This is a genomic window from Ectothiorhodospira mobilis (assembly GCF_900114895.1).
GTDB classification, from domain to species: domain Bacteria; phylum Pseudomonadota; class Gammaproteobacteria; order Ectothiorhodospirales; family Ectothiorhodospiraceae; genus Ectothiorhodospira; species Ectothiorhodospira mobilis_A.
Window position 1 is genome coordinate 1 of record NZ_FOUO01000016.1, and the last position, 53,378, is coordinate 53,378.

General features: G+C 69.2%; 52 protein-coding genes, 1 tRNA gene and 1 pseudogene. 32 read left to right on the forward strand and 22 right to left on the reverse strand.

Annotated features, from left to right (window positions below; genetic code table 11):
• The first annotated feature begins 158 nt into the window (after positions 1 to 158).
• The 4 genes from ribF (at position 159) to ispH (ending at position 5,482) form a co-directional block, all read left to right on the forward strand.
• Complete coding sequence (ribF, locus tag BM214_RS10420) at positions 159 to 1,133, forward strand: bifunctional riboflavin kinase/FAD synthetase (protein ID WP_090486730.1); 975 nt, start codon at positions 159 to 161, stop codon at positions 1,131 to 1,133.
• A 67-nt stretch (positions 1,134 to 1,200) separates the two neighbouring features.
• Positions 1,201 to 3,969 (forward strand): isoleucine--tRNA ligase, encoded by a 2,769-nt coding sequence (ileS, locus tag BM214_RS10425; RefSeq protein WP_218149059.1) that lies wholly within the window; start codon positions 1,201 to 1,203, stop codon positions 3,967 to 3,969.
• A 15-nt stretch (positions 3,970 to 3,984) separates the two neighbouring features.
• Positions 3,985 to 4,491, forward strand: coding sequence for a signal peptidase II (gene lspA, locus BM214_RS10430; RefSeq protein ID WP_090486869.1), 507 nt, complete (start codon positions 3,985 to 3,987; stop codon positions 4,489 to 4,491).
• Positions 4,492 to 4,528: 37 nt separating this feature from the next.
• Entirely contained in the window at positions 4,529 to 5,482 is a 954-nt protein-coding gene (gene ispH / locus BM214_RS10435; protein WP_090486737.1) for a 4-hydroxy-3-methylbut-2-enyl diphosphate reductase, read from the forward strand.
• A 73-nt stretch (positions 5,483 to 5,555) separates the two neighbouring features.
• Here ispH and BM214_RS10440 read toward each other — a convergent pair whose 3' ends face one another.
• The 3 genes from BM214_RS10440 to BM214_RS10450 all read right to left on the reverse strand — a co-directional run bounded on the left by BM214_RS10440 (position 5,556) and on the right by BM214_RS10450 (position 7,945).
• The gene (locus BM214_RS10440) at positions 5,556 to 6,809 is read right to left on the reverse strand and encodes an ammonium transporter (RefSeq protein WP_090486740.1); all 1,254 of its coding nucleotides are present in this window, start codon (positions 6,807 to 6,809) and stop codon (positions 5,556 to 5,558) included.
• A gap of 39 nt (positions 6,810 to 6,848) precedes the next feature.
• Entirely contained in the window at positions 6,849 to 7,187 is a 339-nt protein-coding gene (gene glnK, locus BM214_RS10445; protein ID WP_090486744.1) for a P-II family nitrogen regulator, read from the reverse strand.
• Between the two features lie 71 nt (positions 7,188 to 7,258).
• Complete coding sequence (locus tag BM214_RS10450) at positions 7,259 to 7,945, reverse strand: TorF family putative porin (RefSeq protein ID WP_090486747.1); 687 nt, start codon at positions 7,943 to 7,945, stop codon at positions 7,259 to 7,261.
• A 377-nt stretch (positions 7,946 to 8,322) separates the two neighbouring features.
• Here BM214_RS10450 and BM214_RS10455 point away from each other — a divergent pair, with 377 nt between their 5' ends.
• Positions 8,323 to 8,628: an accessory factor UbiK family protein gene (locus BM214_RS10455; protein ID WP_090486749.1), complete on the forward strand. Its 306-nt coding sequence runs from the start codon at positions 8,323 to 8,325 to the stop codon at positions 8,626 to 8,628.
• Positions 8,629 to 8,653: 25 nt separating this feature from the next.
• Here the strand turns inward: BM214_RS10455 and BM214_RS10460 are convergent, their stop codons facing one another.
• Together BM214_RS10460 and BM214_RS10465 are read right to left on the reverse strand one after the other, a co-directional pair.
• Positions 8,654 to 9,253, reverse strand: coding sequence for a cytochrome b/b6 domain-containing protein (locus tag BM214_RS10460; RefSeq protein WP_090486752.1), 600 nt, complete (start codon positions 9,251 to 9,253; stop codon positions 8,654 to 8,656).
• 78 nt (positions 9,254 to 9,331) lie between these two features.
• Positions 9,332 to 10,987 carry a tetrathionate reductase family octaheme c-type cytochrome gene (locus BM214_RS10465; protein ID WP_244887960.1) on the reverse strand — a complete coding sequence of 552 codons (1,656 nt, stop codon included), beginning with the start codon at positions 10,985 to 10,987 and terminating at the stop codon, positions 9,332 to 9,334.
• 197 nt (positions 10,988 to 11,184) lie between these two features.
• Between BM214_RS10465 and BM214_RS10470 the strand changes: the two genes are divergently transcribed.
• Both BM214_RS10470 and BM214_RS10475 read left to right on the forward strand, forming a co-directional pair.
• A complete protein-coding gene (locus BM214_RS10470) occupies positions 11,185 to 12,708 on the forward strand; it encodes a YifB family Mg chelatase-like AAA ATPase (RefSeq protein ID WP_090486758.1) in 1,524 nt (507 codons plus the stop codon).
• 73 nt (positions 12,709 to 12,781) lie between these two features.
• Positions 12,782 to 13,528: a 16S rRNA (uracil(1498)-N(3))-methyltransferase gene (locus BM214_RS10475; protein WP_090486761.1), complete on the forward strand. Its 747-nt coding sequence runs from the start codon at positions 12,782 to 12,784 to the stop codon at positions 13,526 to 13,528.
• On the opposite strand, the gene BM214_RS10480 is transcribed toward BM214_RS10475, so the two are convergent.
• The 7 genes from BM214_RS10480 to BM214_RS10510 all read right to left on the reverse strand — a co-directional run bounded on the left by BM214_RS10480 (position 13,525) and on the right by BM214_RS10510 (position 23,958).
• The gene (locus BM214_RS10480) at positions 13,525 to 14,280 is read right to left on the reverse strand and encodes an NYN domain-containing protein (protein ID WP_238618698.1); all 756 of its coding nucleotides are present in this window, start codon (positions 14,278 to 14,280) and stop codon (positions 13,525 to 13,527) included. The two genes, BM214_RS10475 and BM214_RS10480, sit on opposite strands and share 4 nt — an antisense overlap.
• 168 nt (positions 14,281 to 14,448) lie before the next feature.
• Complete coding sequence (locus BM214_RS10485) at positions 14,449 to 14,916, reverse strand: chemotaxis protein CheW (RefSeq protein ID WP_090486764.1); 468 nt, start codon at positions 14,914 to 14,916, stop codon at positions 14,449 to 14,451.
• The gene (locus BM214_RS13040) at positions 14,909 to 20,359 is read right to left on the reverse strand and encodes a FimL-related protein (protein ID WP_090486767.1); all 5,451 of its coding nucleotides are present in this window, start codon (positions 20,357 to 20,359) and stop codon (positions 14,909 to 14,911) included. Before BM214_RS13040 ends, BM214_RS10485 begins: the two co-directional genes overlap by 8 nt.
• A 108-nt stretch (positions 20,360 to 20,467) precedes the next feature.
• The gene (locus BM214_RS10495; RefSeq protein WP_090486771.1) at positions 20,468 to 22,543 is read right to left on the reverse strand and encodes a methyl-accepting chemotaxis protein; all 2,076 of its coding nucleotides are present in this window, start codon (positions 22,541 to 22,543) and stop codon (positions 20,468 to 20,470) included.
• Positions 22,544 to 22,614: 71 nt separating this feature from the next.
• Complete coding sequence (locus BM214_RS10500; protein WP_090486775.1) at positions 22,615 to 23,178, reverse strand: chemotaxis protein CheW; 564 nt, start codon at positions 23,176 to 23,178, stop codon at positions 22,615 to 22,617.
• Positions 23,179 to 23,544, reverse strand: a complete 366-nt coding sequence (locus BM214_RS10505) for a response regulator (RefSeq protein WP_090486778.1) — start codon at positions 23,542 to 23,544, stop codon at positions 23,179 to 23,181.
• A gap of 57 nt (positions 23,545 to 23,601) precedes the next feature.
• Positions 23,602 to 23,958 (reverse strand): response regulator, encoded by a 357-nt coding sequence (locus BM214_RS10510; RefSeq protein ID WP_177217653.1) that lies wholly within the window; start codon positions 23,956 to 23,958, stop codon positions 23,602 to 23,604.
• Positions 23,959 to 24,218: 260 nt separating this feature from the next.
• Between BM214_RS10510 and gshB the strand changes: the two genes are divergently transcribed.
• From gshB to BM214_RS10565, 11 genes are all read left to right on the forward strand, one after another.
• The gene (gene gshB / locus BM214_RS10515; RefSeq protein WP_090486781.1) at positions 24,219 to 25,184 is read left to right on the forward strand and encodes a glutathione synthase; all 966 of its coding nucleotides are present in this window, start codon (positions 24,219 to 24,221) and stop codon (positions 25,182 to 25,184) included.
• Between the two features lie 5 nt (positions 25,185 to 25,189).
• Positions 25,190 to 26,263, forward strand: coding sequence for an FAD:protein FMN transferase (locus tag BM214_RS10520; protein WP_177217654.1), 1,074 nt, complete (start codon positions 25,190 to 25,192; stop codon positions 26,261 to 26,263).
• Positions 26,260 to 26,619 carry a NusG domain II-containing protein gene (locus BM214_RS10525; protein ID WP_090486784.1) on the forward strand — a complete coding sequence of 120 codons (360 nt, stop codon included), beginning with the start codon at positions 26,260 to 26,262 and terminating at the stop codon, positions 26,617 to 26,619. The genes BM214_RS10520 and BM214_RS10525 overlap by 4 nt, the downstream gene beginning before the upstream one ends.
• Positions 26,620 to 26,634: 15 nt before the next feature.
• Entirely contained in the window at positions 26,635 to 27,165 is a 531-nt protein-coding gene (locus BM214_RS10530; RefSeq protein WP_244887965.1) for a Gx transporter family protein, read from the forward strand.
• A gap of 35 nt (positions 27,166 to 27,200) precedes the next feature.
• On the forward strand, positions 27,201 to 28,028 hold the full coding sequence (locus BM214_RS10535; RefSeq protein ID WP_244887967.1) for an energy transducer TonB: 828 nt from the start codon (positions 27,201 to 27,203) through the stop codon (positions 28,026 to 28,028).
• Positions 28,029 to 28,101: 73 nt separating this feature from the next.
• Positions 28,102 to 28,659, forward strand: a complete 558-nt coding sequence (locus tag BM214_RS10540) for a YqgE/AlgH family protein (protein WP_090486787.1) — start codon at positions 28,102 to 28,104, stop codon at positions 28,657 to 28,659.
• Between the two features lie 10 nt (positions 28,660 to 28,669).
• Positions 28,670 to 29,116, forward strand: coding sequence for a Holliday junction resolvase RuvX (gene ruvX / locus BM214_RS10545; RefSeq protein ID WP_218149058.1), 447 nt, complete (start codon positions 28,670 to 28,672; stop codon positions 29,114 to 29,116).
• Positions 29,113 to 29,619 (forward strand): bifunctional pyr operon transcriptional regulator/uracil phosphoribosyltransferase PyrR, encoded by a 507-nt coding sequence (gene pyrR / locus BM214_RS10550; RefSeq protein WP_090486793.1) that lies wholly within the window; start codon positions 29,113 to 29,115, stop codon positions 29,617 to 29,619. The genes ruvX and pyrR overlap by 4 nt, the downstream gene beginning before the upstream one ends.
• Complete coding sequence (locus BM214_RS10555; RefSeq protein WP_090486796.1) at positions 29,616 to 30,641, forward strand: aspartate carbamoyltransferase catalytic subunit; 1,026 nt, start codon at positions 29,616 to 29,618, stop codon at positions 30,639 to 30,641. Before pyrR ends, BM214_RS10555 begins: the two co-directional genes overlap by 4 nt.
• Positions 30,638 to 31,924: a dihydroorotase gene (locus tag BM214_RS10560; protein ID WP_090486798.1), complete on the forward strand. Its 1,287-nt coding sequence runs from the start codon at positions 30,638 to 30,640 to the stop codon at positions 31,922 to 31,924. Before BM214_RS10555 ends, BM214_RS10560 begins: the two co-directional genes overlap by 4 nt.
• 62 nt (positions 31,925 to 31,986) lie before the next feature.
• The gene (locus BM214_RS10565; RefSeq protein ID WP_090486800.1) at positions 31,987 to 32,871 is read left to right on the forward strand and encodes a dihydroorotate dehydrogenase electron transfer subunit; all 885 of its coding nucleotides are present in this window, start codon (positions 31,987 to 31,989) and stop codon (positions 32,869 to 32,871) included.
• Between the two features lie 31 nt (positions 32,872 to 32,902).
• Here BM214_RS10565 and BM214_RS10570 read toward each other — a convergent pair whose 3' ends face one another.
• The 4 genes from BM214_RS10570 to BM214_RS10585 form a co-directional block, all read right to left on the reverse strand.
• Positions 32,903 to 34,300 carry a DegQ family serine endoprotease gene (locus tag BM214_RS10570; protein ID WP_090486803.1) on the reverse strand — a complete coding sequence of 466 codons (1,398 nt, stop codon included), beginning with the start codon at positions 34,298 to 34,300 and terminating at the stop codon, positions 32,903 to 32,905.
• Positions 34,301 to 34,450: 150 nt separating this feature from the next.
• Positions 34,451 to 35,659: a PilT/PilU family type 4a pilus ATPase gene (locus tag BM214_RS10575; protein WP_090486806.1), complete on the reverse strand. Its 1,209-nt coding sequence runs from the start codon at positions 35,657 to 35,659 to the stop codon at positions 34,451 to 34,453.
• Positions 35,660 to 35,665: 6 nt separating this feature from the next.
• Complete coding sequence (locus BM214_RS10580; RefSeq protein ID WP_090486809.1) at positions 35,666 to 36,832, reverse strand: PilT/PilU family type 4a pilus ATPase; 1,167 nt, start codon at positions 36,830 to 36,832, stop codon at positions 35,666 to 35,668.
• A gap of 51 nt (positions 36,833 to 36,883) precedes the next feature.
• Positions 36,884 to 37,918: a type IV pilus twitching motility protein PilT gene (locus BM214_RS10585; RefSeq protein ID WP_090486813.1), complete on the reverse strand. Its 1,035-nt coding sequence runs from the start codon at positions 37,916 to 37,918 to the stop codon at positions 36,884 to 36,886.
• Between the two features lie 87 nt (positions 37,919 to 38,005).
• Between BM214_RS10585 and BM214_RS10590 the strand changes: the two genes are divergently transcribed.
• From BM214_RS10590 to cysQ, 6 genes are all read left to right on the forward strand, one after another.
• Positions 38,006 to 38,698, forward strand: a complete 693-nt coding sequence (locus tag BM214_RS10590; RefSeq protein ID WP_090486815.1) for a YggS family pyridoxal phosphate-dependent enzyme — start codon at positions 38,006 to 38,008, stop codon at positions 38,696 to 38,698.
• A 90-nt stretch (positions 38,699 to 38,788) separates the two neighbouring features.
• The gene (gene proC / locus BM214_RS10595) at positions 38,789 to 39,616 is read left to right on the forward strand and encodes a pyrroline-5-carboxylate reductase (RefSeq protein ID WP_090486818.1); all 828 of its coding nucleotides are present in this window, start codon (positions 38,789 to 38,791) and stop codon (positions 39,614 to 39,616) included.
• Positions 39,617 to 39,625: 9 nt separating this feature from the next.
• Positions 39,626 to 40,180, forward strand: coding sequence for a YggT family protein (locus BM214_RS10600; RefSeq protein WP_090486820.1), 555 nt, complete (start codon positions 39,626 to 39,628; stop codon positions 40,178 to 40,180).
• A 10-nt stretch (positions 40,181 to 40,190) separates the two neighbouring features.
• Positions 40,191 to 40,490: a DUF167 domain-containing protein gene (locus BM214_RS10605; RefSeq protein ID WP_090486823.1), complete on the forward strand. Its 300-nt coding sequence runs from the start codon at positions 40,191 to 40,193 to the stop codon at positions 40,488 to 40,490.
• Between the two features lie 160 nt (positions 40,491 to 40,650).
• Entirely contained in the window at positions 40,651 to 41,199 is a 549-nt protein-coding gene (gene nudE / locus BM214_RS10610) for an ADP compounds hydrolase NudE (protein WP_090486826.1), read from the forward strand.
• Positions 41,196 to 42,011 carry a 3'(2'),5'-bisphosphate nucleotidase CysQ gene (gene cysQ, locus BM214_RS10615; protein ID WP_090486830.1) on the forward strand — a complete coding sequence of 272 codons (816 nt, stop codon included), beginning with the start codon at positions 41,196 to 41,198 and terminating at the stop codon, positions 42,009 to 42,011. Before nudE ends, cysQ begins: the two co-directional genes overlap by 4 nt.
• 41 nt (positions 42,012 to 42,052) lie before the next feature.
• Here cysQ and ppsR read toward each other — a convergent pair whose 3' ends face one another.
• Positions 42,053 to 42,868 carry a posphoenolpyruvate synthetase regulatory kinase/phosphorylase PpsR gene (gene ppsR, locus BM214_RS10620; protein ID WP_090486833.1) on the reverse strand — a complete coding sequence of 272 codons (816 nt, stop codon included), beginning with the start codon at positions 42,866 to 42,868 and terminating at the stop codon, positions 42,053 to 42,055.
• A 101-nt stretch (positions 42,869 to 42,969) separates the two neighbouring features.
• Entirely contained in the window at positions 42,970 to 45,354 is a 2,385-nt protein-coding gene (ppsA, locus tag BM214_RS10625) for a phosphoenolpyruvate synthase (protein ID WP_090486836.1), read from the reverse strand.
• Positions 45,355 to 45,488: 134 nt separating this feature from the next.
• Between ppsA and BM214_RS10630 the strand changes: the two genes are divergently transcribed.
• The 7 genes from BM214_RS10630 to fnr all read left to right on the forward strand — a co-directional run bounded on the left by BM214_RS10630 (position 45,489) and on the right by fnr (position 51,298).
• Positions 45,489 to 46,517, forward strand: a complete 1,029-nt coding sequence (locus BM214_RS10630; protein ID WP_090486839.1) for a LysR family transcriptional regulator — start codon at positions 45,489 to 45,491, stop codon at positions 46,515 to 46,517.
• 40 nt (positions 46,518 to 46,557) lie between these two features.
• Positions 46,558 to 47,067 carry an ATP-dependent zinc protease family protein gene (locus BM214_RS10635; RefSeq protein ID WP_244887969.1) on the forward strand — a complete coding sequence of 170 codons (510 nt, stop codon included), beginning with the start codon at positions 46,558 to 46,560 and terminating at the stop codon, positions 47,065 to 47,067.
• 41 nt (positions 47,068 to 47,108) lie between these two features.
• Positions 47,109 to 48,635, forward strand: a complete 1,527-nt coding sequence (locus tag BM214_RS10640) for an inactive transglutaminase family protein (RefSeq protein WP_090486842.1) — start codon at positions 47,109 to 47,111, stop codon at positions 48,633 to 48,635.
• Positions 48,632 to 49,600, forward strand: a complete 969-nt coding sequence (locus BM214_RS10645) for an alpha-L-glutamate ligase-like protein (RefSeq protein ID WP_090486845.1) — start codon at positions 48,632 to 48,634, stop codon at positions 49,598 to 49,600. Before BM214_RS10640 ends, BM214_RS10645 begins: the two co-directional genes overlap by 4 nt.
• Positions 49,597 to 49,986 carry a fluoride efflux transporter FluC gene (locus tag BM214_RS10650; protein ID WP_090486848.1) on the forward strand — a complete coding sequence of 130 codons (390 nt, stop codon included), beginning with the start codon at positions 49,597 to 49,599 and terminating at the stop codon, positions 49,984 to 49,986. Before BM214_RS10645 ends, BM214_RS10650 begins: the two co-directional genes overlap by 4 nt.
• Positions 49,983 to 50,399, forward strand: coding sequence for a CrcB family protein (locus BM214_RS10655; RefSeq protein ID WP_090486851.1), 417 nt, complete (start codon positions 49,983 to 49,985; stop codon positions 50,397 to 50,399). Before BM214_RS10650 ends, BM214_RS10655 begins: the two co-directional genes overlap by 4 nt.
• 122 nt (positions 50,400 to 50,521) lie before the next feature.
• Positions 50,522 to 51,298, forward strand: coding sequence for a fumarate/nitrate reduction transcriptional regulator Fnr (gene fnr / locus BM214_RS10660; protein WP_090486853.1), 777 nt, complete (start codon positions 50,522 to 50,524; stop codon positions 51,296 to 51,298).
• Between the two features lie 22 nt (positions 51,299 to 51,320).
• On the opposite strand, the gene BM214_RS12525 is transcribed toward fnr, so the two are convergent.
• The 4 genes from BM214_RS12525 to BM214_RS10680 all read right to left on the reverse strand — a co-directional run bounded on the left by BM214_RS12525 (position 51,321) and on the right by BM214_RS10680 (position 52,855).
• Positions 51,321 to 51,785 (reverse strand): hypothetical protein, encoded by a 465-nt coding sequence (locus BM214_RS12525; RefSeq protein WP_177217652.1) that lies wholly within the window; start codon positions 51,783 to 51,785, stop codon positions 51,321 to 51,323.
• 193 nt (positions 51,786 to 51,978) lie between these two features.
• Positions 51,979 to 52,054, reverse strand: a tRNA-Thr gene (locus BM214_RS10670).
• A 224-nt stretch (positions 52,055 to 52,278) separates the two neighbouring features.
• Positions 52,279 to 52,566, reverse strand: a complete 288-nt coding sequence (locus BM214_RS10675) for a HigA family addiction module antitoxin (protein ID WP_090486860.1) — start codon at positions 52,564 to 52,566, stop codon at positions 52,279 to 52,281.
• 10 nt (positions 52,567 to 52,576) lie between these two features.
• Positions 52,577 to 52,855 carry a type II toxin-antitoxin system RelE/ParE family toxin gene (locus BM214_RS10680; RefSeq protein ID WP_090486863.1) on the reverse strand — a complete coding sequence of 93 codons (279 nt, stop codon included), beginning with the start codon at positions 52,853 to 52,855 and terminating at the stop codon, positions 52,577 to 52,579.
• A gap of 359 nt (positions 52,856 to 53,214) precedes the next feature.
• Between BM214_RS10680 and BM214_RS12855 the strand changes: the two are divergent.
• A pseudogene (locus tag BM214_RS12855) lies at positions 53,215 to 53,378 on the forward strand (IS5/IS1182 family transposase); the annotation flags it as partial.

The following is a 53,378-nucleotide window of genomic DNA, read 5'->3' on the forward strand; positions in this document are numbered from 1 at the left end:
AGCTGGGACATTAGGGCTAACCTCAAATGCTCCAGCTATAGCGCTTCAGGCTAAATTAATCAAATGCGACTCATTTCGTGTCTACAATTGCCCTGATCCGCCTCCTTGCCCCGCGCCCGGCCCCACCGCGTATAATCAATGCTTTTGCGAATGTCTCCATGGAACTGATACGCGGGGCCCACAACCTCCGGCCCCGGCACCGGGGGTCGGTGGCCACCATCGGCAACTTCGATGGCGTCCACCTGGGGCACCAGGCGGTGCTGGGGCAACTGGCCGAGAAGGGGGCCGAGCTGGGGCTGCCCACGGTGGTGATCACCTTCGAACCCCTGCCCCGGGAGCATTTCCTGGGGGATGCCGCCCCGCCGCGCCTGCAACGCTTCCGGGACAAGGTCCTGGCCCTGCGGCGCTTCTCCGTGGACCGGCTGCTGTGCCTGCGCTTCGACGCCCACCTGGCGGCGATGCCGGCGCAGACCTTCATCGACCGGCTGCTGGTGGAACGCCTGGGGGTGCGCTATCTGGTGGTGGGGGACGACTTTCGCTTCGGCCACGACCGCAGCGGCCACTTCCAGACCCTGCAGGAAGCGGGACGCGCCCAGGGCTTCGAGGTGGCCCACATGCACACCTTCCACATCGACGGCGGCCGGGTGAGCAGCACCCGTATCCGCCGGGCCCTGGAGACGGGAGACATGGACACGGCGGAGAAGCTGCTGGGGCGCCCCTACCGCATCAACGGCCGCGTCCTCCACGGCGACAAACAAGGCCAGCGCCTGGGCTTCCCCACCGCCAATCTGCGCCTGGGCCACAATCCCATGGCGGTACGTGGGGTCTTCGCCGTGGAGGTCTTCGGGGTGCCGGGCGAGCCGCTGCGGGGCGTGGCCAACGCCGGCCGCCGCCCCACCCTGAACGGCCTGGACCACCGCCTGGAGGTGCACCTGCTGGACTTCCACGGGGACCTGTACGGTCGCCATCTGCACGTGGACCTGCTGCACCGCCTGCGGGACGAGACCCGCTTCGACACCCTGGAGGCCCTGCAGGCCCAGATCGCCCGGGATGTCCGGAACGCCCGGGCCTTCTTCCGGGCCCACGACGCCCCCGCCGGGGCGGACACCCCCCGGGACGGCACGCCGGACTGATTCGAGGTAACCCAGCTTGAAGCCCGACTACAAAGACACCCTGAACCTCCCCAAGACCGACTTCCCCATGCGCGGCAACCTGGCGCGGCGGGAACCGGAGATGCTCGCCGCCTGGGAGCGGGACGGTCTGTACGAACAGATCCGCGCGGCCTGCACAGGCCGGCCCCGGTTCATCCTGGCCGACGGCCCGCCCTACGCCAACGGCGACATCCACATCGGCCACGCGGTGAACAAGATCCTCAAGGACATCATCGTCAAGAGCCGCACTCTGGCGGGTTACGACGCCCCCTACATCCCCGGCTGGGACTGCCACGGTCTGCCCATCGAGCTGCAGGTGGAACGCGCCCGGGGCAAACAGGCCAAGGCGGAGGATCCCCGGGCCTTCCGCGAGGCCTGCCGCGCCTACGCCCTGGAGCAGGTGGAACGCCAGCGCCGTGACTTCAAGCGCCTGGGGGTGCTGGGGGAATGGGACCGCCCCTACCTGACCATGGACTACACCAACGAAGCGGACATCATGCGCGCCCTGGGGCGCATCATCGAGCGCAGCCACGTGGTCCAGGGGTACAAGCCCGTGCACTGGTGCGTGGACTGCGGTTCGGCCCTGGCCGAGGCGGAGGTGGAATACGAGGACAAGACCTCCGTGGCGGTGGACGTGCGCTTCCATGCCCTGGAGGAGGAAGACCTGCTGCGGCGCATGCAGCTGGCGCCGGACACCGGCGACGGCCCGGTGAGCGTGGTCATCTGGACCACCACCCCCTGGACCCTGCCGGCGAACCAGGCCGTAGCCCTGAATGCGGAACTGGACTACGCCCTGGTGGCGGTGCCCGGCGAACGCCTGCTGGTGGCCGCCGATCTGGTGGAGGGCCTCATGGCCCGCTACGGCCTGGAGGAGTACCGCATCGTGGCCCGGGCCCGGGGCGCCGCCCTGGAAGGGCTGCTGCTGCAGCATCCCTTCTATGACCGCCAGGTGCCGGTGATCCTGGGGGATCACGTCAACCTGGAGGCAGGCACCGGCGCCGTGCACACCGCACCGGGCCACGGCCAGGAGGACTACATCGTGGGCCTGCGCTACGGCCTGCCGGTGGACCACCCGGTGGGCGGGGATGGCCGCTTCCTGCCGGACACCCCCCTGTTTGCCGGCGAGACGGTGGACGAGGCCAACGGCCACGTGGTGGAGGTGCTGCGGGAACGGGGCCAGCTGGTGCACGCACAGAAGTTCCGCCACAGCTATCCCCATTGCTGGCGCCACAAGACCCCCATCATCTTCCGGGCCACCTCCCAGTGGTTCATCAGCATGGACAAGGCGGAACTGCGGGAGAAGGCCCTGGAGGCCATCGGCCGGGTACGCTGGGTGCCCGACTGGGGCCGCGCCCGCATCGAGGGCATGGTGTCCCACCGCCCCGACTGGTGCATCTCCCGCCAGCGCAGCTGGGGCGTGCCCATGCCCCTGTTCGTGAACCGGGAGACCGGCGCCCTGCACCCGGACACCCAAAAGCTCATCGAGCAGGTGGCCCAGCGGGTGGAGCGGGAAGGCATCGAGGCCTGGTTCGCCCTGGACCCCAAGGAACTGCTGGGGGAGGACGCCGAACGCTTCGAGAAGGTCACCGACACCCTGGATGTCTGGTTCGACTCCGGCGTCACCCATGCCACCGTCACCGAACGCCGCCTGGGGCTGCCGGCGGACCTCTACCTGGAGGGCTCGGACCAGCACCGGGGCTGGTTCCAGTCCTCCCTGCTCACCGCCGTGGCCATGCGCGACGAGGCCCCCTACCGCGCCGTGCTCACCCATGGCTTCACCGTGGACGCCCAGGGCCAGAAGATGTCCAAGTCCCGGGGCAACGTGGTGGCGCCGCAGAAGGTGATGGACACCCTCGGGGCCGACATCCTGCGCCTGTGGGTGGCGGCCACCGACTTCAGCGGCGAGATGGCCGTCTCCGACGAGATCCTCAAGCGCACCGCCGATGCCTATCGGCGCATGCGCAACACCGCCCGCTTCCTGCTGGCCAACCTCAACGGCTTCGACCCGGCCCGCGACCGCCTGCAGGCAGCCCATCTGCTGCCCCTGGACCGCTGGGCGGTGGACCAGGCCCTGCGGGTGCAGCAGCAGGTGATCCGCGCCTACGACCAGTACCAGTTCCACCAGATCTACCAGCGGGTGCACAACTTCTGCTCCGTGGAGATGGGCAGCTTCTACCTGGACGTGATCAAGGACCGCCAGTACACCACCCAGGCCAACAGCCGCGCCCGGCGCTCGGCACAGACGGCCATGTACCACATCGTCGAGGCCATGACCCGCTGGCTCGCCCCCATCCTCAGCTTCACCGCCGAGGAGATCTGGCAACACATCCCCGGGGAGCGCAACGCCTCGGTGCTGCTCAACACCTGGTACGAGGACCTCTCTCCCCTGGGGTCGGATGCCCCCCTGGGGGTGGAGGACTGGCGGCGGGTGCTGGAGGTACGCCAGTGCGTCAGCCGCGAACTGGAGCGCCTGCGCAACGCCGGGGACATCGGTGCCGCCCTGGACGCGGAGGTGGATCTGTACTGCGACGCCGGTCTCGAGGAGGTCCTGGGGCGTCTGGAAGATGAGCTGCACTTCGTGCTCCTCACCTCCCATGCCCGCGTCCACGCCCGCGCCGAGGCCCCGGCGGATGCCGTGGAGACCCCGCTGCCCGACGGCACCCCCCTGGCGGTGCGCGTGTCCCGCTGCGCGCACCCCAAGTGCGTGCGCTGCTGGCACCGCCGCGAGGACGTGGACGCGGACCCCGACCACCCGGGTCTTTGCGGCCGCTGTGTGAGCAACGTGGCGGGCCCCGGCGAGCGCCGGCGTTTCGCCTGAACCGGGGGGATGCCCATGCTCCGATGGCTCTGGCTCGCCGTCACCGTCCTTGGCCTGGACCAGCTCACCAAGTCCATCGCCGAGCACCAGCTGGTGCAGTTCGCCCCCGTGGAGGTGCTGCCCTTTTTCAACCTCTCCCTGGTGTACAACACCGGTGCGGCCTTCAGCCTCCTGGGGGAGGCCGGCGGCTGGCAGCGCTGGCTGTTCATCGCCCTGGCCCTGGGGGTGAGCGTGATCCTTGTGGTCTGGATGCGCCGCCTGTCCCCCGGGGAAGGGCTCACCGCCGCCGCCCTGGCCCTGGTGCTGGGGGGGGCCCTGGGCAACGTCATCGACCGGGTCTGGCACGGCCATGTCATCGACTTCATCGACCTGCACTACGCCGGCTATCACTGGCCCGCCTTCAACCTGGCCGACAGCGCCATCACCGTGGGCGCGGTGCTGCTCATCGCCGGCAGCCTCCTGCCCGAACCCCCGTCCCGTCGCCGGCGCGAAGCGGACCCCCCGGACGACCCGGCCCCCTGAACACGATCTCCACACCCAACGATACGGACCCCCAGCCATGCAGATCCTCCTCGCCAACCCCCGCGGCTTCTGCGCCGGCGTCGACCGGGCCATCGAGATCGTCGAACGGGCCCTGGAACGCTTCGGCCACCCCATCTACGTGCGCCACGAGGTGGTGCACAACCGCTACGTGGTGAACGAACTGCGGCAGAAGGGGGCCATCTTCGTGGAGGAACTGGACCAGGTCCCGGACGGGGCCACCGTCATCTTCAGCGCCCACGGCGTACCCCGCAGCGTGCAACAGGAGGCCGAACGCCGGGGCCTGCAGGTGTTCGACGCCACCTGCCCCCTGGTCACCAAGGTGCACATGGAGGTGGCCCGGCACGCCGCCAAGGGCGAAGAGGTGGTACTCATCGGTCATGCCGGACACCCGGAGGTGGACGGCACCCTGGGGCAGTACGACCGCAGCCGCGGAGGGGACATCCATCTGGTGGAGAACGAGGCCCAGGCGCGCAGCCTGCAGGTGAAGGATCCGGAGCATCTGGCCTACGTCACCCAGACCACCCTCTCCATGGACGACACCCGCGGCATCGTCGAGGCCCTGCGGGAGCGCTTCCCGAAGATCCAGGGGCCGCGCCGGGACGACATCTGCTACGCCACCCAGAACCGTCAGGACGCCATCAAGGCCCTGGCCGGGGAATGCGATCTCATCCTGGTGGTGGGCTCCCCCAACAGCTCCAACTCCAACCGCCTGCGGGAGATCGCCGAGAAGATGGGGGTCACGGCCCATCTCATCGACACCGCCGCGGACATCCGCCCCGAGTGGCTGCAGGGCTGCCGGCGCATCGGGCTCACCGCCGGGGCCTCCGCCCCGGAGCTGCTGGTGCAGCAGGTGGTGGACCATCTCCGCCCCCTGGGCGCCGAGGCCCTGGTGGAACACCAGGGCCGGGCCGAGCAGGTCACCTTCTCCCTCCCCCGGGCCCTGCGCACCGACGAGGACGGCGCACCCTGACGGAAGCCCCCCACAGAAAAGCGGGCGCCCGAGGGCGCCCGCAAGGGACATGCATCTGCAGGGATCAAGGGGCTCACTTGCGCGTGGCGGTGAACTCCGGATAGGCCTCCAGGCCGCACTCGGCGATGTCCACACCGCTCATCTCATCCTCCTCGCTCACCCGGATGCCCATGGTCACCTTGAGCAGCAGCCAGAAGAGCAGGCTGAGGACGAAGACGAAGGTGAAGATGGAGACCACCCCCGCCAGCTGGGCCAGGAAGGTGGCGTCCGGGTTGGACAGCAGCACCGCGAACACCCCCCAGATCCCCACCGTACCGTGGGCGGAGATGGCCCCGGCCGGGTCGTCGATGCGCATCTTGTCCAGCAGGACGATGGAGAACACCACCAGCACGCCGCCGATGAAGCCGATGAGGGTGGCCAGCAGCGGATGCGGCATGAGCGGTTCCGCGGTGATGGCCACCAGCCCCGCCAGGGCACCGTTGAGGCCCATGGTGAGATCGGTCTTGCCAAAGAGCAGGCGGGAGGTGATCAGCGAGGCCACCACGCCGCCGGCCGCCGCCAGGTTGGTGTTGGTGAACACCCGGGCCACGTTGTTGGCGGATTCCACATCGGACACCTTCAGTTCCGAGCCACCGTTGAAGCCGAACCAGCCCAGCCAGAGGATGAAGATCCCCAGGGTGGCCAGGGGCAGGTTGGCCCCGGGCAGGGCGTTGATCTGACCCTTGGGCCCGTACTTGCCCTTGCGCGCCCCCAGCAGCAGGACCCCCGCCAGGGCGGCTACGGCACCGGTCAGGTGCACGATGCCGGAACCGGCGTAGTCGGAATAGCCCAGGTTGCTGAGAAAGCCCCCGCCCCAGCTCCAGAATCCCTGGAAGGGATAGATGAAGCCGGTGAGCACGACACAGAAGATCAGGAAGGCCCAGAGCTTCATGCGTTCGGCCACGGCGCCGGAGACGATGGACATGGCGGTGGCGACGAAGACCACCTGGAAGAAGAAGTCCGAAAGGCTGGAGTAGTAGACCTCCCCGCCGCTGGCGACCACCTCCTCCACGCTATGGTCCACGCTGCTGAGCACCGGCCAGAAGCTGGGGATGAGGCTGTTGATGCCGCCGCCGTACATGATGTTGTAGCCGATGATCATGTACATGATGCAGGCGATGGAATAGAGGGCGATGTTCTTGGTGAGGATCTCCACCGTGCTCTTGGAGCGGACCAGGCCCGCCTCCAGCATGGTGAAGCCGGCGGCCATCCACATGACCAGGGCCCCGGACACCAGGAAATAGAAGGTGTCCAGTGCGTATGCGATCTCGATGACTTGATTTTCCACGTTGCGTCCTCCGCCAGATAGTAAAGCCTTGGATGGGGGTCAGAGTGCGTCGGAGCCGGTCTCGCCGGTACGGATGCGGATGGCCTGCTCCAGCGGGAAGACGAAGATCTTGCCGTCCCCGATCTTGCCGGTGTTGGCGGACTGGCTCACGGCCTCGATGACCTGATCCACCAGACCATCGTCCACGGCCACCTCCAGCTTCACCTTGGGCAGGAAGTCCACCACGTATTCCGCGCCCCGGTAGAGTTCGGTGTGCCCCTTCTGCCGCCCGAAGCCCTTGACCTCGGTGACGGTGATCCCCTGCACCCCGATCTCGGACAGGGCCTCACGCACGTCGTCCAGCTTGAACGGCTTGATGATTGCGGTTACCAGCTTCATGTTCGCTGCTCCTTGAAGGGGGGCGGCCCGCACGGCCGCCCCGGGTGTGCATGGATCGATGCGGCCCCGGCTCAGAAGGACATGCCAAAGGCCACGGAGACCCGGGGATCATCGGCGTTGCCATCGTCGATGTCGTTCTGGGTGTAGGCCAGGGTGAAGTCCCCAAGCTCCGTGGCCCGGGTCAGGCCGACGGACCACCAGGTGTAATCCCCATCCCCCTCGTCGGGGTCCACGTAGCCCACCGTGCCGTCCAGGCTCATGTCCCCGGTGAGGCCCAGGCCGTAGCCCAGTTCATAGCTCAGGGAATCCTCCGCGCTGTTGTCATCGGCATTGGTGACCAGGTTCACCATGGCATGGGCCCCCATGAAGTCCAGCCCGCCGTAGACTTCGCCCACATCCGAGTCATCCAGGCTGGGATAGGCATAGTAGATGTACCCCACGTCGAAGCCGACACCGGAGTCCCCGATGCCTCCGGCCAGGCCGAAGTAGCCATCCACCTCATAGCCGCGGCTGTCCGCACCATAGTCCACGTTGGAGGCCCAGGTACCCGCGTAGAAGCCCCCCTCATGGGCATAGTCCACCCCGCCCTGCACCGCGGCCTGGTCATCGGTCTGGGTGACGCCACGGAACAGATAGTTGCTGGTGAAACCGATGTTGGCGCTCACCTCGGCGGCGGCGGAGGAAGAGACGAACGTACCGGTCACCAGGGCCGTGGTGACGGCGGTGGCCAGCAGGGGACGATTGAAAACCTTGTGCATGATGCGATCTCCTCGAAGCAGTGCGTTGTCATAGGATCTGCCACAGGAACAAATGCATAAGCCGTGCCAATTTTATATTAATTTACAAAACAAAAACTTAAGACATCCCAAAGGACAAGACCGCAGCGCAGCGCAACTTTTTGGGGAATGGGACAGGAAACTGCACCGCGGTGGTGCAGGCAATACCGGCGGATCATGGCCCGGCGGGGCGGGAGACCGCTAGAATGAAGGTCCGTGGAGAATCGGTGGCCGTCGGTCCGCAGGGGGTGTGCGCCGCAGGGAAGCGGTGCGCAAGCCTCCAGGGAGGGATCCACGGCGGCCGCCTGCGGACCGACGGCCACCGATGCCCTCAACAGAACTCAAGAGGAGACATGGCGATGATCGACAACAAGACCCTGGACGACATGGTGAAGCGGCTCACCGAGATGATGCCGGAATCGGTGCAGCACCTGCACGCGGACATCGAAAAGAACCTGAAGGCGGGACTTTCCGGGACCTTCCAGCGCATGGATCTGGTGACCCGGGAGGAATTCGAGGTGCAGACGGCCTTGCTGGAGCGCACCCGGGAACGCCTGGCGGCCATGGAATCCCGGGTGCAGGCCCTGGAAAAGCACTTCCTGGAACCGCAGGCGCAGGCGGGACACACGGATCGCCCGGCCCCCCAGGAGGGCGGGCCGGCCTGACCCCCAGCACCCGCCGGGGCGCCGCTTAGTCCATCTCCTTATAGCCCGTGATCATGGACTTGAGATAGGCGTACCAGGGATGGCCGGTGGTGGCGGCCAGGTACACATGGGCGATGATGAAGACCATCATGGCGAAGGTGGCGGCCACGTGCACGTAGGCCACGGCGGCGAAGGAGATCACCTGATCCACCACCGTACCCCGCCACCAGGCGTCGAACAGCAGGATCAGACCCGAGAGCCACAGGGCCGGGGCGATGGCCGCCTTGAACCCGAAGTAGGCCAGGCGCTGCAGGGGGTTGTGCTTGGCGGCGGGGGTGGTGGTGTAGGGCTTGTGCTCCCCGGAGAAGATGCCGTAGGTGTAATACAGGACCATGGGCCAGATGCCATGGTAATCGGGCAGGTACTGGCGCCACTCCCCGGTGGTCAGGTGCCAGAAGATGGCGAAGGCCGTCAGGGCGATGAGACACCAGGCCAGGACCACATGGGTGGAGAAGGCCAGATCATAGCCCAACAACTGATAGGTACCGTGGATCTCCAGGCCGGTGAACAACATCCCGAAGATGATGGCCGCCTGGGCCCAGTGCCAGAAGCGTTCGAACAGGGTGAAGACACGGACTTCCGTCATGGACAGCTCTCTCCAGGGTTCAGGGGGCCGGAGGGCCCCCGCTGAAAACCGAGCCCCTCCGGCCGCGCCGCAACGGGCTCAACGGCCCCAGATGGCACGCCGCTCCCTGCGGTAAAGGATCAGGCGCAGGGCGCCGTGCAGCAACACCAGCAGCGAGACTCCCCCCACGGCCCACCAACCGGCGCGCTCGATCCACGGATGACGGTCCCGCCCGGGGATGTACACCCCCGGCAGATCCTCCAGCCGACCGTCCTGACCATGACACTGGGCACAACCCAGGCTGTCCTCCGCCGGCGCCACCATATGGTTCACGGGCCAGTACATGCGGGTCTCCACGAAACCATATTCACCGCTGAAGCGCAGACCCTCATGGCCCGCCTCGCGGGCCGCCTCCACCCCCGCGGCCAGGGCCTGGTCCCAGTCGTACCCGGTCCAGAAGGCATCCTCCTCCGGCCCGAAGAGTTTGGCCGGAAGCAAGGTCTGGTGCACCTTGTCATAGGGCTGACGGCCCATCATGATCTTGAAGGGCCAGATCACGGACCCCTCCGCCCTGGGGGTGCCTTCGGGGACATTGATGTTCACGATCTGCGATGGGTTGATGGTCTCTTCCGGCAGGGTGTAGCGCATGTTGCCGTTGAACCAACGGTATTCCGGAGGGTAGTCCTCGGCCCACTCCATGCTGCCCTTGTTGCCGTGGTAGATGACGCGGCCCTCTGCGTTGGTCTCCACCACGGGGTTGCCGTCCTCGTCCAGACGCCCGGCGGTGGACCAGTCCCAGAGGGTCTTGGTGGATAACCCGCCCCGGGCCAGCTCCGGCACATGGCAGGTCTGGCAGGCGATGAATTCCGCATGCCGGTTGAGCTTGTTGTGGATCCGGGGATCGTGGGGGGTGTGCCCGTGGCAGGACTCGCAGGACGGGCGCTCGTTCCTGCGCCCGGGGATGGCGATACCCGCCTGGGGATCGGCATTGATGTGGTAACGGCTGGCATTCTGGCGGTGACCGCTGAACTCATGGCAGGTGGAGCAACTGAAATCCCCCCCCTGGGGCGACATGTGCACGTCCACGCTGCGGGGGGGATCCAGGAGGCTGCTGTCCAGGTCCCCATGCTTGACGGCATCCCCGCCCCCGCCCTCGAAATGGCAGGCGCCACAGGTCTCACGGCTGGTCTCACCCACGTTGCGGGCCACATGGTTCAGGTCCGGTGCCTGGATGAGTTCCCCCTGGAAGGTGCGGTCCTCCAGCGGAGGATGCCCCGCCCCGGTGGGGAACTTCACGTAGGTACCTGTCGTGTCGTGGCAGGCCAGGCAGTCCACATTCTCCTCCAGGGTGAAATCGTAGTCCGGCCCCTCCCAGCCATAGCCGGTGTGGCAGGAGGTGCAGCGGGGCTCGTTGCCCGGCACCATCAGGCACAGGTTATTGATGATGTTGCGCTTGCCCAGACGCTGGCCCGTTTCCGGCTGATGGTAATCCCAGGTCCAGTGGATGCTCTCCTGCACCTGGCGGGCCGCCTCGGTGTGGCATTTCAGACAGGCGCGGGTCACCTGCGGACCCGTTTCCAGGGGCACCTTCAGTTCCGCGAACTTATGGTGATCAGCGGTGGAATCCAGGCGGGAGGCGGGCACGGGGGGCCGGCCATCCTCCGTCGGCTCCCCGCCCCAGGTTTCGGCCTGCAGCCCGGGGGCGATCACCAGCAGGAGCAGACACAGGCCGGCGCGCATCAGCGATCGGGACACAACGGATACCCTCATGCTGTGTGGAGGAGACGGGATCCGGATGATCATCGTCCCCTTATAAGGGATCACCGGGGGCGGAGACATGATGGGGATCAAGCCCGATCCCGGAACATGCCCTCACTGGGCACTTCACGCCGCAATCCAGGGACCGTATAGTCGGGAGGCGAACAGGGACGCCCACCGGAAACGGAACCTCCATGGACCTCGCCGTCGTCGTCAGCCGCGCGCAGCTGGGCATCCAGGCCCCGCCGGTACACATCGAAGTCCACCTGGCCAACGGCCTGCCGGGGGTCAATATCGTCGGCCTGCCGGAGACCGCCGTGAAGGAGAGCCGGGACCGGGTCAAGGCCGCCCTCACCACCAGCGGCTTCCAATATCCCGCCCGGCGCATCACCGTCAACCTGGCCCCGGCGGACCTGCCCAAGGAGGGCGGACGCTTTGACCTGGGCATCGCCCTGGGCATCCTGGCGGCCTCGGGCCAGATCCCGGCGGCCGCACTGGAGGGCATGGAATTTTTGGGGGAGCTGGGCCTCACCGGCGCCCTGCGCCCCGTCGGCGGGGTCCTGCCGGCGTCCATGGCGTCCGCCCGGGACGATCGCGCCCTGGTGCTGGCCCGGGAGGATGCCGACGAGGCGGCCCTGGTGAACGGGGCCCGCATCCTCCCGGCGGGGCACCTGCTGGAGGTCTGCGCCCATCTCCATGGCCAGACCGCCCTGGCCCCCCATGCCGGCCGCGGCCCCGGTGACGCCCCAGGTCCCGAGCCCCCCGACCTGGTGGACGTGCGCGGCCAGCCCCAGGGCCGCCGCGCCCTGGAAGCGGCGGCCAGCGGGGGACATCACCTGCTGATGATCGGCCCCCCAGGCACCGGCAAGACCCTGCTGGCCAGCCGCCTGCCGGGACTGCTGCCCCCCATGGCAGAGACGGAGGCCCTGGAGACGGCAGCCCTGCACGCCATCGGCGGCCTGGGGATCGACCCCGGGCGCTGGCGCATGCGCCCCTTCCGCGCCCCGCACCACACCGCCTCCGGCGTGGCCCTGGTGGGCGGTGGCGCCCGACCGCGCCCCGGGGAGATCTCCCTGGCCCACAACGGCGTGCTCTTTTTGGACGAACTCACGGAGTTCGACCGCCGCACCCTGGACGTGCTGCGCGAGCCCCTGGAGACCGGCCGCATCACCATCTCCCGCGCGGCGCACCAGGCGGAATTCCCCGCCCGCTTCCAGCTGGTGGCGGCCATGAACCCCTGCCCCCAGGGCTACGACTGCGACCTGGGGCCCCGTTGCCGGTGCACGCCGGAACAGCGCCGCCGCCACCGGGGACGGATCTCGGCGCCGCTGCTGGACCGCATCGACCTGTGCATCGAGATGCCACGGCTGCCCCGGGAGGTGCTCATGGGCAACGCCCCGACCCCGGAATCCAGCGCGGCGGTGCGGGAACGGGTGGCCCGCTGCCGCGCCCTGCAGATGGAACGCCAGGGGACACTCAACGCCGCCCTCCCGGGCCGCGAACTGGAACGCCTGGCCCCCCTGAAACCGGCGGAGCGGGGCCTCCTAGAGGCCGCCATGGACCGCTTCCGGCTCTCCGCCCGCTCCTACCACCGCATCCTGCGGGTGGCCCGCACCCTGGCGGACATGGCCGGGCGCGAGGCCATCGCCCGGGAGGACCTCATGGAGGCCCTGGGCTACCGCGCCATGGACCGCTGGCGGGAGCGGGACGGCGGCTGATGCCCGGGGGACTTGCGGCATGGCCCCGGGCGCAGGAAACTGCCCGGCCGAAGCCAACCGCCACCGAATCCCCATGCGCATCCCCCGCTGCTTCCTGCCCCATACCCTCAAGCCGGGCGAAGAGATCCCCCTGGACGAGCGCGCCCACCGCCACGTGGTCCAGGTGCTGCGGCTCCGGCCCGGCGCCCCCCTGGTGCTGTTCAACGGCGAGGGCGGGGAATACGAGGCCACCCTGTGCGCGGCCGGGCGCCGGGACTCCCGGGTGCGGGTGGAACGTCACCACCCCAGGGACACCCGCCCCGCCCTGCCGGTGACCCTGGTGCAGGGTCTGGCCAAGGGGGACCGCATGGACTACAGCCTGCAAAAGGCCACGGAACTGGGGGTAACGCGGATCCAGCCGGTGATCACCCGGCGCAGCGTCACCAGTGACGACCCCCGGCGCCTGGAGAAACGCACGGCCCACTGGCGCGGCGTGGTCCTCAGCGCCTGCGAACAGAGCGGGCGCAACGACCTGCCGACGGTGGCAGAGCCGATGCCCCTGGCCCGCTGGCTGGAGGGGCAGGATGCGGCCGCAGAGGATTCCCTGCACATCGTCCTCTCCCCCGAGGCCCCCACCGGCCTGCGGGGACTGCACCCCCGGCCCACGGCGGTGACCCTGCTCATCGGCCCGGAAGGGGGACTGGAAGAGGCGGAGATCGGACAGGCGGTGCACACCGGCTTCACCCCGGTGCGCCTGGGCCCCCGGGTGCTGCGCACGGAAACCGCCGGCGTGGCCGCCCTGGCCGTGATCCAGGCCCTGTGGGGGGACCTGGGGGATTAGGGGCGAGGACAGACGCTCCTGAGCCCATCGACGTGCTCGTACAGATCCGGACGGATGGTGGCCCACATGGGATCGAGGATGAAATCGATTCCCTCCCTGCGCGCAAGCTTGGCGGCGGGAACGAAATCCGCGTCACCGGAGATGAGCACGATCTGATTGACCTGTCTCTTGTAGGCAAGGGCGGCAATGTCCAGCCCCAACCGCATATCCACGCCTTTTTGGCGTAGATCGAGGCAAAAATCCTCATCCGAGATCTCTTCCCAATGGCGCCGGCCGTTGGCCAGTTCCTTGACCACGCTCCGTTTGAGTTGCCAATGCACGGACTGGGTCGGGATCTCCCCAAGACGTAGGGCGATCTTGCGCTGGCCACGGAGTTCTTCATGGAAGGCGATACGCCATTGCGCGGTGGCTGATCGACTGAAATCGACTGCATCCTTGCGTATGGGGGTATGCCCCTTCCATGCGACGGGCGGGGCATCGTAGACGAAGACCCGATACAGCCGGGCGATACGGTGCCGCGAGTTGCCATCATTGAGATGGTCCAGCGCAATGGAGTGCAGTCGCCGCGCCGCCTCCTGAGGGGATTGATCACCAAAGATCCTGCGCGCCCGCTTCAGATAGAAGGCGGCGTCGACGAGGATGGCGGAAACCGTGGGACTGGCATGGCGCAGAAAAAAGAAGCTTCTGGGCTCGGCCATCCCTGGATGGGTGAGGGATGACGTACTGCCAGAAGCGGATGATTTTTCGACCATAGACAAACTCCTTTTTACAGTCAAGCTCCATAGGGACAACGGCACAAGGCCCGGGGCGGGCTTCCCGCAAGCGGTGTGCGCCGCAGGGAGGCGGCGCGCAAGCCTCCGGGGAGGGATGCACGGCGGCCGCTGGAGGGAAGAGCGCCCCGGGCCTCCCTGCAAAGCCCCTCAGAGCCTCTCCAGCACCTCCCGCAGCCGGCCCTCGATGCGCTCGAAGGCGGGGATGATGCACAGCACACCGCTGGCACGCACGCGGGCGGCCACCTCCGGCGGATCCTCCTCCCGCAGGGACTCGGTCTCCAGATCCCCGGGGGTGAGGTGCACCGGATGGGGGATCCCCCGCACCTGCAGACCGTAGTATTCCAGACCGGTATGCCGCTCCACGCCGTGCATCACCACGAAACGGTTGACCCGGGTCTGACGCTCCGGGGGCACCCCCAGCAGGGTGTCCAGGGAGACGATGGGCACTTGGGCCTGCCGCCACTCGAACACCCCGCGCATCCAGGCCGGGGCCCCCGGCACCTCCCGCACCACCTGCTGCGTCACCACCTCCACGGCGGCGGACTGGGGCAGCAGCAGGTTCTGCTCCTGCAAGGCGATGATGAAGGCGTTGACGCTGCGCACCTGCTCAGTCACGGGCCCCCTCCCCCTGCAACAAGGCACGGATATGGGCCAGCAGGTCCGCCTCCTGATAGGGCTTGCCGATGTAGCGGTCCACGCCGATCTCCTCGGCGCGGCGGCGGTGCTTCTCGCCGCTACGGGAGGTGATCATGATGATGGGCACGCCCTGCAGCCGGGGATCGTTGCGCACATGGGCCGCCAGCTCGAAACCGTCCATGCGCGGCATCTCGATATCCAGCAGGATCAGATCCGGCACCGTCTCCTGCAGCAGGGCCAGGGCATCGAGACCGTCCTTGGCCGTCAGCGCATGGAAGTCATGGCGCTCCAGCAGCCGGGCCGTCACCTTGCGGATGGTGATGGAATCGTCCACCACCAGGACCGTGGCGCGGCCCGCCTCCGCCCCGCCGGCCTCCTCCCCTTCGGCATGGTAGGCCAGCTGCACCCCGGCCCCCGCCCGCACCAGGGCGGGGATGTCCAGGATCATCACCACCCGGCCGTCGCCGAGGATGGTGGCCCCGGAGATCCCCTTCACCTTCGCCACCTGCGGCCCCACCGACTTGATGACCACCTCGCGGCTGCCCATGAGGGCATCCACCTGCAGGGCGATGCGGGCGTTCCCGGAACGCACCAGCAGCACCGGGAGCATGGCATCGGGGACCTCCAGGCGCGGCTGGGCCACATCCAGCAGGGCCCCCAGGTGCTTCACCTCGTAGTCGTTCCCGGCGTAGGTGTAGCGGGGATCCCCGCCGGCATACATGCCCGCCAGCTCCCCGGCACGCACACGCACGATCCCCTCGATACTGGACAGGGGCACGGCATAGAGCTCCTCCCCCGTCTGTACCAGCAGGGCCTGGCTGATGGCCAGGGTGAACGGCAGACGCACCGTGAAGGTGGTCCCCCGACCTTGGGTGCTGTCGATGGAGAGGACCCCGCCCAACTGCTTGATCTCACTGTTAACCACGTCCATGCCCACACCGCGGCCGGAGATCTGGTTCACCCGCTCGGCGGTGGAGAACCCGGACTCCAGGATGTACTGCATGAGTTCGTGATCGGTGAGGACCTCGGCATCCGGGGCCAGACCCAGGCGGGCCACCTTCTCCCGCACCCGCTCCAGGGGGATGCCGGCCCCGTCGTCGGTCACCTGCAGCACCACCTCCGCCCCCTCGCGGACGATGCGCATGCGGATATGCCCGATCTCCGGTTTGTCCGCCGCCCGGCGCTGGTCCGGGGGCTCGATGCCATGGGCGATGGCGTTGCGCAGCATGTGCTCCAGGGGGGGCAGCATGCGCTCCAGCACGGAGCGGTCCAATTCGCTGTCCTCCCCCTCCACCTCCAGTTCCACCCGCCGGTCCAGCTCCGTGGCGGTCTGGCGCACCACCCGCCGCAACCGCGGCACCATGGTGGCGAACTGCACCATGCGGGTGTGCATGAGCCCCTCCTGGAGCTCGGTGGAGACCCGGCTCTGCTGCTGCAGCAGGGTCTCGGCATCCCGCAGCTGGTTGTAGAGCAGCTCGTGGATGCTGGCCAGGTCGTTGACGCTCTCGGCCAGGGCGCGGGAGTACTGCTGGATGTTGGAATAGCGGTCCAGCTCCAGCGGATCGAACTCCTCTTCCCCGCCGTCCTGGGGTGCCTGGCGTTCATCCTGATGGCGATGGATGATCTGGGCCTCGGTCTCCATCTCCAGCCGGCGCAGCTGATCCCGCAGGCGGGCGATGGTCTGCTCCAACTCCCCCAGGTTGAAGCCGAAGCCGGTGATCTCCTGCTCCATGCGGGCGTGGTAGATATTCACCTCGCCGGCGTGGTTTACCAGATCGTCCAGCACATCCGAGCGTACCCGCACCATCTCCTGGGGCGCGGGGCGCGCCGCCGGTTGCACCTCTTCCGCGCTGCGGGGTGGCGGTGACGGTTCGACACCCGGGGTGGATTGCGCCTCCGGCCCCGCCTCGGCTTGCGCAGCGTCCATCGGGGCCGCATCCGCAGGGGGCGCAACCGGCCGCTCCGGCTCCGGTGAGGGGCCGGGGGCGGGCCCAGGCACCGGGGATCCTTCGCCGTCCCCGCTGCGGATCGCGTGCAGATGGCGCACCAGGGACGGATCGGCGGGGATGGCCGCACCGCGGCGGGCACAGTCCACCATCTGGGTGAGCCGGTCCAGACCCGCCTGCACCGGGGTGAGCATCTCCTTGTGGGGACGCTTCTGCCCTTCGGAGAGGGCGATCATCAGGCTCTCCAGGGCGTGGCTCAGGTCGGCGATGGGGGTGAGGGCCGCCATGCGCGCGCCCCCCTTGAGGGTGTGCAGCTGGCGCTGGAAGGCATGGACCACCTCCCGATCGTCCAGATCCTCCCCCCAGGACTGCAGGCTGGTGTCCATCGCGTCCAGCAGATCGCTGGCCTCCTCCAGGAAGATCTCCAACAGCTCCGGATCCGGGGCCTCCTCCGGTTGCCCTGCCTCTGCCGCCGCCGCGTTCTCCATCGCCGAATCCGTCGGCTCCCCTGGCTCCATTGCCGCCCCGGCCACCGCCTCCACCACCGGGGTGGCGTCGGCCTCCGGTGCCGCCCCCCCCTCGTCCTGTACCGGAGCTTCGGCTTCCTCCTGGGCCGCCGCCTCCTGCAGCCGCCGGAACCGGGCCTCCAACTCCGGGGCCTGGGGCACTTCGCTGCCCGGGGCCTCCAGGGCGGCCAGCACCGCGCGGACATGGGCCGCCAGGTCCTCCAGGGCCGAGATCCCCGGGGCGTCCACCCGGTACGGGTGGTGTTCCGCGCAGGCCTGCAGGTAGCCCTCGCAGGCCTTGCAGACCTGTGCCGTCTCCGGGACACCGGCGGTACGGGCGCTGCCGTTGAGGGTGTGCATGGCGCGCTGCAGTTCCGGGGTGACCCGCAGACCACCGGGGTCATCCCGGGCGGCGGCCAGGGCCGCGTCCAGGACCTGCAGATGCTGCAGGGTCTCGCCGCGATAGATGTCCAGCAACACCGGATCCAGCCGGCCCTGGGCCGTCTCAGCGGTGGTCGTCTCGCCGGCGGCACCCGGCGGCGAAGGCGGCGGGGCCGCCTCCGGCGCCGGTCCTGCGGCGTGGGCCTTGGCACCGCCGCGGGCCAGATCCCGGGCCCGCTGCATCAAGGCGGGGATGTCCATGGGCGGGGTATCCCCGCCGCGGATCTGGTCCACCAGGTAAGGCAGGGCCTCCAGGGCCTCCCGCGCCAGGGCCTGTACCCCGGCGTCGGCGGGCACGCTACCCTCCAGGACCCGGTTGAGGAGATCCTCGTTGACCCAGGCGAACTCCCCCAGCAACTCGGCCCCCACCAGGCGACCGCTGCCCTTGAGGGTGTGGTAGGCCCGGCGCACCGTGGTCAGGGCGTCGCTGTCCTGGGGATCGTCCAGCCAGCGGGGCAGTTGTTCCCGGATGCGCTCCAGCTCCTCGTCGGCCTCCTCCAGGAAGACCTCCAGGATGTCCGCATCGGTCTCCCCGGCGAGCACCGCCCAGGGGGTCTGCGGTGCGGCGGGCGGCGCCTCGTCCGGGACGGCCTCCGGCGGCGCTGCCCCATCGCCTTCGGAGGGGGATTCGCCATCGCCCGCGGTGTCGAAGGACTCGGGCCAGGCCCCTTCCCCCTCCTCGGGCAGACGCTCGGGGGTCACCAGGACCCGTTCCTCCGCCCCGGGGGATGGGGTCCCGACCTCCGGCGCGGGGACTGGGGCCGCGGTGTCTTCGGCTGAAGGGGCCTGTTCGGGACCGGGCCCTTCCTCCGGGGCAGCGGCGGGGGATGCCACCCCCGGCATGGGGAAGCCCAGGCGTTGCAGGGCCTCGCCGCCGATCTCCAGCAGGGTCTGCGCATCCCCGACGCCGGAATCCAGGGCCTCCAGGTAACACTCCGCCGCGGTGATGGCCTCGGCCAGATCGGCCAGGGCCCCGGGATCCGCCCCTTCGCCCCGGGGCAGGACCGCCTCCAGGGCGTGGCCGATCCCCTCCATGAGGGCCGTGCCCCGGGTCAGTTCCAGCATGGCGAGGCCGCCGCGGATGGCCTCCACACACCCGGGGATATCGCCGGGATCGCCGCCCCCCTCGCCGGCGCCGGTGGCCTCCAGCACGGCCTCCTTGATGCGCTGCAGGTCCTCCAGGGCGGCGTGGAACAGGGCCTTGAGGACGGCCCGGGATTCCCCCGGGGCCAGGCCGGCCAGGGTGGCGGGCAGGCCGGTGTCCCCTTGCCCTTGCGGGCCCGGCCCGGCGACGGCTGCGTCCAGGGCCGATTCCACGTGCAGCAGTTCCGCCGCCGCCTGCATGAGCCGTTGCTCGTCCGCCGCCTGCTCCCCCCCGGCCATGGCCTCCAGCAGCCCGGCCTCCTTGAGGGCGGTCTCCCGGGCCTCGCCCATGCCCAGCATGGAGAGGGTGTCGGCCATGCCCCGCAGCCGCTCCACCAGAGGGGCGAGTTCCTCCGGGTTGCGGCCGCCGGTGTGCATGAACACATCCAGGCGGTCCTTGATCTCCGCCAGTTCCTCCCGCAGGGCCTTGCTGACGCTGCCCATGAGTGCGGGGTTGGGGGCCCCCAGTGTCTCCCGGGCCGTGTCCGCATCCTCCCCGGCAGGCAGGAGCCGATCCAGATGGAAGGCCCGGCGCACCTCGTCCACCCGGGGGTCCTCACCGCGGGCACGGCCCACGTAGTACAGGAGGTTGCGCACCAGATCCTCGGGGACGTCCCCGGCCAGCTCCGTCTCCCCGGCGTCGATGAGGCGGCGGATCTGGCGGTCCAGCTGCCCCAGGAGCTGCTTCACGGCGGCCCCCGCCTCCAGACCGCCGCCGGCCAGGGCCCGGGTGAGGGCGGAGGCGATCCAGAACAGGCGACGCAGCCGCGGCTCCCGGGCGCGGCGGTAGAGTCCGTCCATGACCCGGTCCATGCGCCGCAGGGCGTTCCCGGGCTCCTGTCCCCGCAACACCCCCAACAGGCCGAGTTGGTAGTGCTGGCGCTGGGCCCGGGCCCAGGCACGCACATCCTCCGCAGCGCCGGAGGGGGCATCCGGAGGCAGCGGGGCCCGTTCCAGGTCGGGCAGGAAGAGGACGCTCTCGCTCAGCAGATCCGCCTTGCGCATGGTGCGCAGGTCGTTGAGCAGGGGCAGGAGGACGATGGGGAGATCGCCGTGGCCGGTACGCACATGCTCCAGGTAGTCCGGCAGTTGCAGGATGGCCCGCATGAGGACCTCCGCCGCCTCCTCGGGTTCCGTGACCCGGCCATCCCGCAGGGCGTCCACCAGGGCGGCGGACTCCTGCAGGAGCAGGACGGCGCCGTGCAGCTCCACCATCTCCAGGGTCCAGCGGGCCTGCTCCAGGTGCTGGCGCAGGGTCTCCAGGTGCGCGGGATCACGGCCCTCCTCCAGATAGGCCTCCAGGGCGAGACGGGCCTCCCCCAGCAGGGCCTCCAGTCCCTGCCGCAGCCAGCGCAGGGCGCTGTAGTCGCGATGCTCTTGTCTCATGACACACCCTGTCCCCATGGCGCTTGCACTTCGGGATCCGCCGCGGCCGCCGGTGGGCAGCGGTTCGACCGGCGGGGGCGATGGGCCCGCCGGAGCGGCCGTGCCCCCTCAGGCCCCGGTGCCATCTTCCCGTTCCTCCTGGCCGCCCGCTGCGGCCAGTGACCGTTCTTCCGCCCCGGTAGGGGCCGGGGCCACGACATCCGCCCCCTCGGGCAGCTTGAAACCGGAGACCGAGCGGCGCAGTTCCGAAGCCAGGCTGGCCAGGTTGCCGATGGAGACCGCCGTCTCGTTGGTGCCGTCGGAGGTCTGCATGGTGATCTCCTGGATCACGTTCATGGTGCTGGAGATGTTCTGGGCCACCTCCGACTGCTGGCGGGCCGCCGTGGAGATGGTGTCGATGAGCTCCGCCAGCTGGTGGGAGACCCCCTCGATCTCCGCCAGGGCGTCACCGGCGTCGAAGGCCAGGCGGGCGCCGCTGACCACGTTGGCCGTGGACTGTTCCATGGAGGCCACCGCCTCGCGGGTATCCGCCTGGATGGTCTTCACCAGGGCCTCGATGCGCTTGCTGGCGTTGGAGGAGCGCTCCGCCAGGCGCTGCACCTCGTCCGCCACCACGGCGAAGCCGCGGCCGGCCTCACCGGCGGAGGAGGCCTGGATGGCGGCATTGAGGGCGAGGATGTTGGTCTGGTCGGCGATGTCGGTGATGAGGCTGACGATGTCGCCGATCTCCTGGGAGGATTCCCCCAGGCGCTTGATGCGCTTGGAGGTCTCCTGGATCTGCTCGCGAATGGTGTCCATGCCGTCGATGGTCTTGCGCACGGTGAGGGCCCCCTTGGAGGCGATCTGCACCGATTTCTGCGCCACCTCGGCGGAGGTGTCGGCGGAGCGGGACACCTGCTCGATGGAATCGGCCATGTCGGTGACCGCGGAGGAGGCGGAGGTGATCTCACTGGCCTGGCGGTTGGAGGCGTCCGCCAGGCGCAGGGCGGTGGCCTGGGTCTTCACCGCGGCGTTGGAGATCTGCAGGGCCGTCTGGTTGATGGTGGTCACCAGGCTCCGCAGGGCGTCGATGGCGTAATTGACCGCATCGGCGATGGCCCCGGTGATGTCCTCGGTGACGGTGGCATGGACCGTAAGATCCCCCTCCGCCAGGTTGGTCATCTCGTCCAGCAGGCGCAGGATGGCCCGCTGATTGCGCCGGTTCTGCTCCCCGGTGACCGCCAGGCGCCGCTGCGCGTCCCGGTGGAAGAGGTAGGCCAGCAGGCCTACGGTGGCCACGGCCAGGGCGGCCAGGACATAGCCCAGGATCACCCACAGATTGAGGCCCGCGGCGCGGGCGTCCACCGCCTCGCGCAGGGCGTCCACCGCGTCCAGCAGGCCCTCACCCCCTGCCTCCAGACGTTCCTGTGCCGCCCCCGCCGGGGCCAGACGCGGCGCCAGTTCCAGGATCCCTTCCAGCGGCGGGGTCAGGGCCTGCATCCGCCCCTGGATGCGCTCCAGGCCCTGACCCACGGCCGAATCCCCGCCTTGGCGCGCCGGGGGCACGGCCTGCAACAGGGCCTCCAGGTCCCCCCTGGCGCTCTCCAGGCCGCTGCGCAGGCGGCGTGCCGCCTCCGGCAGCCCCTCCACCGCCGTCACTCGGGACAGGTCCCGGCGCAGATCCCGGGCCGTGAGGGCCAGCCGGCCGGCGCGGTGGACGGCCGTGGAACCGGCATTGGCATCGGCCAGGGCCCGGGCGGTGGCCGATGCCGCCTCTTCCAGGTCCTGCAGGGCCGCCTGGGCCGGCATGCCCAGGCGGCGGGCCTCTTCCACCCAGGCACCGGCATCGACGATCTCGTCCAGGGCCGGACGCATCCCCTGCCATGCGGCCTCCACCGAGGCCAGGGGGCGGCGCAGCTTTGATGGGACGCCGGTGTCCAGGCGCTCCAGGGCGGCGTCGAAGCGGTCCCGCAGGGTGCGCATCCGCTCCGGGGAGGCCCCGGCCTCCAGCAGCGCCAGTTCCTGGGCCACCCGGGTCTGCTCCCCCACCAGGGCGGCGTGACGGCGGGTCTCCCCCATCTGCAGGGTGTAGTAGATCAGGGTGATGACCGTAAGCAGGATGAGCACCCCCAGGAGGGCGGTGAGGATCCCGGTGCCGCGGCCCAGACCGCGCTGGACGGTCCCTTCGGTGGAAGGCGAATTCATCGTGTCTCCTCGATGCCTCTGCGTCGTCAACACGGCCCGCCATGGCCGACCCGCCCGGGGCCGGCAATGCCTCAGGCGGAGATGTTCATGAAGGTCTCGTCATCCACCAGTGCGTGCAGGCTGAACACCGGCAGGTACTCCTCCCCGCGCCGGTAGGCCCCGATGACATGGGGCCTGAGGGGGGGCTCCACGGGGGGCGGCTGATCCATCCACTCCTCCCGCCAGAAGTGCTTCATGCCCACCACCGACTCCACCAGGAGCCCGGCGTGGACGCCCCGGTGGTTCATCACCAGCACCCGCCGCCGGCGCGGGTCGAAGGTCTGGTTCTCGCCGAACAAGAACCCCTGCAGATCCATGAGGGGCAGGAGGTTGCCGCGCATGTTGGCCATGCCCAGGGCCCAGGGTCTGACCCCCGGGATGCGGGTGCAGGGGGGCGGGGTGACGATCTCCGCCACCTGGTCCATGGGGGCCAGCAGGGGCTGTCCGCGCAGGTGGAACAACACCCCCTTCCAGGCACCGCGCAGTTCGTCCTGGAGGGGCATCTGCCCCCCCAGGGCCCGGCCCCGGCGCTCCACCGAGACCAGGTAGGCAAACGGATCGGTGGCGGCCTGATGGTGCGCGTGCGTCGCCGCCATTCATCGCCCCAGCACGTCGCCCAGCCGCGCCAGCAGATCCGGTTCCGAGACCGGCTTGACGATGTAGTCCCGGGCCCCCTGGCGCAGGGCCCAGACCCGGTCCGTCTCCTGGTCCTTGGTGGTGACGACGATGACGGGGATGGCGGCGGTGGCCTCGTCCTGGGCCAGCTGGCGCGTGGCCTGGAAGCCGTTCAGGCCCGGCATGACCACGTCCATGAGGATCACGTCGGGTTGCCCCGAGCGCGCCTGGGCCAGGCCCTCCTCGCCGCTGGTGGCGGTGAGGACTTCATGGCCGTGCCGCTCCAGCAGGGTCTTGAGGACATGCACTTCGGTGGGCGAATCGTCAACCACCAGGATACGGCTCATGGGCGGGTCCCCCTCGGCAGGCATGATCCCGCGGCCCGGGCCGCGGCGCGGATGACGTCAGTCCCGGTGCACGTGGGCACGGATGGCCCCCAGCAGGTCGTCCCGGGTGAACGGCTTGGTCAGGTACTGCTCCGAACCCACGATGCGCCCCCGGGCCTTGTCGAAGATGCTGTCCTTGCTGGAGAGCATGATCACCGGGGTGGAGCGGAACAGGCGGTTGTGCTTGATCAGGGCGCAGGTCTGGTAGCCGTCCAGGCGGGGCATCATGATGTCCACGAAGATGATCTCCGGGCGGTGCTCGGCGATCTTGGCCAGGGCCTCGAAACCGTCGGTGGCGGTGATCACCTGGCAGCCGTGGCGCTTGAGCAGCGTCTCGGCGGTGCGCCGGATGGTCTTGCTGTCATCGATGACCATCACCTTGAGGCCTTCAAGGCCCTCGGCGTCACCGGTCTCCGTGATGTCTGCATCCCGGGTGTCTTCGCTCACGGCGCCCCCATCGGGCCCGGGAATCCATAGGGCCCTGGAATCTGTGGACAGAGTCTCGAATCTACTGCAAGGTCCCGCGGCCCGCAAACGCCGGTGACACGGTGTGTGAAATCGTCGACAGTGGGTTATCTTGTGGTCATGTCCGATCCAATCTACCCATTCCCTTCCCTGCCGTGCGCGAGGACCCGATGAACGGCCCCCGAATCCGCCTCGGCGTGGTCATGGACCCGATCCGGGACATCCACTTCGCCAAGGACTCCACCCTGGCCCTGCTCCTGGCCGCCCAGGCCCGGGGCTGGTCCCTGCACTACATGGAACAGGGGGACCTGTTCCTGGAGGACGGCCGGGCGCGGGGCCGCTCCCGCCCCCTGGAGGTGCGCGACGACGCGAAGGACTGGTTCACCCTGGGGGCCCCCGAGACCCATCCCCTGGCGGAGCTGCAGGTGATCCTCATGCGCAAGGATCCGCCCTTCGACATGGAGTACATCTACAGCACCTATCTGCTGGAACTGGCCATGGCGGAGGGCTGCCTCGTGGTGAACCACCCCGGCGCCCTGCGGGACGCCAATGAAAAGCTGTTCACCGCCTGGTTCCCCCAGTGCTGCCCGCCGACCCTGGTGACCCGCGACCCGGCGCGGATCCGTGCGTTCCTGGCCCGGGAACGGGACCTGGTGGTCAAGCCCCTGGACGGCATGGGCGGGTCCTCGGTCTTCCGCCTGGCCCCCGGGGACGGCAACACCGGCGTCATCCTGGAGACGGTGACCGACCGCGGCCGGCGCACGGTCATGGCGCAGCGCTTCCTGCCCGAATTCATCCAGGGGGACAAGCGCATCCTGCTCATCGACGGGGAACCCGTGCCCTACGCCCTGGCGCGCATCCCCGCCGCCGGGGAGGGCCGGGCCAACCTGGCCGCGGGCGGCCGGGGCGAGGGGGTGGAACTGACGGAGCATGACCGCTGGATCTGCAGCCAGGTGGGACCCAAACTGAGGGAAAAGGGCCTCCTGTTCGTGGGATTGGACGTCATCGGCCGCTATCTCACCGAGATCAACGTCACCAGCCCCACCTGCATCCGCGAACTGGACACCCGCTATGGCCTGGACATCGGTGGGGATCTGATGGCCGCCATCGCCCGGCGCCTGGAGGCAGGGGTATGACGGGTATGAAGGGGATCCACCGCGGAACGCTGTGGATCACGGCCCTGGTGCTGGCCGCCCTGCTGCTGGCGGGCTGCGAACGCCCCGAGATCCATCGCGAGCGCTTCTTCGCCTTCGGCACCCTGGTGGAGCTGAACGTCTACACCCGGGACGCGGACCTGGCGCGGGAAGGGGCCGACGCGGTGCGCGCGGACCTGGCGCGCATGCACCGGGATTGGCACGCCTGGAAACCCGGCCCCCTGCAGGAGGTCAACCAGGCCCTGGCCCGGGGTGAGGCCATCCGGGCGGATCCCGCCGTACTGGCACCGATCCTGGAGGCCCGGGCCCTGTCGCTGCGTACCGAGGGGCTGTTCAACCCGGCCATGGGCCGGCTCTTCGCCCTGTGGGGCTTCCAGTCGGACCAGGCGGCGGGTCCACCCCCGCCCCAGGAGGCGGTGGAGGCCCTGCTGGCCCGGGACCCGGACATGGCGGACCTGCACATGGAGAACGGTCGCCTCTCTACGGAGAACCCGGCGGTGCAGCTGGACCTGGGCGCCTTCGCCAAGGGCTACGGCGTGCACCGGGCGGTGGATCACCTGCGCGCCCTGGGCATCGAGCACGCCATCCTCAACGCCGGCGGCGACCTGCGGGCCATCGGCCGCCCCGGCGACCGCCCCTGGCGCATCGGCATCCGCGACCCGGACGGTCAGGGGGTGCTGGCGGGGATCGAGATCCAGGGGGACGAGGCGGTGTTCACCTCCGGCGACTACGAACGCTATTTCACCCACGAGGGGGTGCGCTATCACCACATCCTGGACCCGCGCACGGGTTACCCCGCCCGGGGCAGCCGTTCCGTGACCGTGATCCACGAGGACGCCGGGCTGGCGGACGCCGCCAGCACCGCCCTGTTCATCGCCGGCCCCGAACACTGGCCGCGCATCGCCGCCCGCCTGGGGGTGGACAAGGTCTTGCTGCTGGACGCGACGGGGGTGGCCCACATGACCCCCGCCATGGCGCAGCGGGTGGCGTTTCGCAAGGAACCGGCCGAGCGGCGCATCCAAGCCCTGCCCGGGGACCCGGGGCCCGCGGGGGGACCATGACCCGGGGGGACGCCCTGGTGATCCTGCTGGCGGCAGCGCTGGTGGGGGGGGCCTACGCCCTGCTCTGGTCCCCCGCCGCCCCCGCCACCCAGGTGCGCATCGTCTCCGGGGAACGGGAGATCGCGCGCCTGCCCCTGGACGAGCCCCGGCGCCTGGAGGTCCCCGGTCCGGCGGGGATCACCGTGGTGGAGATCCGTGACGGCGCCGCCCGCTGCGCCGCCTCCCCCGGCTCCCGCGGGATCTGCCAGCGGGCGGGCTGGCTGCGGCAGGCGGGGGACATGGCCGTGAGCCTGCCCAACCACGTCCTCATCGAGGTGCTGGGGGATACCGGACGCTTCGACAGCATCAACTACTGACGCCCACCGGCGACCATGCAAGACACCCCGCCTCCCCTGACCCTGGCCACCGTCCGGGACGATCACCGCATCGCCTGGCTCTCGGCCCTGGCCATCGCCGTGCACCTCCTGGAGACCGCCCTGCCCAGCCCCCTGCCCGGGGTGAAGCCGGGCATGGCCAACGTCATCACCGTGCTGGTGCTGGTATGGCTGGGCTGGCGCGCGGCCCTGTGGGTCACGGCCCTGCGGGTGCTGGCGGGCAGCCTGGTCCTGGGCACCTTCCTCAGCCCCACCTTCTGGCTCAGCGCCGCCGGGGCCGCCTGCGGCCTGCTGGTCCTGGGGGCGGCGCACCGCCTGGCAGGCCGCTTCCTGAGCCCCTTGGGGCTCTCCGTGCTCGCCGCCCTGGCCCACATGCAGGGCCAGTTCCTCCTGGCCTGGTGGCTGTTCATCCCCCATCCGGCCCTGCTCACCCTGCTGCCGGTATTGCTCTCGTTCGCCCTGGCCTTCGGCCTGTTGAGCGGTACAATGGCGACCATGATGCATCGACGGCTCCTGCCTTCCCGGTGAGCAACCCACCCGCGACCCCAGGCGACCGCCTGGGTGTGACCCTGCTGCTGGCAGCGGCCGTGCACGGCCTGCTGATCTTCGGCCTGGGCTTTGACCTGCTGCCGCAGCCCCCCGAGGAATCCACCGCCGGCGTGGAAGTGGTACTGGTGCAGGCCCAAAGCGAGACCCCGCCGGAGCGGGCCGAGCGCATCGCCCAGGTGGACCAGGCCGCCGCCGGTGAAGGCCCCGAGGACGCCCGCCCCGGCAGCCCGGTGAGCGGCCCGGAGCCGGGCCGGGGCCAGGCCCCCCGGGACCTGCCCGAGCGTCGCCCCCAACCCCAGTCCCGGGAGGCGGTGAAGGTGCTGAGCAGCCCCGGGGCGGAGCGCCCCGAGGCCATCCCCGAACCCCGGGAAGCCGTGCCCGAACAGGAGACCCCCGACGCCTCGGCGCTGGTGGAGCGCAGCCTGCGCATGGCCCGTCTCAGCCCCCAGATCACCGCACAGGAGAGCCACCGGGCACCACGGGCCGACACCCTCTACCTGGACGCCCTGAGCGCCCGGTCCGCCGTGGAGGCGGCCTACCTGGAGGCCTGGGTACGCAAGGTGGAGCGGGTGGGCAATCTCAACTACCCGGACGAGGCCCGCCGCCGCCAGCTCACGGGCTCACTGGTGCTGAGCGTGCTGCTGGACCGGGAGGGCCGGGTCCTGGAGATCGAGCTGGCCTCCGGTTCCGGGGAACGGGTCCTGGACGACGCCGCCCGGCGCATCGTGGAACTGGCCGCCCCCTTCGCCCCCTTTCCGCCGGAACTGCGCCGCGAGCACGACCGGATCATGATCACCCGCACCTGGGTCTTCAAGGGGGATCAGGCCCTGCACACCCGCTGATCCCCGGCGGATGCGGCGGCATGAAGCAAGCGTGTAAACTGGGACCCATCACCCTGATGCATGCCCGGGACCGATGGAAAACGCCAACTTCACAGATCAGTTCCTGATCGCGATGCCCTCCCTGGAGGATCCGAACTTCTTCCATTCGGTGGCCTACGTCTGCGAACACAGCGATGAAGGCGCCATGGGGATCGTCATCAACCACCCTACCGAACTCACCCTGGGGTCAGTGCTGGAGCACATGGGCATCACCGCCCAGGCGCCGGTGGAGCAGGTGCCCGTATATAACGGCGGTCCGGTGCAGTCCGACCGCGGCTTCATCCTCCACAGCAGCGAGCAGCGCTGGACCTCCACCATGCAGGTGAGCGAGGCCATCGCCGTGACCACCTCCCGGGACATCCTGGAGGCCATGGCCGCCGGCGAGGGGCCGGAGCGCTACCTCATCGCCCTGGGCTACGCCGGCTGGGGGCCGGGGCAGCTGGAACAGGAGATCGGCGACAACGCCTGGCTCACCTGCGACGCGGACACCGACATCCTCTTCCACCAGCCGGCGGAACGGCGCTGGCAGGCGGCCGCCGGGCGCCTGGGGGTGGACCTGTCCCTGCTCAGCGGCCAGAGCGGCCATGCCTGAGGCAGCGGCCATGACCCCAACCGAAACGGTGGAGACCGTCCTCGGACTGGACTACGGGGAACGGCGCATCGGCGTGGCCGTGGGCAATGTCTTCACCGGCACCAGCGCCCCCCTGGAGACCCTGCCGGCCCACCACGGCAAACCCCGCTGGGAGGTGCTGGACCGCCTCGTGGACGACTGGCGCCCGCAGCTGCTGGTGGTGGGCCAGCCGCAGACGGACGACGGCACGGAACACCCCCTGGCACGGCGCATCCAGGCCTTCTCCGACCGTCTGCGGGCCCGCTACGGCCTGCCGGTGCGCTGGGTGGACGAGCAATTCACCTCCGCCGAGGCCGAGGCCCACCTGCGGGCGGCGCGTCTAAGCGGACGGCGCGGCCGCATCCGCAAGGAGGAGATCGACGCCCTGGCGGCGGCGGTGCTGCTGGAACAATGGCTCACCCAGGGAGATCCCGCATGAGCGCACACGTGAACACCCTGCTGGATCGCATGGCCGAAGCCCTGCGCCGGCAACCCGCCCTGCAACGGGGGGAACCCGCCCTGGTGGGCATCCACACCGGGGGCGTATGGGTGGCCCAGAGGCTGCAGCAGCGCCTGGGGCTGGAGACCCCGTTGGGACAGCTGGACATCTCCTTCTACCGGGACGACTTCAGCCGCATCGGCGTGCACCCGCAGGTGAAGCCCTCCAGCATCCCCTTCGGCGTGGAAGACCGCCCCATCATCCTGGTGGATGATGTCCTGTTCACCGGGCGCACCATCCGCGCCGCCATGAACGAGATCTTCGACTACGGCCGCCCCGCCTCCATCACCCTGGCGGTGCTGGTGGAACGGGCGGGCCGGGAACTGCCCATCCAGGCGCAGGTGGTGGGGGAACACCTGGAACTGGCCCCCGAGCAGCGGGTGAAGCTGCGCGGCCCCGACCCGCTGCACCTGGAGATCGTACAACTGGAGGGCACCCGATGACCGAACCGGAAACCGCCGCAACGGCCGCGGGGCGCCCCTCGGGACCCATGCCCCCCTCCATGCAGTTCACCCCCGAGGGCCGGCTGCGTCATCTGCTCACCATCGAAGGGCTCTCCCCCGAACTGGTCACGGAGATCCTGGACACCGCCGAGTCCTTCGTGGGCATGAATGCGCAGACGGTGAAGAAGGTGCCGCTGCTGCGGGGCAAGACGGTGATGAACCTCTTCTTCGAGGCCAGCACCCGCACCCGCACCACCTTCGAGCTGGCGGCCAAGCGCCTCTCCGCCGACGTGCTCAACATCAACATCAGCACCTCGTCCACGGTGAAGGGGGAGAGCCTGCTGGACACCCTGCGCAACCTGCAGGCCATGTACGTGGACATGTTCGTGGTGCGCCACGCCGACAGCGGCGCCGCCCACTTCATCGCCCGCCACGTGGCCCCCCACGTGAGCGTGCTCAACGCCGGCGACGGCCGCCACGCCCACCCCACCCAGGCGCTTTTGGACATGTTCACCATCCGCCGCCACAAGGGGGACTTCTCCCGCCTGAAGGTGGCCATCGTCGGCGACATCCTCCATTCCCGCGTGGCCCGCTCCCAGATCCAGGCCCTGAACCTGCTGGGCACCGGCGAGGTGCGGGTGATCGGCCCCAAGACACTGCTGCCGGCCCACGTGGAGGACCTGGGGGTACGCCCCTTCCACGACATCCGCACCGGCCTCAAGGACGTGGACGTGATCATCATGCTGCGCCTGCAGCGCGAGCGCATGGACAGCGGCCTGCTGCCCTCCGAGCACGAGTTCTTCCAGCTCTGGGGGCTGAACGAGGAACGCCTGGCCCTGGCGGCCCCCGATGCCATCGTCATGCACCCGGGGCCGGCCAACCGCGGCGTGGAGATCGACTCGCGGGTGGCGGACGGCCCCCGCTCGGTGATCCTGGAGCAGGTGACCTACGGCATCGCCGTGCGCATGGCGGTCATGTCCCTGATCGTCGGGGCCAGCGTCAACCAGGGGGCGGCACAATGAGGCTCTTGATCGAACAGGGCCGGGTGGTGGACCCGGCCCAGGGGCTGGACCGGGTGACGGATCTGTTCATCCAGGGGGGCGAGGTGGTGGCCCTGGACACGCCCCCGCAGGGATTCACCCCGGACCGGCGCATCGACGCCCGGGGTCACCTGGTCCTTCCGGGGCTGGTGGACCTGGCGGCACGCCTGCGTGAGCCCGGCGACGAGAACAAGGCCACCATCGCCTCGGAGACCCGGGCGGCGGCCAGCGGCGGCATCACCACCCTCGTCTGCCCCCCGGACACCCACCCGCCGGTGGACTCCCCGGCCCAGATCGAGCTCATCCACCGCCGCGCCAAGCAGGCCTGCGGCGTGCGCGTGCACCCCCTGGGGGCCCTCACCGCCGGGCTCCAGGGGCGCCAGCTCTCGGACATGGCCGCCCTCAAACGGGCCGGGGCCGTGGGCATGAGCCAGGCCCTGCACCCAGTGGAGAGCCCCATGCTCCTGCGCCGAGCCCTGGAATACGCCACCAGCCACGACATCACCGTATTCCTGCACCCCATCGACCACGCCCTGGCGGGGGCGGGCTGCGTGCACGAGGGCCGCGTCGCCACCCGCCTAGGACTGCCGGGCATCCCGGAGGCGGCAGAGACCACCGCCCTGGGTCTGCTCCTCGCCCTGGCGGCCCAGACCGGGGCGCGCATCCACCTCTGCCGCCTGTCCACGGCCCGGGGCGCCGCCCTGGTGGCCCGGGCCGCCGCGGACGGCCTGGCGGTGACCGCCGATGTCTGCGCCCATCAACTGTTCCTCACCGAGGCGGACGTGGAGGACTTCAACGCCCTCTGCCACGTGCTGCCGCCGCTGCGCACCCGGGCGGACCGGGACGGGCTGCGCCGCGCCGTGGCCGAGGGGCATATCCAGGCCATCTGCTCGGACCACCAGCCCCACGAGGCGGACGCCAAGCTGGCCCCCTTCCCCGCCACCGAGGCGGGTCTCTCCGCCCTGGAGACCCTGCTGCCCCTGACCCTGCGCCTGGTGGAAGAGGGGGTGCTGCCACTCACGGAGGCGGTGCGGCGCATCACCCGGGGACCCGCGGACATCCTGGGCATGCCCCTGGGCACCCTGTCCCCCGGGACCCGGGCGGACCTGATCCTGGTGGACCCGCAGCGCCCCTACGCCCCGGCGGCGGAGCGCTGGTACAGCGCAGGGCACAACAGCCCCTTCCTGCACTGGCGCTTTCGCGGGCGCGTCACCCACACCCTCAGCGGCGGGCGCGTCATCCACGAGACCGCCGCCCGGGAATAGCCCCGGAGCGGCCGAGCATCCGCCGTCCCGATCCCAGAACGCCTGCAAAGACAACCATCACCATGAACAAGCCCCATCGCGGCACCATCTTCACCGAAGAGGCCCCCATCCTGGCCCACAACGCCCATCCGGGGGATCAGTACATCCTGCGCCTGCAGGCCCCCCAATGCGCCGAGCGGGCCCGCCCCGGGCAGTTCGTGCACCTGACCTGCGATCCCCAGCTGCCCCTGCGCCGGCCCATCTCCATCCTGCGCACCGACCCCCGGGCCGGCTGGGTGGAGCTGCTCTACAAGGCCGTGGGCCGGGGCACGCGCCTGCTGGCCCGGCGCCGGGAGGGGGATCGGATCGGCCTCATGGGACCCATCGGCCGCCCCTTCGACCCGCCCCACGGCGACCGCCCCCGGGCCCTGCTCCTGGGGGGCGGGGTGGGCATGCCCCCCATGATCTTCCTGGCCGAGGCCCTGCGCCGGGACCCGGTGGCCGAACCCTTCGTCCTCCTGGGCTCGGAGGTCCCCTTCCCCTTCCAGCCCACCCCCTCACGCATCCTCGTCCCCGGGATCCCCGAAGGGGTGATCGCCGCCATGCCCCTGCTGGAGGACTGGGGCGTGCCCTCCCGGCTCACCAGCGGCGCAGGCCTGCCCGGCTGCCACGGGGGGTATGTCACCGACCTGGCCCGCCTCTGGCTGGAGGCCCTGCCCCCCGGGGAACGGGATCGGGTGCAGATCTACGCCTGCGGCCCCCACCCCATGCTGGCCGCCAGCGCCGCCCTGGCCCGGGAATACCACCTCCCCTGCCAGGTCTCCCTGGAGGAGTACATGGCCTGCGCAGTGGGGGGCTGCGCCGGCTGCGTGGTGGAGGTGGCCACGGAGCGGGGACCGGCCATGCGGCGGGTATGCGTGGACGGCCCGGTGTTCGACGCCCGGGCGGTGTTCGGGGCGCAGCCGTAGGGGGCAGCCCGAACACCGCCCCCAAGGCGCATCAATCCCCCGGCCGCACCACCAGGAACAGGGCGCTGCGGCCGCGCAGTACGCGCAGCAGGACATCGCCGCGGACGGCGTCCAGGATGCGCACGGCCTCTTTGCGGTCCGCCACGGGGGTGCGCTGGATCTGATCGATGATATCCCCCCGGCGCAGCCCGGCCTCGGCGGCGGGGCTGCCCGGCTCCACCCCGGCCACAAGGATGCCCTGGACCTGTCCCGCCAGGGGGTGATCCCCGGGGATGGGGGCGAGCCAGGCCCCGGGCAGGGCCCGGTGCTGCCAGCGGCCGTTTTCCGCCTCCACCACGTCCTGCGCGTCCCCCAGGGACAGGCGCACGCTATGGGTTTCCCCGTCGCGCAGGTAGCCGATGCGCACCCGGGATCCGGGGGGCAGCAGACCGATGCGATTGCGCAGGTCGGCGGCGTCCTCCACCGTCCGCTCCTGCACGGAGATCACCACATCCCCCTCCTTCAGGCCGGCCTTTTGCGCGGGGGATCCGGGCATCACGCGGGCGATGAGCGCCCCTCGGGCCTGTCGCAGCCCCAGGGCCTCTGCCAGCCGGGGGGTCACGTCCTGGATGTACACCCCGAGCCGCCCGCGGCGCACCTGGCCGTGCTCGATGATCTGCCGGGAGAGGGCCTTGATCATGTCCACGGGGATGGCGAAGCCGATGCCCACGTTGCCCCCGCTGGGGCCGACGATGGCGGTGTTCAGCCCCACCAGGCGCCCCTGCCAGTCGATGAGGGCACCGCCGGAGTTACCGGGATTGATGGAGGCATCGGTCTGGATGAAGTCCTCATAGCCCTCGATGCCCAGGCCGGTGCGGCCCAGGGCGCTGACGATGCCCGAGGTGACGGTGTGGCCGAGACCGAAGGGATTGCCGATGGCCATCACCAGGTCCCCCACCTCCAGGCCATCCATCTCCCCCAGGGGGAGTTCGGTGAGATCCGAGGCATCGATGCGCAGCACGGCGATGTCCGTCTCGGGATCACTGCCCACCTGGCGGGCCTTGAACTGCCGGCCGTCCTTGAGGGTGACGGAGACCTCGTCGGCCTGGGCGATGACGTGGTGGTTGGTGAGGATGTAGCCCTTTTCGGCATCAATGATGACCCCGGAGCCGAGGCTGTTCTGCCGCCGCGGTGGCAGGTCGGGCAGCTCGAAGAAATGACGGAAGAAGGGGTCCTGGAAGAGGGGGTGCTGGGCCTGCTCGATCTGCTTGATGGTAGAGATGTTCACCACTGCCGGCAGGGCCTTCTTGACCACGGGGGCAAGGGTGGGTTCTTCCTGCGGCGTGCCCGCGGGCCATGGCGGGGCCGCCGTGGCCGGGGACTGCAGTACCATAAGGCCGAGGATCAGGCACGCCAGCAGGCGGCGCACCGGGGCGATGGGATGCGTCATGCGTCGGGTCTCCGGTCGCTTGCGTGAACCTTCGCCGGACCGGCGTTCGGGAACGCGGGGACCCGTCCCGGAGACGCCCGTCACGGCCACTGCCGCTAGGGACCATGGTGGGAGAGACAAGTTCCGGCACGGGTGCCGGGAGCCGCAGGATCAGCCGCCCGTGGGGGGATCGTCCTTCGGGTCTTCCAGGGGACGCAGTTCCTCGTCGAAGCCTTCGCGGCCGTCGCTGAAACCGCGGCCGGTGGAGAAATCCCCGCTGGGCAGTTCCAGGTCCTCGTCCTTGCGATGCAGGCTGCGCACGCCGCCGCCGAAGTGGATGCGCCACTCCAGGTCGCCGCGGGAGTCGGCCTTGGCCAGGGCCTCGGGCAGGTTGACCCGGCCGGACTTGTAGAGCTCGAACAGGGACTGGTCGAAGGTCTGCATGCCCACGGAGGCCCCCTTCTCCATCACCGCCTTGATCTCCCCGATCTCCCCCTTGCGGATCAGTTCGGAGATGTACGAGGTGTTCACCAGCACCTCCACGGCGGGCAGGCGGTTGCCGTCCTTGCCCAGCACCAGGCGCTGGGAGACGATGCCCCGCAGGTTCAGGGAGAGGTCCATGAGCACCTGCTGCTTGGCCTCCGGCGGGAAGAAGTTGATGATGCGGTCCAGGGCCTGGTTGGCGTTCACCGCGTGCAGGGTGGTCAGGGCCAGGTGGCCGGTGTCGGCGTAGGCGATGGCGGCCTTCATGGTGTTCAGGTCGCGCACCTCGCCGATCATGATCATGTCCGGGGCCTCGCGCATGGCCTCCCGCAGGGCGTTGTCGTAGGAGAGGGTGTCCAGACCCACCTCCCGCTGCCCGATGATGGACTTCTTGTGGCTGAAGCTGTACTCGATGGGATCCTCGATGGTGAGGATGTGGCCCGTGCGGCAGCCGTTGCGGTGGTCGATCATGGAGGCCAGGGTGGTGGACTTGCCGCAACCGGTGGACCCCACCACCAGCACCAGGCCGTTGTCGTGCAGGGCCAGGTCCTTGAGCACCGGCGGCAGGTTCAACTGCTCCAGGGTGGGGATCTCGCTCTTGATGAAGCGGATCACCATGGAGACCTCGCCGCGCTGCACATAGACATTGATGCGAAACCGCCCCAGGCCCTCCACGGAAAGCCCCAGGTTCATCTCCTTGTCCCGCTCGAAGGCGGCCACCTGGCGCTCGTCCATGACGTCGTAGGCCAGTTCCCTGGCCCCCCCGGGCTGCAGGGCCTGGCGACTGATGGGGCGCACCTCCCCCTCGATCTTGACGCAGGCGGGCGCCCCGGTGGTGAAGAACAGGTCCGAGGCGTTCTTCTGGGCCATCAGCTTGAGATAGGGCAGGAGCAGCATGGTGGCCTAGCCCTTGAGCCCGGATTCCTCCGGGGTCTCCTCCATCTTCAGTTCGGCGGCGTCGTCCATGAGCCCGGGGGTCTCCCCGCGGCGGCTGTCCAGCTTGATGCGCAGGCGCAGGTCGTTGACGGAGTCGGCGTGGCGCAGGGCATCCTCGTAGGTGATCTCCCCGGCCTCGTAGAGCTTGAACAGGGCCTGGTCGAAGGTCTGCATGCCGGCCTCGTTGGACTTGGACATGAGCTCCTTCATCTGGTGGATCTCCCCCTTGAAGATCAGGTCCGACATGAGCGGGGTGTTGATCATGATCTCCACCGCCGGGACACGGCCCTTGCCGTCGGCGCGGGGGATGAGGCGCTGGGAGACCACCGCCTTCAGGTTCAGGGACAGGTCCATGAGCAGCTGCTGGCGCCGCTCCTCGGGGAAGAAGTTGATGATGCGGTCCAGGGCCTGGTTGGTGCTGTTGGCGTGCAGGGTGCTCAGGCAGAGGTGGCCCGTCTCGGCGAAGGCGATGGCGTAGTCCATGGTCTCCCGGTCGCGGATCTCGCCGATGAGGATCACGTCCGGGGCCTGGCGCAGGGTGTTCTTCAGCGCCACCTCATAGCTCTCCGTATCCACCCCCACCTCACGCTGGGTCACCAGGCAATGGCCGTGGGCGTGGACGAACTCGATGGGGTCCTCGATGGTGACGATATGGCCGTAGCTGTGGTGGTTGCGGTGGCCCACCATGGCCGCCAGGGAGGTGGACTTGCCCGAGCCGGTGCCCCCCACGAAGATCACCAGCCCGCGGCTGGTCATGGCCACCTCCTCCAGTTGCGGCGGCAGGCCCAGATCCCCCATGGCGGGGATCTCGGAGGTGATCACCCGCAGCACCATGCCGGCGCTGCCCCGCTGGGTGAAGGCGTTGACGCGGAAACGGGAGATGCCGGGCAGGCTGATGGCGAAGTTGCACTCCTGGGCGCGCTCGAACTCCGCCGCCTGGCGGTCGTTCATGATGGAGCGCACCAGCACCTGGGTGTGGGCCGGGGACAGGGGCTGATTGGTGAGGGGGGTCATCTTGCCGTCCACCTTCATGGAAGGCGGTGCCCCCACGGTGATGAACAGGTCCGAGCCCTTCTTGCTCAGCATGGTCCTGAGCAGGTCGTGCATGAAGCGTATGGCCTTGTCGCGATCCATGGGCTTCCTCTCGAGGGGGATGCAAAGGGCCGAACCGATGCGGGGACCGGCCTAGAGTGCGTCTGGATTGGCCGCCTTGCGCCGGGCCTCCTCCCGGCTCACCAGGCCCCGCTGGAGCATCTCCTTGAGCCCCTGGTCCAGGGTCTGCATGCCCACACCCTGGCTGGTCTGGATGGCGGAGTACATCTGCGCGATCTTGTTCTCGCGGATCAGGTTGCGGATGGCCGGGGTGCCCAGCATGATCTCGTGGGCGGCGCAGCGGCCGCCGCCGATGCGCTTGAGCAGGGTCTGGGCGATGACCGCCCGCAGGGACTCCGACAGCATGGCGCGAACCATGTCCTTCTCCGCCGCCGGGAACACGTCCACGATGCGGTCGATGGTCTTGGCGGCGGAGCTGGTGTGCAGGGTGCCAAAGACCAGGTGCCCCGTCTCGGCGGCGGTGAGGGCCAGACGGATGGTCTCCAGGTCCCGCATCTCCCCCACCAGGATGGTGTCCGGGTCCTCGCGCAGGGCCGAGCGCAGGGCCTCGTTGAAGCCCAGGGTGTCACGGTGCACCTCCCGCTGGTTCACCAGGCACTTCTTGGACTCGTGCACGAACTCGATGGGGTCCTCCACGGTGAGGATATGGCCGTACTCGGTGTTGTTCTTGTGGTCGATCATGGCGGCCAGGGTGGTGGACTTGCCCGAGCCCGTGGGTCCCGTGACCAGGACGATGCCCCGGGGATACTCGGCGATCTTCTCGAAGATGCCGGGGCAATCCAGATCCTCCAGGGTGAGGATCTTGCTGGGGATGGTGCGAAACACCGCCCCCGCCCCCCGGTTGTGGTTGAAGGCGTTGACGCGAAAGCGCGCAAGGCCCGGGATCTCGAAGGAGAAGTCCGTCTCCAGGAACTCCTCGAAATCCTTGCGCTGCTTGTCGTTCATGATGTCGTAGACCATCCCATGGACCTGCTTGTGCTCCATGGGCGGCACGTTGATGCGGCGCACATCCCCATCCACCCGGATCATGGGGGGAAGCCCCGCCGACAGGTGCAGGTCCGAGGCACCGTTCTTCACGCTGAACGCCAGCAGCTGGGTGATGTCCATCCGTCCCCCTCGAAAGGCCCCGGGTATTGCGTCCACCGGGACGGGGTCCCGGGTGACTTTGACTGTCGTCGACTATAGCATAGGGCTATGAACCCAATGTGCGACCGAATCCAAGCCGTTCTGGACCGCATCGCCGCAGCCGCCCGGCGTCACGGGCGGGACCCGGGCGAGGTACGGTTGCTGGCGGTGAGCAAGACCCGTCCCGCCGAGGACATCCGGGCGGCCCTTGCCTGCGGGCAACGGGCCTTTGGCGAGAACTACGCCTCGGAGCTGGAGGAGAAGTCCGCACACCTGGCCGATGCCGGACCCGAGTGGCACTTCATCGGCCCGGTGCAGGGCAACAAGACCCGGCTCATCGCCGGGGTGGCGGACTGGGTCCACTCCCTGGACCGGGAGCGCATCGCCCGGCGTCTGGATGCGCAGCGCCCGGGGCAGCGCGGCCCCCTCCAGGTCTGCCTGCAGGTGAACATCAGCGGCGAGGACACCAAATCCGGGGTGGCCCCGGCGGATCTCCCCGCCCTGGCCGAACAGGTGGCCGATCTTGGGCAGTTGCGCCTGCGGGGGCTCATGGCCATCCCCGCCCCCTGCGACGACTTCGATCACCAGCGCCGCACCTTCGCACAGGTGCGCGCCCTGCAGGAGGATCTGATCCGCCGCGGCCATCCCCTGGACACCCTCTCCATGGGCATGAGCGCCGACCTGGAGGCGGCGGTGGCCGAGGGGGCCACCATGGTGCGCATCGGCACGGCCCTGTTCGGCCCGCGCCCGCCCAAGGACTAAAGCCCCTGCCCGCGGGCACGGGGATGGCCTTGCCAGCGGCCTCCTTAGTACCATAAGGCCCGATCCCACGTGCAATCGGCAGGTCCTCCCATGAACGAGACCATCGCCTTCATCGGCGCCGGCAACATGGCGCGCAGCCTCATCGGCGGGCTCATCGCCGATGGCTGGAACGAGGACGCCCTCTGGGCGGCCGATCCCGAAACGACGCAGAGACAGGAGGCCCAGGGGCGCTGGCCCGGCATGCACACCACCGGGGACGGCGCCGAGGCCGTGGCCCATGCCGACGTGGTGGTGCTGGCGGTCAAGCCCCAGGTGCTGGGGGAGGTCTGCCGCGCCCTGGCCCCGGCGGTACAGTCCCGCAGACCGCTGGTGGTGTCCATCGCCGCCGGGGTGCGCGGCGACGACATCGAACGCTGGCTGGGGGGCACGCTGGCGCTGGTGCGCTGCATGCCCAACACCCCCGCCCTGGTGGGCAGCGGCGCCACCGCCCTGGTGGCCAATGCACACGTCACCGCCGAGCAGCGGGACCTGGCGGAATCCATCCTGCGGGCCGTGGGCCTCACCGCCTGGCTCGAGGACGAAGCACAACTGGATGCGGTCACCGCCCTCTCCGGCAGCGGCCCCGCCTACGGCTTTTTGCTCATCGAGGCCATGGAGAACGCCGGCACGGACCTGGGACTGCCCCGGGAGACGGCACGCCTGCTGGCCCTGCAGACCGTCTTCGGCGCCGCCAAGCTGGCCCTGGAGTCGGACGAGGACGCCGCCACCCTGCGCGCCCGGGTCACCTCCCGCGGCGGCACCACCGAGCAGGCCCTGGCCGTGCTGGAATCCGGCGGCCTGCGCGACCTGATGCTGCGCGCCATGACCGCCGCCCGCGACCGATCCCGAGAACTGGCCGACCAACTGGGTCGGGACTGAGGAGTCTTCATGTCACAAGCCTTGCAGAACGCATCCGTCTTCCTGATCGGCACCCTGTTCAGCCTGTACATCCTGGCGGTGCTGCTGCGCACCCTGCTGGCCCTGTCCCGGGCGGATTTTTACAACCCCATCTCCCAATTCCTGGTGACGGTGACCAACCCGCCGCTGCGCCTGCTGCGCCGCGTCATCCCCCCGGCGGGCCGCCTGGACACCGCCGCCCTGGTGCTGGCCCTGGTGCTGCAGATGACCCAGACGGCCCTGATCGCCCTCATCCACGGTGTGGGCGTACCGCCCTTTGGCCTGTTCATGGTCAGCGTCGTGGAACTGCTGCGGCAGGTGGTCTGGATCTACATCATCAGCCTCATCATCCAGGCGGTGGCCAGCTGGTTCCAGGCCGGCGGGGCCCTGGGGCGCAACCCGGGGCTGGAACTGCTGGACAGCCTCAACCGCCCCCTGCTCAACCCCATCCGCCGCATGCTGCCCAGCACCGGCATGGTGGACCTCTCCCCCCTGGTGGCCATCATCGGCCTGAACGTGGTGCTGATCTTCCTCGGCGCCCTCTAGAGAGCGGACCATGGACGCCGGATGGTGGCAATGGCGGGACCGGACCCTGGTGCTGCAGCTGAAGCTGCAACCCCGGGCCTCCCGGGAGAAGCTGGGGGATCCCCTGGAAGACCGCCTCAAGGTCTACGTCAACGCCCCGCCGGTGGACGGCGCCGCCAACCAGCGCCTGGTGCGCCTGCTGGCCAAGCGCTGCGGCGTGCCCCGTTCGGGGGTGCGCATCACCGCCGGGGCGAAGGCCCGGGAGAAGACGGTGGAGATCGACGCCCCCCGGCAACTCCCCCCGCCCCTGGATACCTGTGATCCGGGCTGATGCAGCGGCCCGATCCACGATCCCCCACGGTGCGGACCCGAGAAGGCCCCGCCCTGCCCCGCAAATCCATCCCAGGGACACGGCCGTCCCGCCGCCCCTTGCCCCCCGGGGCCGCAAACCGGACACTTGCCTCTTCACCCATGAACCGGGCGCATCCCGCATGTCCCACCCGCCCCGCATCCTCGGCCGCCGCACCGTCGCCCACACCCGGCTCTTCCACGTGGAGGAACTGGAACTGCAGTTCGCCAACGGCAACCGCGTCCGCTACGAGCGCCTGCTGGGCTCGGGGCGCGGCGCGGTGCTCATCGTCCCCATGGCGGACGCGGACACGGTGCTGCTGATCCGCGAGTACGCCGCCGGCACCCAGCGCTACGAACTGGGACTGCCCAAGGGCCTGGTGGAGGCGGGGGAGGACCTGCTGCAGGCCGCCAACCGCGAGATCATGGAAGAGATCGGCCACGGGGCCCGTGAACTGGACTACCTCACCGCCTTCACCGTGGCCCCCGGCTACCTGAGCCACACCACCCACATCATCCTGGCCCGCAACCTGTACCCGGAACGACGCCCGGGGGACGAACCCGAAGAGATCGAAGTGGTACCCTGGCCGTTGTCGCGGCTGGATGCCCTGATCGCCCGGGAGGACTGCACCGAGGCGCGCTCCATCGCCGCCTTGTACATGGTAAGGGACCGACTCGAGAGACCGCGATGACCCTGAATGAAGCAACCCTGGACCACCTGCTGATCCATGCCCGCCGCATCGCCCGGGAGGCGGGCACGCGCATCCTGGATGTCTACGGCGAGGACTTCCAGGTGGCGGAGAAGGACGACCGCACGCCGCTGACCGAGGCGGACATGGCCTCGCACCGGCACATCGTGCAGGGCCTGAGGGACCTGCACCCGGAGCTGCCCATCCTCTCGGAGGAATCCGACGGCATCCCCTTCAGCGAACGCGCCCAATGGACCACCTACTGGCTGGTGGACCCCCTGGACGGCACCCGGGAGTTCATCAAGCGCAACGGCGAGTTCACCGTCAACATCGCCCTGATCCACGAACACGAACCGGTGCTGGGGGTGGTGCTGGCCCCGGTCCTGGACCTGCTCTACAGCGCCGCCCGGGGCCGCGGGGCCTGGCGCCACCAGCCCTCGGGGGAGGCCGGGCAGCCGGTGCACGTGCACCGCGGCGAGCGCCGGCCGGTGATCGCCGGCAGCCGCTCCCATGGCACGGACCGCCTGCAGGCCTTCCTGGAACGGGTCGGCCCCCATGAGCTCATCAGCATGGGCAGCTCCCTCAAGTTCTGCCTGGTGGCCGAGGGCAAGGCGGACCTGTACCCGCGCCTGGGACCCACCTCGGAATGGGACACGGCCGCGGCCCACTGCGTGGTGAACGAGGCCGGCGGGGCGGTGACGGATACGGGCCTGCGGCCGCTGCGCTACAACACGAAAGAATCGCTGCTGAACCCGGAATTCCTGGTGATGGCCGACCCGCAGCGGGACTGGGGACGGTATCTCAAGGATCTATAACCCCCGGGTCTCAGGCAGGGGGCCAGGGCAGAGGGGGCCCCTCAGATACGGCGCTTGAGGCCCGCCTGCTGCATCAGCTGGGCGGAGATCTCCTCCACGGACCGCTGCGTGATGTTGAGACAGGGGATGCCTTCGCGCTTGAACAGGCGCTCCGCCCCCTGCAGCTCATACAGGCACTGCTCCATGCTGGCATAACGGCTCCCGGGGCGGCGCTCGTTGCGGATCTGATGCAGCCGCTCCGGGTCCACCGTGAGCCCGAACAGCTTGTGCCGGTAGGGCTCCAGGGCGGCCGGCAGGGTGGCCTTTTCGAAATCATCGTCCGCCAGGGGATAGTTGGCGGCGCGGATGCCGTAGGTGAGGGCCAGGTACATGCAGGTGGGGGTCTTGCCCGCCCGGGACACCCCCATGACCACCACGTCAGCCATGGGGTAGTCCCGCACCGTGGCGCCGTCGTCGTTCTGGATGGCGTAGTGCAGGGCGTCGATGCGCTCGGAATAGGTGCGCACGTTGCCCATGCCGTGGGAGCGCCCCGCCACCCGCTGGGCATGAACCCCCAGTTCCTGTTCCATGGCCCCGGTGAAGGTGTCGAAGAAATCGAACACCGCCCCCTGGCATTCCCCCAGGCGGGCACGCAGATGGGCGTCGATGAGGGTGGAGAACACCAGGGGCCGAGCCCCCTCCGCCTCGGCGGCGCGGTTGATGCGCTGCACCGCCCAGTCCACCTTCTCCTCGCTGTTGATGAACGGCAGGCTCATCTGCTGGAAGGCCACCTGCTCGAACTGGGTGAGCAGGGTGTGGCCCAGGGTCTCGGCGGTGATGCCGGTGCCATCGGAGACGTAGAAGACGGAACGGATCATGGGCGCGGGTCCGGAAAGGTGGGAAAACAGGCCCGCCCCGACTGCGGGGCGGGCCCGGGTGCCTGCCCGCAGGCGGGACACCCCCCGGGTGGGAGCAGGCCTCAGGCGTCCTTACGGCCCTGCTCGTCCCCGGCCAGGCGCAGCCAGGTCTCCACCACGGTATCCGGGTTCAGGGAGATGGACTCGATGCCCTGCTCCATGAGCCATTCGGCCAGGTCGGGGTAATCCGACGGCCCCTGGCCGCAGATGCCCACGTACTTGCCGGCCTTGCGCGCCGCCTGGATGGCCATGGACAGCAGGGCCTTCACCGCCGGGTCGCGCTCATCGAAGGTGGAGGCCACCAGGCCGGAATCCCGGTCCAGGCCCAGGGTGAGCTGGGTGAGGTCGTTGGAGCCGATGGAGAAGCCGTCGAAGTACTCCAGGAACTGGTCGGCCAGTACGGCGTTGGACGGGATCTCGCACATCATGTAGATCTTGAGGCCGTTCTCGCCCCGCTTCAGGCCCATCTCGGCCAGCAGGTCGATGACCCCCTCGGCCTCGCCCAGGGTGCGCACGAAGGGCACCATGATGACCACGTTGTCCAGGCCCATCTCGTCGCGCACCTTGCGCACCGCCCGGCATTCCAGCTCGAAGCAGTCGCGGAAGTTCTCCGACAGGTAGCGGGAGGTGCCCCGGTAGCCGATCATGGGGTTCTCTTCATCGGGCTCGTAGCGTTCCCCCGCCAGCAGGTTGGCGTACTCGTTGGACTTGAAGTCCGACAGGCGCACGATCACCGGCTTGGGATGGAAGGCGGCCCCCAGGGTGGCGATGCCCTCCACCAGCTTCTCCACGTAGAAGGTGACGGGATCGTCGTAGCCGGCCATGCGCTGGGCGATCTCCCCCTGCAGCTCGGCGGGCAGGGTATCGAACTGGAGCAGGGCCTTGGGGTGCACCCCGATCATGCTGTTGATGATGAACTCCAGGCGCGCCAGCCCCACCCCGGCGTTGGGGAGGTTGCGGAAGTGGAAGGCCCGGCCCGGGTTGCCCACGTTCATCATCACCTTGCAGGGCACCTCGGGCATGGCGTCGGTACGGGTACGGGTCACCTCGAAGTCCAGCAGGCCCTTGTAGATGCGCCCCTCGTCGCCTTCGGCGCAGGAGACGGTGGCCTCCTGGCCGTCGCTCAGGCGCGCGGAGGCGTCGCCACAGCCCACCACGGCGGGGATGCCCAGCTCGCGGGCGATGATGGCGGCATGGCAGGTGCGCCCGCCCCGGTCGGTGACGATGGCCGCGGCCCGCTTCATCACCGGCTCCCAGTCGGGGTCGGTCATGTCGGTGACCAGCACGTCGCCGGCCTCCACCTTGTGCATCTCGTCCAGATCCATCACCACGCGCACGCGCCCGGCGCCGATACGCTGGCCGATGGCGCGGCCCCGGGCCAGGATCTCGCTGCGGGGGGAGCGGATGTGGAAACGCTCGATCACCTGGCCGTCCTGGCGGCTCTCCACCGTCTCGGGACGGGCCTGGACGATGTAGAGCTGACCGTCGACCCCGTCCAGGGCCCACTCGATGTCCATGGGACGGCCGTAGTGCTTCTCGATGATCATGGCCTGGCGGGCCAGGGCCTCGATGTGCTCGTCCCGGATGCAGAAGCGCTGGCGGTCGGCGTCGTCCACCGGCACCGTGCGCGTGGCCTGGCCGTCCTCGCCGAAGACCATCTGGATGGCCTTGCTGCCCAGGTGGCGGCGCAGGATGGCGGGACGCCCCGCCTCCAGGGCGGGCTTGTACACGTGGAACTCATCGGGGTTGACCGAGCCCTGCACCACCGTCTCCCCCAGCCCCCAGGAGGCGGTGACGAAGACCACGTCGCGGAAGCCGGACTCGGTGTCCAGGGTGAACATCACGCCGCTGGCACCGATGTCGGAGCGCACCATGCGCTGCACACCGGCGGAGAGGGCCACCTCGGCGTGCTCGAAGCCGCGATGCACGCGATAGGAGATGGCGCGGTCGTTGTAGAGGGAGGCGAACACCTCGTGGATGTGATGGCGGACGCTGTCCAGGCCCTGGATATTGAGGAAGGTCTCCTGCTGGCCGGCGAAGGAGGCGTCCGGCAGGTCCTCGGCGGTGGCGGAGGAACGCACGGCGACGGTGAACTCCTCGCCGCCGGCCTCCTCCACCATGCGCTTCCAGGCCTCTTCGATGGCCTCGTTCAGGGCCGGCGGGAAGGGGGTCTCCACGATCCACTTGCGGATCTTCGCCCCCGCCTCCCGCAGGGCGTTGATGTCATCCACGTCCAGGTCCTTGAGGGCATCGCTGATGCGGTCCGCGAGCCCCTCGTGGCGCAGGAACTCACGGAAGGCAAAGGCGGTGGTGGCAAAGCCACCCGGCACACGCACGCCGGCGTTGGACAGACCGCTGATCATCTCCCCCAGGGAGGCGTTCTTCCCCCCTACTTCGGGGACATCGTTCATGCCCAGATCCTGGAACCAGATCACATACTTATCCATGCTCCTGCCCTTTGCCTCTGAGATTTTGGGTGATTGTAGCGGGGAACACGCCCGGCTGACGAGTATTCAGCCAGCCTATTGCCCCGAACCGAAGTCTTGTGTTTCTTAATAATAACATCGAAAGGACGAAGATCATGGGTTCGGTCCCCAATCTCTACTACAAGCAGAACCGCCTGAAGCAGCTCAGGGCCTTCTGCCGCGCCGCGCGGCTGGGCAGCATCTCCACGGCGGCGGAGTCCCTGTGCCTGAGCCAGCCGGCGGTCTCATTGCAGATCCAGGCCCTGGAACGGGAGTTCGATACCACCCTGTTCGAGCGCCGGGGCCCGCAGATCAAGCTCACCCCCGAGGGGGAGGCCCTGTACAAACTGGCCGACCCCCTGGTGGACGGCATCGACAAGCTGCACGAGACCTTCGCCGCCTGCTTCGGCCAACTGGAATCCGGGGAATTGAACATCGCCGCGGGGGAGTCCACCATCCTCTACATCCTCCCCGAGCCCCTGCGGCTGTTCGCCCAGGCCCATCCCCATATCCGCATCAAGCTGCACAACGTCACCGGCCGCGACGGCCTGGCCATGCTGCGCCGGGACGAGGTGGACTTCGCCGTGGGCTCCCTGCTGGAGGTGCCGGAAGACATCAGCTACCGGCCCATCGTCACCTACCATCCCAAGCTCATCACCCCCCTGGACCACCCCCTGGCGCGCAAGCCGGACGCCGTGCGCCTGGAGGACATCGGGCCCCACGGCCTGATCCTGCCCCCCCGGCACCTGTCCACCTGGCGCATGGTGGACCTGGTCTTCCGCCAGAACGAGGTGGACTACCACGTGGCCCTGGAGGCGGGGGGCTGGGAGGTGATCAAGAAATACGTGGAACTGGGGCTGGGCATCTCCATCGTCACCGACGTGTGCCTCACCGGCAGCGAGCGCCTGGCGGCCCTGCCCCTGGACCGCTACTTCCCGGCCCGCAGCTATGGCGTGGTGCAGCGCCAGGGACGCCATCTCTCCCCCCAGGCCCTGCGCTTCATCGACATCATGGAACGGGCCCATGCCCTGAGCGAAGAGGCCGCCGCAGTGCGTCCACCGCCTCCCCCGGGCCGGCAAAGGGGGCCGGGGGCATCCGGCAAAATGAGCAGTCCATCAACGTCAGGGGGCGGGGGCCGTCCCTAGAATTTGGTGTGATATAATTCACACATTCCAGGGAGCCCGCATGCGTTTCCCCTTCCCCGCCGTCCTCCTGCTCCTCCTCCTGCCCCTGGCCCCGGCCATGGCGGATCCCCCCGCCCGGGAGATGCATATCCTGGGCTGGGTGGAATGGATCCGGCTCATGCCGGAAGACCTGCGCATCAAGGCCAAGCTGGACACCGGCGCCACCACCTCATCCCTGAACGCCTTGAATCAGGAGATCTTCGAGCGCGACGGCGAGGAGTGGATCGCCTTCGACATCCTCGACCCGGAGGACGAGGACCGGCACATCCGCCTGGAGCGGGAGATCACCCGCTACGTGCGCATCGTGCGCCACAGCGGCGATCACCAGCGCCGCCCGGTGGTGGAGGTGGACCTGTGCTTAGGGGGCGTGCAGCGCCGGGAGGAGGTGAGCCTGGTGGACCGCACCGAGCTCAACTACCAATTGCTGGTGGGGCGCAACCACATGGAAGGCGCCATCCTGGTGGACCCGGGGGAGACCTTCCTGGGCGAGGCCCGCTGCCCGTCCCCCTGATCCCCGACTCCGGGACCTTCCGCCTGCGCTAAGGACGCCCCATGAAACGCCTGCATCTTCCCCTGCTGATCCTCATCCTCAGCGGGATCGCCCTGGGCATCTTCTACCACAAGGCGGTGAACCTGGGGTTCCCGCTGCTGCCGGCCCAGCAGACGGACAACTGGGTGGTGGAGGCCCGCGTCAGCTTCGAGCCCACGGGCGGGGCGGTGACGGCCCGGTTCTTCATCCCGGAAAACCCGCCGGGGATGGCCCTGCTGGAGGAGCACTTCATCTCCCGGGGCTACGGCCTCACCACCACCCCCACAGGGCCGAACCGCGAGGCGGTATGGACCACCCGCTGGCCCAGCGGCCCCCAGGCGGTGTACTACCGGGCCACGGTCTACCCCTTGGAACAGCCCCGGGCCGATCAGGCCCCCTACCCGGGCCCCGTGGCCCAGCCGGAACTGGAGGAACCCTACCGCTCCGCCGCCGAGGAGGTGGTGCAGAAGGTGCGCGAGCGCTCCGCCGACATCACCAGCTTCGCCACCGTGCTGGTGCGGGACATGAACCACCCCGCCGACGAAAACATGCAGTTGTTCGTCTCCGCCACCGACAGCGACCGGGAGAAGGTGCGCACCGCCATCCAATTGCTGGCGGGGGCGCGCATCCCGGCGCGCATGGCCCACGGCATCCAGCTCACGGACCGGGGCAACGACCTGCAGCCGGAGACCTGGCTGGAGGTGCACAACACCCGATCCTGGGTGGCCATCGACCCCGACGACGGCACGGTGGGCTACCCGGACGATTTCCTGGTGTGGTGGCGCGGGGATACCCCGCCGGTGCGCCTGGACCGGGCCCGGGATGCCCAGGTGCGCTTCTCCGTCGCCCACAACTACCAGAACGCCGTGGAGGTGGCCCGCCAGAAGGCGGACCTGCTGGATTCCCGCATGGCCGATTTCTCCCTGCTGGAGCTGCCGGTGCAGACGCAGAACATGTACCGCGTCCTGCTGCTGGTGCCCCTGGGGGCCATGATCATCGTGCTGCTGCGCAACGTGGTGGGCCTGCAGACCTTCGGCACCTTCATGCCCGTGCTCATCGCCCTCTCCTTCCGCGAGACCTCGCTGCTGGGGGGCATCATCCTGTTCAGCCTCATCGTCTCCCTGGGCCTGGCCATCCGCTTCTACCTGGAGAAGCTCAAGCTGCTGCTGGTGCCGCGCCTGGCCTCGGTGGTGATCGTGGTCATCCTGCTCATGCTGGCCCTGAGCATCCTCAGCCACAACCTGGGCATCGAGCACGGCCTCACCGTGGCCCTGTTCCCCATGGTGATCCTGGCCATGACCATCGAGCGCATGTCCATCGTCTGGGAGGAACACGGCCCGGCGGACACCCTGCGCCAGGGGATCGGCAGCCTGGCGGTGGCCGCCGTCTGCTACCTGGTGATGATCAACCCCTATATCGATCACCTGTTCTTCGTCTTCCCCGAACTGCTGCTCATCGTCCTGGCCCTGACCCTGCTCCTGGGACGCTACACCGGCTACCGTCTCACCGAGCTGGTGCGCTTCCGCGCCTTCGGCGGGGGGGAACGATGAGCCGCTGGTTCGTGCGCCCGTCCACGCTGCGTCGCCGCGGGGTCATGGGGCTGAACCGGCGCAACGCCCAGCTCATCGCCCCCCTCAACCCGCGCCGCTACTACCCCCTGGTGGACGACAAGCTGCGCACCAAGGAGCTGGCCCTGGAGGCGGGCATCGCCGTGCCCGAGCTCTACGGCGTCATCGCCACCAACCACGACATCCGCCACCTGCCCCGCCTCCTCGCGCGGCGGGAGGACTTCGTCATCAAGCCGGCCCACGGCTCCGGCGGCAACGGCATCCTGGTGGTCACGGGCCGCATGCAGAACCGCTTCCGCCGCGGCAGCGGCCGCCTCATGGACCTGGAGGCCCTGGGGCATCACGTCTCCAACATCCTCAGCGGCATGCACAGCCTGGGGGGACAGCCGGACCGGGCCATGATCGAATACCGGGTGCGCTTCGACCCCCTGTTCGATCCCATCAGCTACGAGGGGGTGCCGGACATCCGCACCCTGGTCTACAAGGGCTACCCCATCATGGCCATGGTGCGCCTGCCCACGCGGGACTCCGACGGCAAGGCCAACCTGCACCAGGGGGCCGTGGGCACGGGGATCGACCTCTCCAGCGGCGTCACCACCCGCGGCGTATGGCACAACCGCATCGTGGATCAGCACCCGGACACGGGGCATCCCATCACCGGCCTGCAGATCCCCGGCTGGGAGCGCCTGCTGGTGCTGGCGGCCCGCTGCTTCGAACTCACCGGCATGGGCTACCTGGGGGTGGACCTGGTGCTGGACCGGGACCACGGCCCGCTGATGCTGGAGCTCAACGCCCGTCCGGGCCTGGCGGTGCAACTGGCCAACGACGAGGGTCTGGAACACCGCGTCCGGGCCATCGACGCCCTGCCCCCCCGCAAGGTCCCCCCGGAGACCCGTGCGCAGCAGGCCATGGACCGCTTCCACGCAGCGGCAAGACCACCGGCATGAATAACACCTGGACCCAACTCCCCTGGGTGGCCCTGGGCAGCGCCCTGGGCGGGCTGGCCCGCTTCCACGTGGGGGGCTGGGTCACCCGCCTGAGCGCATCGGCCTTTCCCTGGGGCACCCTGGCGGTGAATGTCTCCGGCGGGCTGGCGGCGGGCATGGCCTGGGCCCTGCTGGCGGACACCGGCCCCCGGGCCCTGGAGGCCCTGCTGCTGTCGGGTCTCCTCGGCGGCTATACCACCGTCTCCTCCTTCTCCCTGCAGACCCTCACCCTGCTGCGCCAGGGGCATCCCCTGCAGGCCCTGGGCAACCTGACCGCCTCCCCCCTGCTCTGCCTCGGGGCCGCCGCGCTGGGCTACTGGCTGGCCGGGCTGGGGATACCGGCATGAGGCTGCACCTGGCCATCGCCGCGGGCACCGCCCTGGGGGGCACGCTGCGCCACCTGACGGACGCCCTGGCCACCGGCCCCCTGGGACTCTCGCCCCAGGCGGCCACCCTGGGGGTCAACCTCCTGGGCTCCCTGCTCATCGGCCTGTTCACGGGCCTGGCGGGCCCCGGGGGACGACTGCGGGTGGGCGCGGCCACCTACCAGGCCGTGGTCACCGGCCTGCTGGGGGGCCTGACCACCTTCTCCCTGCTCAGCCTGCAGAGCCTGGCCGGGGCCCTGGAGACCGGCCCCCTGCCGGCCCTGGCCGGGCTCCTGCTCCACCTGCTGGCGGCGGTGGCCGCCGCCGCCCTGGGCCACGCGGCGGCCCTGCGGCTGAACCGCCACCCATCCCCCAACACACCCCCTCGGGGCTGATATCATGCCCTACCGGGCGCAGCCTCCCGGCCCGGGCTTGTAACCCAGCGATAGACTCAAGTATGGTGGAACCCACACCTGCGCACACCCGGGGGGCGTGCGCCGCGGAACGAGACGATCCGATGGCCTCGAGTAACGTCATGAAGATCAAGGACCTGAAGGTGGCCTGCAAGGCCTGCAGTCTCAGGGAGCTGTGCCTTCCGGTGGGCGTTTCGGTGGAGGACCTGGAACAGCTGGACGGCATCATCATCCGCAAGCGCCCCGTGCACCGGGGGGACCGGCTCTACGAGGCGGGACACCCCATGCACAGCCTCTATGCCGTGCGCTCGGGCTCGGTGAAGACCTTCGTGCTCACCGACGACGGCCAGGAGCAGATCACCAGCTTCCACCTCCCCGGCGAGCTCCTGGGGCTGGACGCCATCGGCGACGGCGTCCACCCCTGCACGGCCCTGGCCCTGGAGACCTGCAGCATCTGCGAGATCCCCTTCGAACAACTGGAGGCCCTGGCCAGCCGCTCCCCGGAACTGCAACACCAACTGCTGCGCATCATGAGCCGGGAGCTGCAGAGCGACGAGCACCTGGTGACCCTGCTGGGCCGGCGGGGCTCCGACGCCCGCGTCGCCGCCTTCCTGCTGAACCTCTCCGACCGCCTGGGCCGGCGCGGCTTCTCCCGCCACGAGTTCCATCTCACCATGTCCCGCAACGACATCGGCAACTACCTGGGCCTGGCGGTGGAGACGGTGAGCCGCATGTTCAGCCGCTTCCAGCAGGAAGGGCTCATCCGCGTGCAGCGCAAGCTGGTCACCCTCCTGGACCCGGACGGCCTGCGCCGCGTGGCGGGGATGGAGATGCGCACGGAACAGCCGCCCCGCCCCGAGGCCAGCGCCGGCCCCGTCTGAGGCCTCCCGTTCGCAGGTGACGCTAGCGATCCAGGGCCGAGGCCAGCACCCGCCAGCGGATCGCCCCGGAATGCAGGCTGTATTCCAGCAGCATCTGACCGCGCACGTGGCCGTCCTCGAACACCGCCAGCACCCAGCGATCGTTGAGCACCCGCACCCCGCCCGGCACGAAGAAGAACCGCCCCCCGAGCACCGGCTCATGGGGGATCAGCCCCGGATGCGCCCGCAAATCCGCCGCCAGGTCGCGGCGGGGCTCGGCCAGCCCCAGGGCCTGCAGGCGGCGCACCTCCCGCGGGGTGAGGCCGGCAGGCTCCGCAGCCGGCCCGTCCGCATCCGCCTCCTGCAACCGCTCCTGCAGCGCCCGGATCTGGGCTTGCCCCGTCTCCAGGGCCCGCTCTGCCTGCCATGCCTGGTGACCGGACACCGCCGTGATCCCCAGCAGGAGGACCACCAGCGTCAGCCACACCCCGCGCTCGATACGCCCCATCGTTCCTCCAGTGCGCAAACCCGCACCGCCGGCGGCCTCCCTGCACCGCAGGCACTCGGGTGATTCGTTGCGGACAAGACACACGCCCACCGTCCACCCCACGGGAATGGGAGTGGATCGGCGGCCTGCGTGTATCGGGAAAACACACCCCGCAGCGGCGCGGGGGTCGGTCCGGGGGGACCGGGAAGGGATCTGGTGCCGGAGATAGGAGTCGAACCTACGACCTTGGCATTACGAATGCCCTGCTCTACCAACTGAGCTACTCCGGCAGCGGCAGAACAAGCATTTTAGCCCAAGCGAGCGGCGGACTCAATCACCGGGCCACACCCCGGCCCAGGGCCACAAGGCGGTCACAAGAAATTCGCAAAATCAAACCCTTATAGCAAGGCATCCTGTACCGGAGCATCCCTATGAACGCTAGCCATCACCGGTGACAAAACCGGATCGAAGCGGTGCTTTTGGCATCCAGTGCATGGCCTGGTTATATGCTGCCCTATGCGGCAACAAGCTTCTTAACCTTGAGCTCTTTACGATGTTGCTCGGCATGCCAGAGCTCATACTGAGATTGCTGATTCAACCAGCTTTCTGCCGAGGTCTCGAACGCGATAGAAAGACGGATCGCCATCTCAGGGCTAATACCAGCCTTGCCGTTCAGTACAGCACTCAGAGTTTTGCGACTTACTCCCAATGCTTCCGCAGCCGCAGTTACAGACAGGCCAAGGGGTTCCAGGCATAGCTCTCGCAATACTTCACCAGGATGGGGAGGGTTATGCATCAACATTGGCGACACCTCAATGGTAATCCTCGTAATTCACGATCTCTGCATCTCCATCCTCGAACCGAAAGGTCACTCGCCAGTTACCGCTCACCGTTACTGACCAAATTCCCGTTCGATTTCCTGAGAGCTCATGCAGTCGAAGGCCTGGCAAGTCCATATCCTTGGCGTCTGATGCTGCATTCAGCCTACCGAGAATCAGCCGAAGCCTCTTTGCATGAGCCGCCTGAATCCCTGCTGTGCTCCCGGACTTGAAGAACTGCGCCAAGCCCTTGTGTTTGAAGCTTCGAATCATTCATTGAGTGTAACCTATAACGTACCAGGTATCAATGGGCATGACACCCTGATCATGCGCCGGGTTAATACCCGCCCTTACCCGATTGGCGGCAGATGGTGAGAATCTACCATTCTCAGTCCCGATCCTATGATGTATCTTGCGGGGGGTCTGACGAAGCGGCTGGCTTTGCAGACTTAGCCGCGTCTCGAACGGCCGTCAAGTCCTCCTCCACATTCAACGCAATTTGCGCACGCTTCAGCGCCAGCCGCCCATGGTACTCGGCGGCATCCCGCATTTCCGCCCTGAAGGGAACCTCGAAAAATCGCCCCATCCGCGGCATCATCCCCCCAACCCCGATAAACGGATGAACCCTCGCCATGCAGCCTGGATTCTTTGACCTGGAAGACCGGTACGCCCTGCTGGAGAAGCTGGGCGATCCATTGCCCCAGCTCAACCGCGTGGTGGACTGGGAGGCCTTCCGGCCGACGCTGGCCAAGGTGTATGACAAGCCCCGCAAGAGCAAGGCGGGCCGCAAGCCCTA

Coding starts and splice junctions, on each gene's coding strand:
- ribF (WP_090486730.1), top strand. CDS start 159: ATGGAACTGATACGCGGGGCCCACAACCTCCGGCCCCGGCACCGGGGG.
- ileS (WP_218149059.1), top strand. CDS start 1,201: ATGCGCGGCAACCTGGCGCGGCGGGAACCGGAGATGCTCGCCGCCTGG.
- lspA (WP_090486869.1), top strand. CDS start 3,985: ATGCTCCGATGGCTCTGGCTCGCCGTCACCGTCCTTGGCCTGGACCAG.
- ispH (WP_090486737.1), top strand. CDS start 4,529: ATGCAGATCCTCCTCGCCAACCCCCGCGGCTTCTGCGCCGGCGTCGAC.
- glnK (WP_090486744.1), bottom strand. CDS start 7,187: ATGAAGCTGGTAACCGCAATCATCAAGCCGTTCAAGCTGGACGACGTG.
- BM214_RS10450 (WP_090486747.1), bottom strand. CDS start 7,945: ATGCACAAGGTTTTCAATCGTCCCCTGCTGGCCACCGCCGTCACCACG.
- BM214_RS10455 (WP_090486749.1), top strand. CDS start 8,323: ATGATCGACAACAAGACCCTGGACGACATGGTGAAGCGGCTCACCGAG.
- BM214_RS10460 (WP_090486752.1), bottom strand. CDS start 9,253: ATGACGGAAGTCCGTGTCTTCACCCTGTTCGAACGCTTCTGGCACTGG.
- BM214_RS10470 (WP_090486758.1), top strand. CDS start 11,185: ATGGACCTCGCCGTCGTCGTCAGCCGCGCGCAGCTGGGCATCCAGGCC.
- BM214_RS10475 (WP_090486761.1), top strand. CDS start 12,782: ATGCGCATCCCCCGCTGCTTCCTGCCCCATACCCTCAAGCCGGGCGAA.
- BM214_RS10480 (WP_238618698.1), bottom strand. CDS start 14,280: ATGGTCGAAAAATCATCCGCTTCTGGCAGTACGTCATCCCTCACCCAT.
- BM214_RS13040 (WP_090486767.1), bottom strand. CDS start 20,359: ATGAGACAAGAGCATCGCGACTACAGCGCCCTGCGCTGGCTGCGGCAG.
- BM214_RS10495 (WP_090486771.1), bottom strand. CDS start 22,543: ATGAATTCGCCTTCCACCGAAGGGACCGTCCAGCGCGGTCTGGGCCGC.
- BM214_RS10500 (WP_090486775.1), bottom strand. CDS start 23,178: ATGGCGGCGACGCACGCGCACCATCAGGCCGCCACCGATCCGTTTGCC.
- BM214_RS10505 (WP_090486778.1), bottom strand. CDS start 23,544: ATGAGCCGTATCCTGGTGGTTGACGATTCGCCCACCGAAGTGCATGTC.
- BM214_RS10510 (WP_177217653.1), bottom strand. CDS start 23,958: ATGGTCATCGATGACAGCAAGACCATCCGGCGCACCGCCGAGACGCTG.
- gshB (WP_090486781.1), top strand. CDS start 24,219: ATGAACGGCCCCCGAATCCGCCTCGGCGTGGTCATGGACCCGATCCGG.
- BM214_RS10520 (WP_177217654.1), top strand. CDS start 25,190: ATGAAGGGGATCCACCGCGGAACGCTGTGGATCACGGCCCTGGTGCTG.
- BM214_RS10525 (WP_090486784.1), top strand. CDS start 26,260: ATGACCCGGGGGGACGCCCTGGTGATCCTGCTGGCGGCAGCGCTGGTG.
- BM214_RS10530 (WP_244887965.1), top strand. CDS start 26,635: ATGCAAGACACCCCGCCTCCCCTGACCCTGGCCACCGTCCGGGACGAT.
- BM214_RS10540 (WP_090486787.1), top strand. CDS start 28,102: ATGGAAAACGCCAACTTCACAGATCAGTTCCTGATCGCGATGCCCTCC.
- ruvX (WP_218149058.1), top strand. CDS start 28,670: ATGACCCCAACCGAAACGGTGGAGACCGTCCTCGGACTGGACTACGGG.
- pyrR (WP_090486793.1), top strand. CDS start 29,113: ATGAGCGCACACGTGAACACCCTGCTGGATCGCATGGCCGAAGCCCTG.
- BM214_RS10555 (WP_090486796.1), top strand. CDS start 29,616: ATGACCGAACCGGAAACCGCCGCAACGGCCGCGGGGCGCCCCTCGGGA.
- BM214_RS10560 (WP_090486798.1), top strand. CDS start 30,638: ATGAGGCTCTTGATCGAACAGGGCCGGGTGGTGGACCCGGCCCAGGGG.
- BM214_RS10565 (WP_090486800.1), top strand. CDS start 31,987: ATGAACAAGCCCCATCGCGGCACCATCTTCACCGAAGAGGCCCCCATC.
- BM214_RS10570 (WP_090486803.1), bottom strand. CDS start 34,300: ATGACGCATCCCATCGCCCCGGTGCGCCGCCTGCTGGCGTGCCTGATC.
- BM214_RS10575 (WP_090486806.1), bottom strand. CDS start 35,659: ATGCTGCTCCTGCCCTATCTCAAGCTGATGGCCCAGAAGAACGCCTCG.
- BM214_RS10580 (WP_090486809.1), bottom strand. CDS start 36,832: ATGGATCGCGACAAGGCCATACGCTTCATGCACGACCTGCTCAGGACC.
- BM214_RS10585 (WP_090486813.1), bottom strand. CDS start 37,918: ATGGACATCACCCAGCTGCTGGCGTTCAGCGTGAAGAACGGTGCCTCG.
- BM214_RS10590 (WP_090486815.1), top strand. CDS start 38,006: ATGAACCCAATGTGCGACCGAATCCAAGCCGTTCTGGACCGCATCGCC.
- proC (WP_090486818.1), top strand. CDS start 38,789: ATGAACGAGACCATCGCCTTCATCGGCGCCGGCAACATGGCGCGCAGC.
- BM214_RS10600 (WP_090486820.1), top strand. CDS start 39,626: ATGTCACAAGCCTTGCAGAACGCATCCGTCTTCCTGATCGGCACCCTG.
- BM214_RS10605 (WP_090486823.1), top strand. CDS start 40,191: ATGGACGCCGGATGGTGGCAATGGCGGGACCGGACCCTGGTGCTGCAG.
- nudE (WP_090486826.1), top strand. CDS start 40,651: ATGTCCCACCCGCCCCGCATCCTCGGCCGCCGCACCGTCGCCCACACC.
- cysQ (WP_090486830.1), top strand. CDS start 41,196: ATGACCCTGAATGAAGCAACCCTGGACCACCTGCTGATCCATGCCCGC.
- ppsR (WP_090486833.1), bottom strand. CDS start 42,868: ATGATCCGTTCCGTCTTCTACGTCTCCGATGGCACCGGCATCACCGCC.
- ppsA (WP_090486836.1), bottom strand. CDS start 45,354: ATGGATAAGTATGTGATCTGGTTCCAGGATCTGGGCATGAACGATGTC.
- BM214_RS10630 (WP_090486839.1), top strand. CDS start 45,489: ATGGGTTCGGTCCCCAATCTCTACTACAAGCAGAACCGCCTGAAGCAG.
- BM214_RS10635 (WP_244887969.1), top strand. CDS start 46,558: ATGCGTTTCCCCTTCCCCGCCGTCCTCCTGCTCCTCCTCCTGCCCCTG.
- BM214_RS10640 (WP_090486842.1), top strand. CDS start 47,109: ATGAAACGCCTGCATCTTCCCCTGCTGATCCTCATCCTCAGCGGGATC.
- BM214_RS10645 (WP_090486845.1), top strand. CDS start 48,632: ATGAGCCGCTGGTTCGTGCGCCCGTCCACGCTGCGTCGCCGCGGGGTC.
- BM214_RS10650 (WP_090486848.1), top strand. CDS start 49,597: ATGAATAACACCTGGACCCAACTCCCCTGGGTGGCCCTGGGCAGCGCC.
- BM214_RS10655 (WP_090486851.1), top strand. CDS start 49,983: ATGAGGCTGCACCTGGCCATCGCCGCGGGCACCGCCCTGGGGGGCACG.
- fnr (WP_090486853.1), top strand. CDS start 50,522: ATGGCCTCGAGTAACGTCATGAAGATCAAGGACCTGAAGGTGGCCTGC.
- BM214_RS12525 (WP_177217652.1), bottom strand. CDS start 51,785: ATGGGGCGTATCGAGCGCGGGGTGTGGCTGACGCTGGTGGTCCTCCTG.
- BM214_RS10675 (WP_090486860.1), bottom strand. CDS start 52,566: ATGTTGATGCATAACCCTCCCCATCCTGGTGAAGTATTGCGAGAGCTA.
- BM214_RS10680 (WP_090486863.1), bottom strand. CDS start 52,855: ATGATTCGAAGCTTCAAACACAAGGGCTTGGCGCAGTTCTTCAAGTCC.